Consider the following 56,779-nt stretch of genomic DNA (forward strand, 5'->3'; position numbering starts at 1 on the left):
GTGGCGCACTGCACGGTCGAAGTCGGCGAGGCTGTAGGTGCCGATGCCGGTTTCCGGGTCCGGCGTGACGTTGGTGGCGTGGATCGCCCCCAGCGGCGTGGCCATCTCCAGGCCTCCGGCAAAGGGCGCGCCGTTGGGCACGCTGTGGCAGGCCACACAGTCACTGACCCGGGCGACATACTCGCCTCGGGCGACCAGCGCCGGCTCTGTGGCAACGGGCTCGCTCGCCAGCGGCGACGCAGGCTCGCGGGTGACATACCAGGCCAGCAGGCCTGCGGCGACCAGGCACAGCAGCGCCAGCCAGCCAACGGTTCTTGCGAATCGGCGGTTGTTCATAAGTGCTCAGGCCCCGGTCAGGTGAAGGAATGGCGGCTTAACGGCATGCTGCGCACGCGCTGCCCCGTCAACGCCGCTACGGCGTTGGCCACGGCGGGCGCTACGGCGGGCAACGGCGGTTCGCCAATGCCGCCCATTTTTTCCCCGCTCTCGATCACGCGCACATGCACCCGCGCCATCCGCGAAGGCGGCAGCACCGGGTACAAATCGTAGTTACGCGCCCGAGGCAAGCCGTCCACATACACCGCTTCCTCCAACAGCACCTGAGACAAGCCCAGCGACACCGCCCCATTCACCTGCGCCTCGACGATCGCCGGGTTGACGATGCTGCCCGGGTCGATCGCCTGCCAGATGTCATGCACCTTGACCTGCCCGTTCTCGATCGACACCTCGGCAATCACCGCCGTCTGCGTGCCGAACGGCGAGGCCATCGCCACCCCACGCGCGCGCTTGCTGCCGTCTTCGGCGACAAACGGGCCGCGCTTCCAGCCACCCGACAACTCACCCACCGCCTTCAGCAGTGTGGTCAGCCGCTGGTTATCCCGCAGCAGATGCAGGCGCAACTCGAACGGGTCTTTGCCGCCCTTGTCCGCCAGTTCATCCAGGAACGACTCGTAGAAAAAGTCATTCAGCGAGTTACCCACTGAACGCCAATAGCCCAGCATCACCGGGCCCTTCACATAGATCTGCGCGATGCGCTTGTTGGGAATCGCATAGGACTTCCCGGACAACCCCTCCAGCGCCGTCGGGTCAATCTTCTCGCCCTGTTTGCCCGACAAGGCCTCGGTCGGCCCCTCGGTGGCACTCACCGCCTCAATCGCCACCGGCCAGCCCTCAGCGTCCAGCGCCCCACGGAAATTCACCGCCGCCACCGGGCGCAGCACGTCCCGCAGGAATTCTTCTTCACGGCTCCAGATCATCTTCACCGGGCGCCCGACCGCCTTGGCCAACTCAATGGCCTGCGGGTAAGGGCTGGCCGAGTCATACAGGAAATGCCGGCCGAAAAACCCGCCCAGCAGCGGCGAATGCAGGGTAATCCGCTCCGGGGCCAGGCCGGTGCGCTTGGCGATATCGGCCAGGAACATATCCTGTGCCTGGTTCGGCAACCAGATCTCCAGCGAACCATCAGCATTGAAGCTCGCCAGCGCCGAAGGCGGCTCCAGCTGCGCATGGTGCAGATACTGGTTGTGGTACGTGGCCTCGACCTTGGTCTTGGCATTGGCCAGCGTGCCGGCCACATCGCCCTCGTTCTCATCATCCCGCGCCGGGCCGGTTTCCGCGGCGAGGCGCTTGAAGTGTTCGTCGCTGGAAAAATCCTTCGGCATCCCGCGCAGCTTCGAATCAGCCGTGGGCTCCAGCCAGTCGACCTGAATCGACTCCACCGCACGCTTGGCATGCCACCAATGCTCAGCCACCACCGCCACCGCACCGGGCAGGCGATGCACCGAGTGCACCCCCGGCATGGCCTTGACCTGGTCCTCGTTGCGCAGGCTACCCACCGTCATGCCCAACCGGGGCGCATGCTGCACCGCCGCGTGGAGCATGCCGTCCACCTTCATATCAATGCTGTACAGCGCCTTGCCGGTGGACTTGTCATACGCATCCAGACGCTTCACCGGCTTGCCGATCCAGCGGAACTGGCTTGGGTCGCGCAGCTTCACGCTGGCCACGTCCGGCACCGGCAGGTCCATCGCCCGCCCGGCCAGCTCGCCATACGTGAGGGACCGCCCGGAGGCCGCGTGCACCACCTTGCCCGGCTCGGTCGACAACTCACCCACCGGCACTTTCAACGCCTGCGCCCCGGCCTCCAGCAACATCGCCCGGGCCAGCGCTCCCAACCGGCGCATGGTCGGGTAACTCATGCGCACCGACATACTGCCGCCGGTGATACGCATGCCATTCTCCATCACCACAAAGGCTTCGCCGGGCGGCGCGCACTCAACCAGGAACGTGGCCGGGTCGGCGTCCAACTCCTCGCCGACAATCTGCGCCATCGCCGTGAACGTGCCCTGGCCGCCTTCGATAAACGGGCTGAGCAGGCGAATGGTGTTGTCGGGACGGATCTCCAGAAAGGCCGGCACCTGCGTACCGCGCTCGCCGGCGGCGGCAGCAGTGGCCGCCTGCACGCGGCCAGAGCCCAGGGGCAGGCCAAAGCCGATCACCAGCGCGCCCACGGCGGTGCTGGCCAGGAAACGACGGCGCGACAGGTTGACCGGTTCAGTCAAGCCCGCGACCAAGGGCAGAGCAGTGGGATCGATGCGAACGTTCATCAGGCCTCTCCCTTCTGCGCAAGGTCATGCACTGCCGCATGAATGGCGTTGTAGGTGCCGCAACGGCAGAGATTGACCATCGCGGCCTCAATCTGCGCATCACTCGGCTTGGGGGTGTGCTTGAGCAGCGCCGTGGCTGCCATCACCTGGCCGGACTGGCAATAGCCGCACTGGGCGACCTGGTACTCGACCCAGGTGGCGACGACTCGCTTGCCCACATCATCCGACTCGATGGCCTCGATGGTGGTGATCTCCCGGCCAACCACGCCGGAGACGGGCGTGACGCAGGAACGCACCACGTTGCCGTCCACAAGCACGGAACACGCACCGCACTGCGCCAGGCCGCAGCCGTATTTGGTGCCGGTCATGCCCAGGTTGTCGCGGATGACCCAGAGCAGAGGCGTGTCGGGTTCGGCGTCGACTTGGTGGGTCTGCTGGTTAATTCGTAATTCCATGGCTCACCCGCTGATCATCGGTTGGTTTTGCATTTTTTTTAGTGTTTCAGGCGGCAAGGCCGGGCTTCGCCGCTGGGCATCGTTGGCCCGTTTGGTTCGAACGCACGTAGTTTGAGTAGTGTAGAGGGATCCTCGGTTGACTCTAGACCGTCGGTCAACGGGTTGCTATGCGGGGAAGGAAAGGTCGGAGGATTAGGCAAGTATTCGACAGGATTGCACCACAAAGGCGGAATTGGCCTGCGTCACCTGTCACCCTCACGCCGGGTGGTGTTCCACCAGGAAGTCGATAAATGCCCTGACTCGCGCGGGCATCGACGCACCGCCGACGAACACCGCGTGAATCGGCTCCGCGTCTCCGGGGTTGTACGCCTCAAGCAGCGGCACCAGATGACCGTGTTCCAGGTCGTCTGCCACGCTGAACGCGCCAATGCGTGCAATGCCCGCGCCCAGCCTGGCGAACTGGGAAAGCGCCTCGCCACTGTTGCCCTCGATCGTACCGGCCACTTTCAGCGAAAAATCGCGCCCATCCAGGCGAAACGGCCAATCAGGTGTTGCCCGGCGGAAGTTGAAACGCAGGCAGTTGTGGTTGAGTAAATCCTGCGGCACACGCGGCGTGCCGTGGCGCGCCAGGTAGTCCGGGGAAGCGACGATGACCTGCCCGGTGGAACCGATATGGCGCGCGGTCAAGGGACTGTCGGCCAACGGGCCAAAGCGAATCGCCACGTCCGCTTGCCCGCCCAGGATATCCACCACCTCATCCCCCAGCCGCAAATCAACCACGATGGCGGGATAACGTGCGCTGAACGCGGCAATCAGCGGCACGATCAACAGCCGCCCGTGTGCAAGCGCGGCGCTGACCCTCAACCGCCCCCGTGGCGCGCCCTGGTCGGTAATCGCGTCCTCGACTTCCGCCATGTCCGCCAGGATCCGCCGTGCGCCGCGCAGGTACGCCTCGCCTTCGGCGGTTAGCGTGATCGCGCGAGTGGTGCGAAGCAGCAGGCGGGTGCCTATTCGCCGCTCGGTGCGGGTGATGATCCGGCTGATGGAAGACGGCGTAAGGCCCAGGACCCGAGCCGCACCCGACAGGCTGCCCTGCTCCGCCACCCTGGCGAACACCTCCATCTCCCCCGAACGCCCGCCTATGTCCATTTGTGCACTCCACGCAAAGCTGTAGTTCCCTGCCAATGGCTACTGCTGGAAAAGGCGTGATTGTAGCATTTGACACAAAGATGAGGAGTCACCCATGCGTATCAACCCACCCCTTGTAGCACTGTCCATCGGCGCCTTCGGTATTGGGGTCACCGAGTTTGCCCCCATGGGCATGTTGCCCGGTATCGCCGCCGACCTCGGCGTCTCGATTCCTGCGGCCGGGCTGCTGGTCAGCGCCTATGCCATGGGCGTGCTGATCGGCGCCCCGATCATGACCCTCGCTACGGCCAGGGTTGCACGCCGCTATCTGCTGGTCGGCCTGATGGCCATCTTCACCCTGGGCAATCTGCTGTCCGCCCTGGCCACTGATTACCAGACCTTGATGGTCGCAAGGCTGGTGACATCGCTGAATCACGGTGCATTCTTCGGCATCGGCTCGATCGTGGCCGCCAGTGTGGTAGCACCGGACAAACGCGCGGGGGCCGTTGCCGCAATGTTTCTCGGGCTGACCCTGGCGACCATTGGCGGCGTGCCGCTGGCTACCTGGTTTGGCGAGAACTTCGGTTGGCGCACGGCGTTCTGGGGCATCAGCGGGCTCGGTGCATTCGTGATGGTTGCCTTGTGGTGGGCGCTGCCGAATACGCCAGCCCCCAAAGGTGGAAGCCTGATGGCCGAAATCCGCGTACTGGGCCGCGGGCCCGTACTGGCAGCGCTGGCGTTGACCGTGGTGGGGTCCAGCGCCATGTTCACGGTGTTCACCTATATCGCCCCGATCCTGCGGGATGTCACCCATGCCTCCACCAACTTCGTCACCGGGATGCTCGTGCTTTTCGGGATCGGCTTGACCCTGGGTAACGTTTGGGGCGGCAGGTCTGCCGACCGTTCGGTGGACCGCACCTTGATCACCTCGCTCGTGGTGCTGATCGCCGTGCTGCTGGCGTTCTCTGTACTCATGCAATGGCCGCTGCCGGCCGCCTTGTCGATCCTGCTGTGGGGGACCGCCAGTTTTGCGTTGGTGCCGCCCTTGCAGATGCGCGTGATGGAAGCCGCCAAAGATGCGCCCAACCTGGCCTCCGCAATGAACATCGGTGCGTTCAATTTCGGTAATGCCATTGGCGCGGCGCTGGGCGGAGCGGTGATCAATGCCGGGCTGGGCTACCCGGCCATTTCGCTGGCCGGCGCGATAATGGCGGCCCTGGGTTTGCTGATGGTACTGGGCCTCGGTTGGCGCTCTCGGCGGATGGGTTCACGCACCTGCAGGGAGCCGGCGCAAGCATGACGAACATGGCGCCTCGATTGCGCCGATAAGTATCCCACCTCTGAAAAGCCCCGAATGTCGGGGCTTTTTGCATTTCCGCGAGCAGCACTCATCACAATAATAATTTCTCCCTAGTGACTTTCATTATGAAATCCACTGTGCAATATTACTCTCGTAATATTTAGCAACAGATCCCGGAGAGCCTCATGAAGAAAGCCAGCTTCCAGCCCATGCCCTGCCCGGTCGCCCGTGCCCTGGAGCACATCGGCGATGGCTGGAGCCTGTTGATCCTGCGGGATGCGTTCTACGGGCTGCGCCGTTTCGATGAATTCCTCCAGAGCCTCGGGATCGCCTCGAACACCCTGACCCGCCGCCTCAACACCCTGGTGGCCAACGGGTTGCTGGAGCGACGCCCCTACCAGGACAACCCGCCCCGCCACGAGTACCACCTCACCGAAGCCGGCCGGGACTTGCGCCAGGTGATTCTCACGCTGATGGCCTGGGGTGCGCGGCATGCCGAGGGATCGCCCAAGGTGTTTCTCGCCGATGAGGCCACCGGGCGCCCCGTGGAACTCGCGTTGATGGACGCCAACACCGGCAAGCCCATCACCCGCGAAGGCCACCGCGTGCATGTCGCCGCCGATGCCGAGCCTTTGAGCCTGTGGCGCGCGCGAGCCGGCCGGGCCTACGCCGCGAAAGATCAACTGGTCAGCCCCTTCCCCCACTAATACTCAATGAGGTCATTTCGTCATGGACGCCCAAGTCAGCGCTGTGCCCGAACCCACTAAAACTTCCCGGCGCAAACACGTACTGCGCCTGGGGCTGCTGACCCTGGCCGTGGCGGGCGGCGTCTGGTACGCCAGCCACTGGTGGTTGGTGAGCCGGTTTATCGAAGACACCGACGACGCCTACGTGGGCGCGGATGTGACGGTGATCAGCGCCAAGGTGCCGGGCTATATCAGCGAAGTGGCCGTGCAGGACAACCAGTTCGTGCACGCCGGCGACGTATTGGCCCGCATCGATGTGCGGGACTACCGCACCGCCCTGGCCAAGGCCGATGGCGCCGTGGCCGCGCAACAGGCCGCGCTCGCCAACCTCGACGCCACCGAACAACTGCAACTGGCGGTGATCAACCAGGCCAGGGCGCAGATCGACGCCACCGACGCCGAAGCCCAACGGGCCGGCGACGACCAGACGCGCTACCAGAACCTGGTGCGCAGCCAGGCCGTGTCGGTGGAAAGCGCGCAACGGGTCAACGCCGTGTGGAAGACCGCCCGCGCCGATCACTCCCGGGCGCAAGCCGGGCTGATGGCGGCACGCCGGCAGATCGACGTAATCGAAACCCAACGCAGCCAGACCCGCGCCGCGTTGCAACAGGCCCAGGCCGAACGCGACCAGGCACAACTGAACATCAGCTACACCGAACTGCGGGCCCCAGTGGACGGCTACGTGGGCAACCGCCGCGCCCGGGTCGGTGCCTACGCCGCGGCAGGCACCCAATTGATCGCAGTGGTGCCCGCAAAAGGGCTGTGGGTAGACGCCAATTTCAAGGAAGACCAACTGGGGCGCCTGCAGGTTGGGCAAAGCGTGAGCATCCGCGCCGATATCCTCCCCGGCCGTGAATTCCACGGGCACATTGAAAGCCTGGCCCCCGCCACCGGCGCGCAATTCAGTGTGCTGCCGCCGGAAAACGCCACCGGCAACTTCACCAAGATCGTGCAGCGCGTGCCGGTGCGCGTGCGGCTCGACAGCAATGACGCCGAGTTCGGCGCCCTGCGCCCGGGCCTGTCGGTGATGGCCAAGGTCAACACCAATGAGGCCTTCGAAGACCAGGCCAGCGCCCTCAAGGCCCAGCTATGAACAGCCCGCTGCCCGCCCTCAGCACGGCGCAAAAGGTCGCAGCCTTCGCCACCATGTGCGTGGGCATGTTTATCGCCTTGATCGATATCCAGATCGTGTCCGCCTCCCTCAAGGACATCGGCGGCGGGCTGTCTGCGGGTGCGGACGATACGGCGTGGGTGCAGACCGCCTACCTGATCGCGGAGATCATCGTGATCCCCATGTCGGGCTGGCTCTCGCGGGTGATGAGCACGCGCTGGCTGTTCGCCGCGTCGGCGGCCGGGTTTACCTTGACCAGCCTGTTGTGTGCGATGGCCTGGAACATCCAGAGCATGATCGCGTTTCGCGCCTTGCAAGGGTTCCTCGGGGGCTCGATGATCCCATTGGTGTTCACCACTGCGTTCATGTACTTCAACGGCAAGCAACGGGTGATCGCCGCGTCCACCATCGGCGCCATCGCGTCCCTGGCGCCGACGCTCGGCCCTGCGGTCGGCGGCTGGATCACCGATATTTCCTCTTGGCACTGGCTGTTCTACATCAACCTGGTGCCCGGCCTGTTCGTGACATTCGCGGTGCCGATGCTGGTGAAAATCGACCGCCCCAACCCGTCGTTGCTCAAGGGCGCCGACTACATCGGCATGGGCCTGATGGCGGTGTTTCTCGGCTGCCTGGAATACACCCTGGAAGAGGGCCCGCGCTGGAACTGGTTCAGTGACAGCACCATCTCCACCACCGCCTGGATCGCCGCCGTCAGTGGCGGGCTGTTTATCTGGCGCTGCCTGGAAATCAAGGAACCGATTGTCGACCTGCGCGCCCTGCGGGACCGCAACTTCGCGCTGGGCTGCCTGTTTTCATTCATCACCGGCATCGGCATTTTCGCCACCATCTACCTCACGCCGCTGTTCCTCGGCCGAGTGCGCGGCTACGGCTCGCTGGATATCGGCCTGGCGGTGTTTTCCACGGGGGTGTTCCAGTTGCTGGCGATCCCGGTGTACGCGCTGCTGGCCAACCGCTTCGACCTGCGCTGGATTTTGATGTTCGGCTTGTCGCTGTTCGCCCTGTCGATGTGGGACTTCTCCCCCATCACCCACGACTGGGGCGCCAAGGAACTGCTGCTGCCCCAGGCCATACGCGGCTTTGCCCAACAAATGGCAGTGCCGCCCGTAGTCACCCTGACCCTCGGCGCACTGGCCCCCGACCGGCTGAAACTCGCCTCCGGCCTGTTCAACCTGATGCGCAACCTCGGCGGTGCCATCGGCATCGCCGCCTGCGCCACCGTGCTCAACGACCGCACCAACCTGCACTTCCTGCGCCTGGCAGAACACCTGAACATCCAGAACGAATCGATGAATGTGTGGCTTGAGCAGCTTTCAGGCAATGCCCAGTTGCTCGGGCAAAACAGCCTGGATGCCAGCCAGTTCGCGCTGCATCAGCTATGGGCACTGACCTGGCGCGAGGCGCAAACGCTGACCTATGCAGATGCCTTCCTGATGATCATGGTGTGCTTCATCGTCGCCGTGCTGCTGGTGCCGTTGATGCGCAAGGTGCAGCCGCCGAAGCAGCCGTCTGCGGATGCGCATTGAGTCGACCGATCATATTAAAGGCCGCAACGGAGCCAGCCGGCTGAGCTTGGTCATCTGCTTGAATATCAAGCCCGGCGCAACCCGGCTGGCCACCTTCAGCACCTTGCTCAGGCCCGGGCATATTTCCAGTTGCCCGGCTTCAATTTGCCGGATGCACTGCTGCACCATCAGCACCGGATCCATGCCTTTTTCATTCTTCATTTCTTCCGCGAACTCGGCCCTGAGCAGCGGTGTTTCCGTGCCGGGCGGGGCAAGCTCGACCACGGTGACGGTGCTGTGTTGAAGCTGCGCCCTCAGGCATCGGGTGTAAGCGTGCAATGCCGATTTGGACGCACTGTAGACAGGCGCCGCCGGAAACGGCACAAACGCCAGCCCGGACGACACGTTGACAATCAAGCCGCGCGGCTGCTTGAGAAGAAACGGAAGAAACTGCTGGATCATCCAGATGGGGCCGTTGAGGTTGATCTCGATCTCTTCAGTCACGTCCTCCAGCGCCCGCGCCTCGCCCAGCTTGATATTGCGCATCACGCCCGCGTTATTCACCAGCGTATCGAGCCCCGGGAACTGACGGGTGACTGCCGCAAACAGTGTTTGGATGCTGGCGGGGTCGCGCACGTCGCTTTGAAACGTGTGCAGACCCGGCAGCCGTTGCCGTGCCTCGTCCAGCCTGTGCTGATCGCGGCCCGTCACGATCACGGTATTGCCTCGCGCCATAAGCTGGCGGGCAAGCTCAAGCCCGATACCACTCGAACCTCCCGTCACCAGCACTGTTCTTCCGCTCATCTTCATCGAAGCTCTCCAATTGTGGGTCACACGCAAGGAGCTTGAGGGATACACTGGCCTTAAGTAAGTAGGCACCCAAAAGATCTATACGCACCCAAAAGAGAGTGTCCAACGAATGAACAAAAACCCTGGCTTTACCGACGAGCAGATTGCCGCCGCCCAGTTCTATGCCCGGCAAACACCCCCGAAGGATCTGGACCCACGCATCGCGCCCCTGGTGACCGACCTGATAGGTCGCGTTGCGGACAAATGGACCATGCTGATTCTTGAAGCCTTGATCGAGACGACGCCGCTGCGCTTCACGCGCCTGAGTGAGCGAGTCGGCGGCATCAGCCAGAAGATGCTGACGCAGACCTTGCGGGGAATGGAGCGGGACGGCCTGGTGGTGCGCAAGGTCTACCCCGTCGTACCGCCGAAAGTCGAATACAGCCTGACAACCCTCGGCTTTACGCTGGGTGCCGCCTTTTGTGGCGTGTGGGTCTGGGCGGCTAACAACCTGGAGGAGATCGAACAGGCACGGGCGGATTTCGATTTGAGGTGCAGTGCCGAGTGACAGCAGACAGCTCGTCACCGCCCGCTGGATCAGCTCTCGGAAGCGACAACTGGCTCCTCAGCGGATTCACTGGCCAGTTTCAGCCGGTCAGCTTTACTGATGTACTTGTCCTTGCGGGCCGGTGCCAGTTTGGCGCTGGCCTTTTTGGCCTTGGCCTTGAACAGCTGCTGTAGTTTTTTTTGACGATTCATGTTGTCTATCCGGTTTGTAATCAGTGCTTGCCGGCGTGATTATCCATCTTTCAAGCCTTCATCGAAGCACATTTAATTCACGGCACTCCACCGCGTCACAGTGGTCTGTGCCTATACGCCCCCATTCTCACCCAGCGGAGCCACCATGATCATCGTCCACCACCTCAACAACTCCCGTTCGCAACGCATCCTGTGGCTGCTCGAAGAACTCGGCCTGCCCTACGAGCTCAAGCGCTACCAGCGCGACCCGAAAACCAACCTCGCGCCACCGGAACTCAAGGCCATCAATGCCCTGGGCAAATCACCGGTGATTGAGGACGGTTCCAACGTGGTGATCGAGTCCGGCGCCATCATCGACTACCTGATTCGTCGCCATGGCAACGGCCGCCTGCAACCCGACCCGGCCACTGCCACCTATGACCAATACGTGCAATGGCTGCACTTCGCCGAAGGGTCGGCCATGCTGCCGCTGATGCTCAACCTGTACGTCGGCCGCCTGGGTGAAGCGGGTGCGCCATTGCATCCGCGTATCGAATCCGAGGTGGCGAATTACTTGGGTTATCTGAACACCGCGCTGGGAAAAACGCCGTACCTGGTGGGTGAAGAATTGACCGGCGCGGATATCCAGATGAGCTTCATCGGCGAAATCGCCAGGGCCCAGGGCAAGTTGCAGGCGTACCCGAATGTGGCGGCGTGGGTGCAACGGTTCCAGGCAAGGCCTGCGTATCAAAAGGCTGTGGAACAGGGCGGCGAATATGCCTTCGCGAAATAATTCGCCCAGGCCATGAGTTTCATCGTCTTTCCAGGCCGGTCTGTTAGCATCCGCGTTTCGAATTTCTTGAGCTACGCGCATGCTACGGATCGCTGCCTGTTCCCTCCTCGCCTTACTTGCTTCCCAGCCGGCCCTGGCTGAACAAACCTTTCAGTGTGGCAACGCCACCGTCACCATCAGCATTGATACGACCTCGCCGTTACGCTCGATTGAAGGTGTTGACGTGATGCTGCGTGTAGACCAGGGGCCGCGCTCAACGCTGCTGCGATACAGCAATATCGATTTCATTGGCGGCGACTGCGACACCGATGCCCGCGGTAACCCGATCATCGTCTATCAGGCCATATGCGGCGGCAGCGGCTGCTACGACTTGTCGAACTGGGGGCTCATCGACCCTGTGAATTTGCAGGCGCTGCTCGCACCGGCGGATGACAGCCTGGTACCCGCTACCCGACTGCTCGGCCACCCACCCGTGCTCAAGGTGCCGAAGATGAGCCTGAGCACGGAAGCGCATCGGCTTGGACTACCAACCCCCTGACGTTGCGTTAAACCCCAGGATGAGGATTACTGTGGGACGCTTCCAATCCTGAGGTAACTCGCGATGTTTGAACTGGCCGCTATCCTCACGTATATCGCCGTGGTCATCGGTCTCTTCCTGATCCCCGGCCCGGCCGTATTGCTGGTGATCACCCGTACCCTCCAGGGTGGGCGCAAGGTGGGCATTGCCACCGGGCTGGGCGTGGCTTCGGGCGACTTGATCCACACACTGTGCGCGGCGCTGGGTCTGTCCGCGATCCTGATGACCTCGGCCGTGGCATTCAACGTGGTTAAAGTCGCAGGTGCCTGTTACCTGATCTACCTGGGCGTGCGCGCCTTCACGGCCAAACCCGGCGCGAGCACGCGCAAAGACTTGCCCACGGTGACATCGACCCAGGCGTACTTCCAGGCGGTGGGTGCGGAAGTGCTGAACCCCAAAACCGCGATTTTCTTCCTGGCCTTTCTGCCGCAGTTCATTCACCCGGAATCGGGTTCTTCTCTGGCTCAATTCGCGGTGCTGGGGCTGATCTTTTCAGGGCTCAGCGCGGTGTACACCACGCTGATTTCGGTGGCGATTCGCCCGCTGAGTCAATGGATGGTGGGGCTTTCGAGGCTGCGCCGTTGGGAGGGGAAGATCATTGGTACTTTGTTTATGGGGTTGGGGCTGAAAATAGCGTTTCAGCAGCGATAAGACGCGCACTGACCCAGTCGATGCCGTTTGCTCGCCCCTGAAACGAGATTTTAATCCCTTGAAAAAAAAGCATTGACATCGCTCAGTAGATCTCTGTAATTTCGGTCACATCGGTCGCTTTTTCTTGTAAGAGAAATCGTAGGCCCTCAGCAATATTGCTGAGTACATATCGGCTATAGAAGCCCCTGATTTGCGTTTTCACGCATTCGGGGGCTTTTTTTTTGGAAAATTTTTATATGTCGACATTGCACTTCACCGAACAGCCCCAGGCATTTCCGAACATCACCGTGGCTGCCGTGCAAATGGAGCCCCGTGTGGGCTGCAAGGCAACCAACCTTGAAGCCTCGTTACGCTTGATCGACGAGGCGGCGACTGCCGGTGCACAGATCGTTGTGCTGCCCGAGCTGACGAGCAGCGGTTATGTGTTTTCCAGCCGCGAGGAGGCCTTCGAAATGGCAGAGTTGATACCCGCCGGGGCCAGCACTCAAGCCTGGGAAGCCATCGCGCGCCAACGCAATATCTACGTGATCGCGGGCATCGCGGAACGCGTGGGACAGACGCTTTACAACTCTGCTGTGATGGTCGGCCCTGAAGGCTACATCGGCACCTATCGCAAGCTTCATCTCTGGGGCGACGAGCACCTGTATTTCGAAGCCGGAGACCTGGGCTTACCAGTGTTCCACACGCCCCTGGGGCGTTTGGCAATGATCATCTGCTACGACGGTTGGTTTCCCGAGGTGTATCGACTCCTGGCCGTGCGGGGCGCAGATATCGTGTGCATGCCGACCAATTGGGTGCCCATGCCGGGCCAAGAGGACGGCGCCACGATCATGGCCAACACCCTTGCGATTGCCAGTGCGCACGTCAACGGCCTGAACATCATTTGCGCCAATCGTGTCGGTACCGAGCGCGGCCAGTACTTTGTCGGCAATAGCCTCATCGTCGGCGCCGACGGTTGGCCCTTGGCGGCTCCCGCCAGTGCAGACCGCGAGCAAATACTCTACGCCGACATCAACCTCAAAACGTCTCGCCAATCCCATCACCTGACGGCGTTCAACACGGTCCTGCGTGACCGCCGTACCGACGTCTACGACCCCATGCTAGGCACGGGTTGGCAGCCACCTCGCTACTGACCCCATCGATAAAAACAACAGTTGAGGAGTACCCACATGAAACACAGTCATCACCTCACCCGCTTCGCGGCGCTGGCAGCAACAGCGCTGCTCGCCACCCAGGCCTACGCCGCCGAGCCGATAAAGATTGGCGTGGCGGTGGGTTTGTCTGGCGCCAATAGCGTCGTGGCACCCGCGGTTGTCCAGTCCTCACAGCTGGCAGTGGAGCAGATCAACGCGGCGGGCGGGATACTCGGGCGCCCGGTGCAGCTGGAAATTGTTGATGACGCTTCCGGCGCGATAGGCGCGCAGAAAGCATTCGATACCCTGGTGCTGGAAAAGCAAGTCGATGCGATTATCGCAATGGAAAACAGTGCCGCGCGCAATGCCGCCCTGCCGGTCATTTCCCGAGGGCGCGTGCCGTATATCTACACCTCGTTCTATGAAGGCCGCTCTTGCAACAAATGGATGTACGTCAACGGCTGGGTGCCTGAACAACAAGTGGCGCCGGTGGTGGATTACTTCGGCCAGAAGCTCGGTGCCAAAACCTACTTTCTGGTGGGCAACGACTACGCCTTTGGCCGTGGCATGCTGAAGTTCACCAAAGCCTATATTGAGCAACACGGTGGCAAGGTCATCGGCGAAGAGTTCTTGCCGATGGACGGCAGCGACTGGACCGCAGTGATTTCAAAAATCCGCTCGGCACAACCCGACGCGCTGATCAGCGCCACGGCCGGTGGTGCCCCCAACGTCTCATTGGCCAAGCAGTTGAAAGCGGCCGCGCTGACGCTGCCTTATGGCAACCTGGCCATCGACGAAGGCACAGCCAGGACCATGGGGGATGTCGCTACGGGCATGTATATGTCCGGTTCCTACTTGACCACTATCGACACACCGGAAAACAAGAAATTCCTCGCGGACCTGAGCCAGAAATTTTCAGGCAACCTGTCCACGCCCAACGAGCTTTCCGAGCCGCAATACGAGGCGTTTTTTCTGTATAAGGCGGCGGTCGAAAAAGCCAACACCACCGACTCCACTGCCGTCGTCGCGGCGCTGAAAGAAGTCTCGATCGTCGGGCCGCGTGGCGTGGTGCAGATGAACGCCAGCCGCCATACACCGCTCGCCATGCGCCTGGGCCAGATACAAAGCGATGGCTCGATTCGCATACTCGATACCCAAGAGGCGGTCAGCCCAGGCATTCAATGCCCGGACCTGAAATAGTCCACCGCAGGCTCACTCAGTATTGCTTCACGCTACAGGCTCCCCGGAGGGAGACGTCATGGTGTTAATTCTCGATATAACAACAACAATAGCCATGCTTTTTATTGTCACGGCGGGGCTGATGATGATTTTCGGCATCATGAAAATCGTCAACTTCGCCCATGGTGCGCTGCTGACGATGGGTGGGTATGCGGCGTTCGTCGTCACCCAACTGGGATGGAGCCCCTGGCTGGCCTGGCCGCTGGCGCTGGTGACCGGGATGACGGTGGGCGCGATCATCGAATACCTGATTGTGCGGCCACTCTACAAACGGCCCCTGGATGCCATCCTCGCGACCTGGGGCCTGGGCATCGTGATCGGCCAATTGATCATCATCGGCTTTGGCCGCGATGTGAAGTTCGCCGACGTGCCCCTGACCGGTACCTGGTCCTTGGGCGGCACGGATTACTCCGCTTACCGTTTGCTGTTAATCCCCTTGGCCCTGGGCGTGTGCGCCTTGTTGACCGTGTTGCTCAACGGCACTCGCTTTGGGGTGAAAACTCGCGCAGTGATCATGAACGAGGAGTTGGCAAGCGGCCTGGGCATCCATGCCGGGCGCATACGCTTCATCACCTTCAGCCTGGGGGCGGGCCTCGGCACCTTGGCCGGCGCCTTGATCAGCCCGCTGTCGAGCATTGACCCGGGTATGGGCATTACCTGGCTGGTTTCCGCTTTCATGCTGGTGATGGTCTCCGGGCACTCGATGCTCAGCCTGCTGGTGACCTGCGCCGTATTCGGTGCGTGCCAGGTCCTCGTGAGTACCTATGGGAGTCCGGTACTCGGCGGCCTTACGATCGCCGTGCTGGCGGCGCTCACCTTACGTATCCGTCCAAAGGGGTTCGCCCATGACTAATCCAACCTTGCAAGCGACGCACACTCAACCCTCACGCTCGCGTGACCAGCGCGCCTTGAGCCGCTCGACCGTGCTGGCCCTGGTCGGCATTGCGTTGTTGGTCGCAGGCCCATGGATCTTTGACAGCTACGTGCTCAACCTGCTGATCAAGGCGTTTCTGTTCGCGATCGTTGTCATCACCGTCGATGTGCTGTGGGGCTATACCGGCTACCTGACGTTTGGGCAATCGGCATTTTTCGGCATCGGCGCCTATGCCGCAGGATTGGTGTTCACCCACTTTGGCCTGTCGCCAGCCACGATTGCCATCGCCATTGGGCTGGCAATCATTGTGCCCATGGGGGTCGCAGCATTGGTGGGATGGCTGTCCTTCTACCGGGGGGCATCCCCGTTCTTCGCCACGGTGATCTCACTGGTGCTTCCAATCGTCATGACTCAACTGCTGCTGTCCGGCGGCGAGTGGACCGGCTCCAGCTCGGGGCTGACCGGCTATGACACCTTCGACCTGTCGCTGCAAGCCTGGTATTGGATCGCCGGCGGCGGTGTCGCACTGATCGGCGTTTTCGCATGGCTGTTCGTACGCAGTGATGCCGGGCGGGTTCTTGCGGCGATCCGTGACAACGAGTCGAGGTGCGCTTACCTGGGGATCAATGTTGCGCACATCAAAATCCTGCTGCTGATCGCCACCGCGGCGATTACCGGCATCGCAGGGTTTGGCTATGGGGCCTTCAGTGGCGTGGTGGCCCCCGAGCTGTCGGGGTTTGTACTGGGAACCGAATTGATTATCTGGGTGGCCCTGGGTGGACGCGGAACCTTGTGGGGCCCCCTGGCGGGCGCCATTCTGATCAACGTCGCCACTGCCTACCTGGGCAGCCGGATGCCGTTCCTGTGGCAACTGATCCTGGGCCTCGCCTTTGTGCTGGTCATTGTCTTGCTGCCCCAGGGCATCGTGCCGGCGCTGCTCAAGCCTTTCGGCCTGGGTGCAGGCACGCGGCGAGCGCCCACCCTGGTGGAGCGTGCGGGCCGGGAGGTTGCCGCGTCGACGGGAACGCCCGCCCTGCTGATGGAGGAAGTGACCAAACACTATGGGTCACTCAAGGTATTGCAGGGCATCAACCTCAAGGCCGAAGCCGGAGAGTTGGTGGGCCTGATCGGCCCCAACGGTGCGGGCAAAACCACCTTGATGCGCTGCATGAGCGACGGAGCTGACCGCACCTCAGGCACCGTGCACCTGTGTGGCCACGATATCCGTCGGCTTCCGGCTGAAGCCTGCGTGCGTTTTGGCCTGGGGCGAAAATTCCAGAATGCCAATATCTTCGAATCGCTGACTGTGGCCGAGTGCTTGCGCATCGCCGGCACGCTTCACCACAAACCGGCTTTTTTCAGCCAGGCAAACACCCTGGCCCTGCCCTCTTATGCGCTCGACGTACTGCGGGTCACCGGGCTGGACCACATGCTGGACGTGGTCGCCCGGGATTTGTCCCATGGTGAACAGCAAGCGCTGGAACTGGCCATGGTGCTGGTGCTGGAGCCGCGCATCGTACTGCTCGACGAACCGACCGCCGGGCTGACAAAAACCGAGCGCACGCAGATTGGCGAGGTGCTGTCCTTGCTCGCTCACCGCTACCAGCTGTGCTGCCTGCTGGTTGAACACGACCTGGACTTTGTGGAACAGATCGCGACGCGCATTGTGGTGTTGCACCAAGGGAAGATGATCATGCAGGGGACATTCGAAGAGGTCGTCAACTCGGAATTGGTCAAGACGATTTATGCCGGGTCTGCGTTCGCGCCACGGGAGGTCGTATGAACGGTGCCACGTTGAACTTGAGTGCCGTCACCAGCGGCTACAGGGCTTCCGTCGTGATTCGCGACCTGTCGCTCACGGTCGGGGCCGGCGAAGCGGTGGCGTTGCTGGGCAAGAACGGCATGGGCAAGACGACCTTGCTCAAGACCATCATGGGCTACCTGCCCAAAAAGCAAGGCACCGTGCGCGTGAACGGCATCGACATCACCCGGCTCCCGCCGCACCGCGTCGCACAGGTGGGCATTGCGTATGCCGCCCAGGAAAAGTCCTTGTTCACCGAGCTGAGCATCCGCGACAACCTGCGCATGGGGCTCGAAAAAGACGCGTTGTTCGATGAACGTTTCGCGGCCATCGAGCCCGTGTTCCCGGTGTTCAAGGACCGTCTGAAGCAGTATGCCGGCACCCTGTCGGGCGGCGAGCAAAAGATGTTGCTGGTCGCGCGGGCACTGATGATGCGTCCTTCCATTATATTGCTGGACGAAATCACTGAAGGCCTGCAACCCTCGGTGATTGACCGGATCGCCGTCGCCCTGATGCACGAGCGACAGCTCCATGGCACGACCCTGCTGCTGATCGAGCAGAATGTGCCCTTTGCGCTAAAGGTCGCGGACCGCTACCTGGTGCTCAAACAAGGCGAAATCGAAGAAGACGGCGACGCCAACGCACCGGGCGCCGCCGAGTCGATTTTCAACCATCTGAGGGTGTGAGGCTCATGACCCAATCAACTGCTGACGAGCTACCGATGTGCTTGTTCATTGCGACAGGTGGCACCATTGCCATGCGGGTAGACCCTTCCACCTTGGCCGCGATACCGGCGTTGTCGGGCAGCGACTTGATCAAGGCGGCGCCGGAAATAGCAGCGTTTGCACAGCTGGAAGTGAACAACCTGTCCAATATTCCATCCGTCGAAATGGGGCCGCAACGCTGGGTGCAGCTGCATCACGCGATCGAGGCCGCATTGGCGCGCAAGGAGATTGCAGGAGTACTGGTGTCCCATGGCACCGACACCCTCGAAGAGACGGCGTGGTTTCTCGACTTGACGCTGACGCACCGCGACAAGCCGGTGGTGCTCATCGGCGCCCAGCGAAACGCGTCCGAGCCGGACTTCGACGGCCCGCGCAACCTAAGGAGCGGCGCGCGGGTATGCGTTGCACCGCAATCGTCAGGCCAGGGGGTGATGGTGGTGCTGAACGACCAGATCAATGCTGCCCGGGAAGTCACCAAGACACATACCTGCGACGTCGAGTCATTCAACTCCGGCGATGCGGGCCTGCTTGGGCGAGTGGACGGTGATCGCGTCACCTTCTACCGCACCTCCTGCCGTCGACAACACGTGCCCCTGGCGCTTGATGAACTGCCTCGCGTCGACATCGTGCCGATGTATGCCGGCGCAGACGCTGCGTTGTTGAACGCCGCCGTGCACGCGGGCGCCAAAGGTGTGGTCATCCAGGCCTTGGGCGCAGGCAATGTGAACGCCGATCTATTAACGGCCATTTCGTACGCGATTGATTCGGGCATTACCATCGTCATTGCCTCCCGCGTGCCCCGCGGGCGGGTCAGCCCGGTGTATGGTTTCCCCGGAGGCGGCATGACGCTCAAGAGCGCAGGTGTGATTTTCGCCAATGACCTGAGCCCGCAAAAGGCTAGAATCCTGCTGATGCTGGCTCTCCAGGTCATCAGGCCCACATCCGGACTTCAAGAACTGTTTGATCAATAGGTGAGCGTCATGCCAACTACCAGGACAGCAGTCGCTAAAGATCAGGGATGGCCGATCGGTGTCTTGTACTCGCGCTCGGGTGCAACCGGGGTCACCGAGTCCGAGCACTTCTTTGGCACTGCGCTGGCCATCGAAGAAATCAACGCGCTGGGCGGCGTACTGGATCTGCCGCTGATTCCCACCGCATATGACCCCAAGGGCTCGCCGGAGGAATACCGGCGCCTGACCAGCAAGCTGCTCATCGAAGACGAGATCAACGTCATTTTTGGATGCTCCCGATCGTCCAGTCGCAAGGCGGTGCTGCCGCTCATCGAGCGTCATAACGCGCTGCTCTGGTATTGCTCGTTCTACGAAGGGTTCGAATACTCGCCCAACATCATTTATACCGGGGCCGTTCCCAACCAGAACAGTATCCAGCTCGCGGCTTACCTGCTGCAGAACAAGGGCACGCGTTTATTTTTGGTGGGGGCGGACTACATCTATCCGCGCGAATCCAACCGCATCATGCGCGATGTGGTCGAGCAGTACGGTGGCGAGATTGTCGACGAGATCTACCTGCCCATCGACGCAGAAATAGAGCGGATCAAGGACGTTCTGGATGAAGTCCGCGAAGCCCAGCCGGATGTTGTCTTCTCGACCCTGGTCGGGCAGTCGGCGCGATCGTTCTATCAGCTCTATGCCGCCCATGGGCTCGACCCGAAGAAAATCCCGATTGCCAGCCTGTCCATGGCCGAAGAAGAAATCCGTTTGATCGGGCCACAGCTGTGTGAAGGCCACATCACGGCGGCGACGTACTTCGGCTCGTTGGCCAATGAAAGCAATCAACGGTTCATCGAGCTTTGGCGCAATCGATTCGGGGATCGCCCCACCAGCACCTGGTCGGAAATGGCGTATTCTCAAGTGCATCTGTTCGCGCGCGCCCTGCAGCGAGCGGGTAGCCTGGACAGGCGCAAATTGGTCGAGGCCGCACACAAGATAAAGTTTGCGTCTCCGGAAGGTCCCATTGCGATTGACCCGGAAAACAACCATTGCGCGCTCACACCCCGAATCGGCATGTGCCGCAGTGATGGGCAGTTCGACGTCGTCTGGGAAGGTTCAGGTCCGGTCAAACCCGATCCGTACCTGTCTACTTTCGGGTTCTCCGAGTTTTGGTTGAGGTAACGCCATGAGTTCCAGCCTTCGCCGCCTCTATGAAGATTTGCGCAGTATCTGCGTCGCGTTTGTTTATCCCCCCGGGGATGATCGCGATATTGTCATGCAGCAACTGAAAAGAATTGGCTGCCGCGTGAAAGTCGTGTGGCCCTTCCCCTCAGAGCCTCCGGCAGACGTCGACGTTATTCTGTTTCAGATCACGCAGGAGCTGGAAGGCAACAAAATCTGGTCCGGAGCCTCCGTCAACGCGGCACTCATTGCCCTCTCCGACTACGAAAGCCCGACCATCCTGAAGTTGTTGCTCGACACGCGTGCCCACGGTGTTATCTCAAAACCGTTTCGGTCCTCCGGCATTCTCAGCACGCTGGTACTGGCGAGAGCGTCCTATAGCTATCAGGAACGACTGCAGGGGAAGATCGACAAGCTGGAACTGACCATAAAATCCCGGCGCCAGATCGAAAAAGCCATTCGAGTGTTGGTCGAGCGTCAAAAGCTCACCGAGACCCAGGCTTACGAACACATGAGGTCGCGGGCCACCAGCCTGCACGTGACGGTGGCCGAGGTATCCGGGATGATCATCGAGGCGCATGAGGCGATGGAGAGGCTTGGGCTTGGGCTTTAGGTGGGGTATTGAACGATCAACCTGGATCAAAGGTGGGAGCTGTCGAGCTTTAGCGAAGCTGCGATGGCGTCAGCCCTGCAAACATTGATGTTGGCTGACATACCGCCATCGCAGCCTCGCTAAAGCTCGACAGCTCCTACATTATTGTAGCGATCGTTACGTATATCACTCCGTTGCAAACCGCTGCCGCTTAACCCGGTACATCTCACCATCCGCGTGGCTGAGCAGGGTGTCGGCATCTGCCCCATCCGCCGGGTAAAACGCCACGCCGATACTGCAGGACGGCATCTTCACCGCGCCAAATTCCGCGCTCAGGGGCTGGGCCATAACCGCGAGTATCTGCTGCACCTTCGCCGACACGGCTTCCGGTGACTGGATATCCGCCAGCAATACGGTGAACTCATCCCCGCCCATGCGCGCCACCAGATCGCTCTCACGCACGCAGCCTTCCAGCCGCCGCGCAATCACGCAGAGCACGCGATCGCCCATGGCATGCCCGTGCACATCGTTGATGCCCTTGAAGTCATTCACGTCCAGAAACAGCAAGGCCAGGGGATTTTTGTGGTGATGGGCCGCTTGCAGGGCCTCGTCCAGCCGATCATTGAACAATGAGCGGTTGGTGAGGGCCGTCAGCGGGTCGTGGTGAGCGAGGAAACGCAGCTCTTCCTCGGCTTGCGTCAGCGCTGTGATATCCCGCGCAACGCCGATTCTCGCCCCCACTTCCTCGGACCAAAACGCCGCCCACAGGATGTGTACGACGCTGCCATCCTTGCGGATATAGCGGTTGCGGAAGTCGACGTGAGGCTTGCCGTTCATGACCCGCACAATCGAGGCCCGGGTGCGCGCCAGGTCTTCGGGGTGCATGTAGTTCGTGATTGGGGTGCCGATCAACTCGTCAGCGCGGTAACCCAGCAACGCTTCGCAGGCATCACTGACAAAAACGATCTGGTTGTCACTGTCGACCACGAACACCGTATCCAGCATCAAGTGGATCAGTTTGGGATAGAGGGCTTGCAGGTCAACGGGCATAGGTCGGGGGAGCGTCTGGTTCGGATTGGGCGATCATAGCCCGATCCCGAACGATGGCGGAAAGGAATCACAGCGGCCCACAGAATAATCCAAGGCAATGTTGTTGCGTCAACTGGGTCGCCACCAGCAGGCTGCGCCACCCTTCCAGATCATAGGACAGCGCCCGCCAGAGCAGCCACGGCCAATAGGAGTGAAGGTGGAACACGCACCAGATCATTCGACGCTCGGTTTTTATAATGAACGAATGATTGCTATGCTGAACAACAGGCGACAAAGCGTCAACCCATTTAAGGATGATTTGAAGAACAAATGACCGACATAACGAACAACTCCAATTCGAGCCGAATCGACCTGCTGGCCCTGTCGATCAAGCGTGAGCGCCAGGCCGCCGGGCTTTCACTGACCGAACTGGCGAAACGCGCGGGGGTGGCGAAGTCGACCCTGTCCCAACTGGAATCCGGCATCGGCAATCCCAGCATCGAAACACTGTGGTCGTTGGCCACGGCAATGGGCCTGCAGGTGACCCGGTTCTTCGAACAACCCCAGCAGCACCTGCGGGTGATTCGCGCCAACGAAGGCCCGACCACTTCTACTGAAACCGGCAACTACGCAGCCACACTGCTTGCGGATTGCCCGGCGGGAGTGCGCCGCGATATCTACCGGCTCAAGGTCCAGCCCGGCGAAGTGCGGCTGTCGCAGCCCCACCCTGCCGGCACCCTGGAACACGTGGTGCTGTGCAGCGGCAGCGCGAACATCGGCCCGGCCAATGAGCCCGTGTTGTTGCATGCCGGCGACTACATCAGCTATCTGGCAAATGCGCCCCATGTGTTCGAAGCGCTGGAGGCCGATACCACCGCGGTGATGGTGATCGAACACCCTTGAGGTGCGGGGATGCGCCCTCAGGCATGAATCGGCAGCGCCAACCCGAACAGCACAAAAAACCCGCCACACACCTTATTGAATCGGCGCCCGGTTCGCGCCAACCAGGGCCGAACCCGGTGCGCAGCGCTGGCCACCAGATACTCAACGATAAACTCCACCACGGCGTAGGTCAGCGCGATGGTGATCGTCTGCGCGATGATGTTGCGGTGCGGGTCCAGGAACGGTGGAATAAACGCGGTGAACAGCAGCAAGGCCTTGGGGTTCGAAATGGCCGACACCAGCCCCTGGCGGAACAGCGGCCAGCTCCGTGAGCTGGTAGTGCCGGTCGCCTCAAGGCTGACCGGTGCCGCCCGCCATAGCCCGAAACCCAACCAGATCAGATACAGCCCGCCCGCCACCTTCAAGGCAGTGAACAAGCTGGCCGACGCCTGGATCAGCGCCCCCAGCCCCAACGCACACAGCGCCAGCACAATCGCAAAACCGAGCACGCCGCCGCTGATGGTGAACAGTGTTTTGCGGCTGCCGTGAAGGGCGCCATGGGTCAGCGCCAATAACGCATTGGGCCCTGGCACCACCGAGATGCCGAAGCAGGTAACCAGGTAAAGCAACCAGGTATCAAAGGGCATGATCCGATCCAGTAAGTGTTGGTTCCGGGCAGAATGTTGCGGGTGAACAAACGCTCATGAAAAGCGCATAATTCAGGCCTTAGCCATTCGATTAACGAATAGAGGTCACCACGATGCCGGCCAGTGATTTGCAACTTGATTGGCTCAAATGCTTTGTGGCCGTGGTGGATGCCGGCTCGCTGTCGGGCGCCGCCCATGAGGTCAACCGCTCGCAGTCCGCCGTCAGCATGCAGATGAAAAAACTCGAAGCCGCCCTTGGCCGGCAGTTGTTGAGCCGAGGCCCCAGGCACCTGCAACTGACCGCCGACGGCCAGACCCTGCTGAGCTACGCCCGGCGCATGCTCGCCCTTCACGCCGAGACCCAGGCGGCGTTTCACGGCGAAGAACTGACCGGGCGCATCCGCCTGGGCGTCGCGGAAGACTACGCGGCCCGGTACCTCACGCCGCTGCTCAAGCGCTATTCGCCGCGCTACGCCGGGGTGGAAATCGAACTGACCTGCGAACAGTCGACCACGCTGATCCCGCAGTTACGCAGCGGCGATCTTGACCTGGCGCTGGTCTCCAGGGACTCACCGCAAAGCGGCACCTTCCTGTTCAAGGAGCCCATGGTGTGGGTGGGCTCACCCCAGTTCGAACTGTGGCGACGCGACCCGATCCCCATCGCCGTCTACGAAAGCGCAAGCCTGGCCCGGCGCTATGCGGTGAACGCACTCACCCAGCAAGGGCGCGAATTCAAGGTGGTGTACAACAGCTCCAGCCTTGCCGGCCAGGTGGCTGCCGTCGAGGGCGGGCTGGCGATTGCGGCGATCACCCAGTGCACCGTGCAGGAATCGCTGCAGGTACTGGGTGACGAGCACGGCCTGGGTAGCATTGAGCCCATGGAAGTTTCGATACTGCGCAGCCGGGCGTCTCGCGGGTCCAAGGCGGTCAACAGCCTGCATGCGTTCATCATCCGCACGCTGAGGGTTCAGCCTTAGTGCACAGAGCGTTTCGGCACAATCATCGAGCGCTTCGGCGCAGTGCCGCGTGCCGGCGCTGTTTAGGCTTAACGCTCAAACCACGCCTGGACACCACCGCGATGAAACTCAAAGCACTTGCACCTGCGATCACCCTGATCATGGCCGCCAGCGGGCACGCCGCCAGCTTCGCCCTCAGCAGCCCGGACATCGCCGACCAGCGCCCACTGACGCGCCTGCAAGAGTTCAGCGGCTTCGGCTGCAACGGCGGCAACACCTCCCCTGCCCTGTCCTGGGCCAACGCCCCGGCGGGCACCAAAAGCTATGCCATCACCGTCTACGACCCCGATGCACCCACCGGCAGCGGCTGGTGGCACTGGACCGTGGTCAACCTGCCCGCCACCGTCACCAGCCTGCCGAGCAACGTGGGCGCCCACCTGCCGGCCGGTGCTGTGCAGGGCCGCACGGATTACGGGCAGCCCGGCTTCGGCGGCGCCTGCCCGCCCGTGGGTGATAAACCCCATCGCTATCAATTCACCGTATGGGCGTTGAAAGTCGACACGCTGCCGATCGACAATCAGTCCAGCGGCGCCCTGGTCGGCTACATGCTCAATGCCAACAGCCTGGCCAAGGCCACAATCACGGCCCCTTACGGACGCTAGTCACGATGGATGTTCACGAAGGTTTGCGGCACAGGGAAAGCATCATCGAACGCTGCGTGATCAGGGCCCGGCAACACCACACCCTGCAACGCGTGCCGATCTTCATGACCGCCCTGTGCCGCGTGCGCCAGGGGCAAAAGCTGATGCAGTGGGACGAGCGCGAAATGCGCGCCGGCCCACAGGATTTGATTTTGCTGCCGGCGGGTCGCGAGCTGGGCGTAACCAACTTTCCCGGCGCCCAGGGTGACTACATCGCTGACGTGGTGTCGTTTCCGGTGCCGGTGTTGCGCAACTTCGTTGCCCGGTATGGCGCGCAGTTCAAGGGCAGCCTGAATACGGACCTGTGCGTGCGCCTGGACAAACAGACTCGCCAAGCCTGGGACCAACTGCTGACCGCACTGGGTACCGGCGCCCCGGCGACCTTGTGCACCCACTATGGCGAAGCCGTGCTGCTGTGCCTGTGCCTGGCCGGCCAGGCGGGGCCGCTGCTGATGGATCGCAATGATCCGTTGAGTGAGCGGGTGCAGCGGTTGATCGGCAGCAACCTGTCCCGGGACTGGACGGTGGCCAGCGTTGCGCAGCAGTTGAATCTGGGGGAATCGACCCTGCGTCGGCAGTTGGCCAATGAGGATGCGAGCTTCAGGTCGATCCTGGAAAATGTTCGCCTGGGGGCGGCGTTGCAGCAGCTGCAAACGTCCTGGGATTCCATTGGCGAGATTTCCAACGCGTGTGGGTATGCGTCGGCGTCGCGGTTTGCGGTGAGGTTCAAGTCGCACTATGGGCTGTCGCCGCGGTCGTTGCGGGCGGCGATGTGAGGTTGTCATAAGGCCGTGATGCCTGATTTAACTGCGCCACAAAATTGCGTACGGCAACTCACTCTCGATAATTTCAGCTGAGCGGAAGTAATAAGTTGCCCTGCGTCCCTCCAGAGTCTTATGCACGAACGCACCGTCAGACATGATGCGATACGATGCACACTCCAAACTACGCTCTGGATCCAGACACCTCAAAGCATCGCGGATACTGCCGTAGTTCATTCCCGCTCCGGAGGGAAGCAACTCCACCGGTGGAGCACATTCGGCCTTATCGTCGTTTTCAATCTCTCTGAAATAGACTCGTCGAAAGGCTGGCTCACTGCATGCCCAAAAAAGTGAGACCCACTGGATTCTTTCTGCACCTGCTTCAAGAACGCTATCTGCCAGACAGTAGATGGAGTCCGAGATTTTATAGACCCCATCTTCCAGAGCCGTTGCGTCCTTCAGAAAATCAACGTAACTCCCAGCCCTTAACTTACATAGCGTCGGCCAATCTTGCATATCCAACCCTCCGAGCCGGTGGTGAAGAAGCGGACGAATCCATTTTCGATCTGTCCCTTTGAGCCGTTACGGATGACGACTATTTAGCAACTGATCCCGCAGGCTTCATCCCCAAACATGCCGGGGTACCGTTTTGGACGGCTGGCATCGGCACCCGCACATCTTTCCCATCTACCCGCCCCAAACGGCTCAACTCAACGCCGCATTTATTGCCACGCACGTTCAAGGTCACTTCATATTCAGCGTTAGGTTCCGGAGTCAGTCCGATTTGGAAGCCGCACATCCAGCTGTAGCCGTCAGTACTGACAAACACATAACCCTCGGTGCCGGGCTTGACCTTGATCTCCAGAAAGCCCCGGGCCTTGGCCAGCGGCGGCACGATCATGCCCGCACGGCGAGGAGTGTCCGGCACGTAAAGGTTGTTGAGCGCACCGGCCTCTCGCCCCGCGCAATGCTGGTCGTCGAGGTAATAGAGCTTAGCGTTTGAGGAATTGGACACAAAGCGCAGCTTGGCGGCGTCGGGTTCGGTGGCATCGACGTAATTACTCTTGGCCGCACACCCTGCCAGCACAGAGACAAACAACGCAGCAACGGCAATAGCGCCAGGCAAACGACGGGTGAAAAACGGCATGGAGTTCATCCTTGAAACACGAAAACGAGCGCGGAATGCTACGGAACGGCGGTACTGCTGTCCATTCACCGTGTCGTGGGGTTTAGAGCGTCTAATCGATGAGGTTGATGATTACTATCGAACTGCTCGCCTATTGGCTTACCAAAACCCATTCCTATAATCGCCTCCACTTTCTCCCTCCCGTCTGCCCGCAGGCGAAATCTCCTCCCGGAACCCAACACCATGCCAAGCGCAAGCCGGGCCCCTAGCGGCCTCCCCGAACATAATCAACAAACGGTCCTGCAACAGTGGCTGGCGATTCTCTCCGTCGCCGTGGGCGCCTTCGCCCTGGTCACCAGCGAATTCCTGCCGGTGGGCGTACTCAACGACGTCGCCGCCGACCTGGGCATCAGCGCCGGCCACGCCGGCCTGATGGTCACCCTGCCCGGCATCATGGCCGCCCTCGCCGCCCCGCTGCTGTCGGTGGGCATTGGCGCCATGGACCGTCGCTACCTGCTGATCGGCCTGACCCTGATCATGATCATCGCCAACATGGTGGTGGCCTACGCCAGCGACTTCAGCCTGCTGCTGTTCGGCCGCGTACTGCTGGGCATCAGCATCGGCGGCTTCTGGGCCACGGCCATCGCCCTCAGCGGCCGCCTGGCGCCCAAGGGCGTGGGCGTAGCCAAAGCCACCTCCATCATCATGATGGGCGTGACCCTGGCCACCGTCCTCGGCGTGCCCGTGGGCACCTGGCTGAGCGGCTTGATGGGCTGGCGCATGACCTTCCTCGTCACCGCACTGGTAGGCATCCCGGTACTGCTGGCACAGATGTTCCTGCTGCCCCGGCTTGAACCGGAAAAAGCCATTCGCATCGCCGACCTGCCGGCCCTGTTCATCAACCCACAAGCCCGGGTCGGCTTGATCGCCGTGCTGCTGATCGGCCTGGCGCACTTTGCCGCGTACACCTACGTTGCGCCGTTCTTCAAAAACAGCTCCGGCTTCGACGGCCCGACCATTGGCTCCCTGCTGCTGCTCTACGGCGTGGCCGGGGTGATGGGCAACGTCTTCGCCGGCTTCGCCGCCAACCGCAGCGTGCGCCACACCTTGCTGCTGGTGGCACTGATGATCGGCACCAGCACCGCGCTGTTTCCCTACTTCGCTACTGGCATGAGCGGCGCCGTGATGCTGATCGCATTGTGGGGCTTCGCCTTCGGCGCCTTCCCGGCGTGCGCGAGTATCTGGATGTTTGTGGTTGCGCCCAAGGATGTGGAACGTGGCATGCCGCTGTTCGTGGCGTTGTTTCAGGTGATCATTGCCGTGGGCTCGTTCTTTGGCGGGCAGATCGTAGACAAGATGGGGACTTCGGTGCTGTTGAGTCTGGCGACGGCGTTGGTAGGCGCTGGGTTTGTGACGGTGCTGGTGTTGGGGCGCAAGGTGAGTAATAGCCTGGCGGCTCAGCCTGCTTAATCGAGAAAAACGGGACTGATGGATTTCAGTCCCGTAAGTTAGAGAGTAATGCGCCGCTCATACCGCGCTCAAGGAGAGCTTCCGGCCAGAAGCGGAAAGTTGTAGATACCCGCTCGTCAGGGCAGCCCCATGAACTGATACGTTGAGCCCTTCTTTTGATAGGTGACGATTTTGATATCTGCCTTTTTAGACGCTGCGTTGCTGTGGCTGGCTTTTGGCTTGTCTGGCAGCACCAGATAGCGCTTCACCGGGAGCCCCAGTAAGTCATAGAGACACTCCCCATGGATGACCAACTGGCCGACGCCCGTGTACACGTCGGTCGTTCGGGAAGTGGTTTTGACTTCAAAAAGGTCCACGTTAGAAACTGTGACAAGGGCAAGGTCAATTGCCTGCGCCTTTTGGCTGCTTCCTTGCTTTTGCAGTAAGAGTTCCAACGCCCGAACGACTGCACCGTGCTCGACTGTGCGTTTGCCACCTCCATGTCCTTTTACGTGCCCCTCTCCAGAGTATTCGTCGAAATAGTCTCGCAGCTTTAACAAAGTCTCAGACGGTTTAGAAGACCGGTGGGCAGTTCCACCACCATCCTTTTCCCCACCAGACTCGTCGGGATCACCACTGACAGCCCTATCTAAAAGGGGGGTCTCTGTGCGCTCCCTTTGCCCGCCTCCATTTAGTTCTTCACCTAGCCGAGTCGCGACCTCCCGAGCTTCCTCAGCGAATGCCCATAATCGGTTAGCAATTTCAGGGTCCTTTAATCCTCCAATCAGGATTAGCCTTGATGTCTTATCGTTATCACTAGCTTCGACAGTGCGGGCTGCAAACTCACGGAAAACCTTGTCTTTCGGAAGTCCCGCATTGCCCTTCGTCAGCTTTCCACGATGTGCCAAAAAGACGTCGCCGTCGCCATCTTTGATAAAAGCGCCGGCCATACGTCTGTTGTAGGTTCCTGCGGGAAAATTCAATTGGACGGTTATCTCAATCCACTTCGTACTTCTGGGATCAGCTGATAGCACATAGTTTAGAAGCTTATCTTGCGCGACGTGCGGTGACCATGCTCGAACGCCGACACCAGCCGGGGCTTCAAAGTAGACGGTCCCGGTATGATGGCCGGCGGGATAAGTAATCTCGCGACTCTCTTTGTGTGGGAGTATCGCCCTTAATTGCTTCGCAAGTTGTTTGTTCAATCGCGAAATTTCAGCAACGTCCGTGACCACCTCAAATTTCTCAAACACTTGTGTCTCCCCACTTCCTTGGCTGAGCAAGCACTCATATTGCCTGACAATGGAGTGAGTTCACACAGGAGATCAAAAGCAGCCCTGCTCCTTATGCTGCTCATTGAGCAAAAATGGGACGAATTTACTTTTTCTGGAAGTAGATTCGTTCCCTTTGAGTCCACCTTGCTTCTGGTCGTCCTGATGATCTGCATCAGCACCGCCCTGCCCCCCCCTTCTACGCCACCGGCATGAGCGGCGCCGTGATGCTGATCGCATTGTGGGGCTTTGCGTTTGGCGCCTTCCCCGCGTGCGCGAGTATCTGGATGTTTGTGGTTGCGCCCAAGGATGTTGAGCGTGGTATGCCGCTGTTCGTGGCGTTGTTCCAAGTGATTATTGCCGTGGGCTCGTTCTTTGGCGGGCAGATTGTCGACAAGATGGGCACTTCGGTGCTGTTGAGTCTGGCGACCGCGTTGGTAGGCGCCGGGTTTGTGACGGTGCTGGTGTTGGGGCGCAAGGTGAGTAATAGCCTGGCGGCCCTGCCTGCCTAACAAAACCTGTGTAAATAGAAAAAAGGGGGTCTATTTTTAATCAAATAGATCTCCTTTTTAGCTTTCTCCTAAGAATCATTGCTCCTATCAGACCCGAGCTGATGGCTAGATAGCGCTTGAGTGGAAAACCAATAACAATAGCGACATGACAGTAAGCGTGATTGACTCAATCAAGTGAGATAGCCATAAACTATGCAAGGAAAATATAGCCCGCCCACCCTTCTGCCTCCACTGCGTTTATTTATAGACGCCCGGAATAAGGCTATCGAGGCTGGGTTTACTGACAACGGCGGTGCAATCCATTCTGTAGAGCGCATACTCGACATACTTTGTCAGCGCGTGAGAAATCGGGGTCAGACCACCATTATTTTAAATGTGGTCTGACCCCTATTTTTATATTTACTATTTTTATAAATGTGGTCTGACCCCTATTTTTAATGTGGTCTGACCCCTATTTTTCTATTTTTCATGAGTCAGATACACGTTTCGCGGCCGACAGCCTTTGGTGATGTCTGCGCGCAAGTAGACCTCGGGCTTGATAGCACCGCTGGCATACAGCACGTCGCCAATCTCCAGCAAGGCCAACTCGGTGACACGAATGCCGGTGGTATGCGTGAGCCACACCAACATCACATCACGCTCCGGCATGCGGCCAGTGACAGAGGCTACGCGGATCAGGTGTTTGAATTGTCCAGGACGAAGGGATGCAGCACGGCGAGGATTCATAGGGGTGGGCTCAAGGTCGAGCAACAGCTCATCGGTGGCGCGACCAAAATGCTCAGTCAGAAAATCCAGCAACACCCGCACCCGGGGAACCCGGTAGCCAAGCCAAGTCTTCTACCAATTCCAGACTTGTTTAGAACTCGTCCTCTAAAAGCCCGTAAGTCGCAGTGTTGCCGTTAGCAACTTTGTAGAGGGTGAGCGTGACTACGCTGTATTGGATGTTCCGGCTCGTGGTGGTTTCATTGAGTGTCATTGATTCGGAGCGCGAAAGGCCACCCGAGGTCAGGTCGCGATACCGAACGTCATAAGCACCAGAGGTGAGGTTTTTGATGGTGAAGCGGCTTCGCGCAGGAATGTAAATCTGCCTTGCCGGTCTGGCTACGGCACCTTGTAGGGATACGAGTTTCAGAAACACGTCCGAGTTGTTCTGCCCATTGTCGATGGTTACTTCTGAATGGCCGGCTTTGTGCGTTTGTGGCTCATCTATCAGGTAACCGGCAGTACGAGGCCATGCTCGACCATTGGGAGCGGTTTTTGGCCGCACGTAGGCCGGCTTCTTCGCAGCCGCCTCGCGCTGATTGGTGGCCCTTACAGGACGTTGAGTTGTGTTGGGACCTGGGCCGTTAGCAGCTGTTACCGGTGGAACGGCCTGAGCGGAATAAGGCATCGGACCGCGCGGAGCGGAATAATGTGTCCCGGACGAATTCATTACCGTGATAGTGACCATCCCAGCCACTATGGCGATAGCGCCGAGATGGATGAAGAATCGGCGGTGAATAAAACCCCAACTACTCTTCAAACGATTGTCTTTATCGCCGCCCAGTTCATCTAAGAAGGCCTCAAGGTTGCTGGTCAGGCTATCTCTTTCGTTGATCCCTGCCTCATTGCGGCCAGCCGTCTTAGGGATCTTCTTGCAGTACGTCATCGCGTTTTGGGCGATTGACTGCGCCAGGTCTGGACGACCGGTTGAGTAGAAATAATATGCTTGGTAACCCAGCATCCTGGCGTTTTCCAGCGGTGGATGCGATCCGCCAAACATGTTCGCGACCAATGCCTGGACCGTATACAGAGGCCCCCATGGAAATCCCCACCACCCGAGCAGCCAACTAGTTGCTGATGCCTTGAGAGATTGCTTTTGTGCGCATGGGCTGCAGTACACGCCAACAATGGGTTTGCGAATCGTGAGTAAGAGGAAGCTCTTCACGGAGCGGAACACCACTACCCGTGGCTGGGCTGACACCTTGGCACAGACAGAGCACACGATGGGATCTGGTACTTTGGTGGGCTCGGGTTCTACGGCGCTGCTGTAACTGGTCTGAGTGTCGTAGTCGGCTTTGGAAGCAGGGTCCGAAAGTACTGCGTACGCCTCATTCAAAAACTGAAATTGCTGAGTCGTGTTGTTGCCCGGGTTGCGGTCGGGGTGCAACTCCATGGCGCGTCTGCGGTATGCCGTTTTGATCTGCTCGGCGCTGACGATTGGTGTTAGACCCAAAACTGCGTAATAGCCCTTAGGGTCGTCCTTTTCGTAGTGCATTTAACGTCCTTGTCGCGCTTGCGTAGAGGCGGGAAATTCGATGGAGGCGCTACCACGTTCCAAACGTTATCGGCTAGGAGCGGCCAACCGAGAAACCATACTAACTCAGTGGGCCGCTTTCACGGCCCAGTAAGGCTGGTTGTTACTCCGTGATCGTCTCTTCTTTCAGGCTCAGTCGGAAAGTGTCACGAGCGGTTTTCCCTACGTAGGTAGTCAGTGCGTAATTTGCCGTTCCGCCGATGATCACCCCAATTCCGAACGGAATCACTTTCGCTGCGGCTTTCTGAGTGAAGGAGATGCCGATTTTCGCGAACAACTCCTTGATAATCTGAAGCGTCGGCCCCTTCAAATATTGATACACCATACGCACGCCAGCCTTGCTAGCGATTTTGGTTGCGCTGGAAGACCCCATCTGCTCTAAAGAACCGCATAACGCGATGATGTACGACATGTGCTTGGCATCTTCATTAGAAATCTTGCCGTTGATGGCTACCGCCAGGCACATGGTCATATCGATTTGTAGCTTCATGCATACAGAGATATCCGCGAGTCCTCCCCCAACAGCGCTCACCACAGTGCCTATACCAGGAATAACACCCGGAATAGCAGTGGCTGCACCAGACGTCGCGGCCAGCTTTGAATAGCGACTAATGATTTTTTCGATAACTGCGTCTTGAATCTTTTCTGCCGTGGCGGACGGTGCCGAGCCCCGTGCCTGGCTTTCATATTGGTTAACGAGGTCACGGGCGTCCTGCGGGCTAATGGCGATAGCTTCCACTATTTTCATTAATGAGGAGCTGTCTTCGTCTTTTTCTGTGGTCATGCCAGATTCCTTTCGAGAGATATATCCGCTGCTTAGCGCCTAGGTACAAACGCTCAGGCGGAACAAATGATATCAAAATAACACTATTATCATTGATAAGTGTCGTGAAGGAGCGACGGAATTCCGAATGGATGAATCGCCCCTTGCTTCGTAGACGCGATCAAGCTTCAAGGAAGGATTGCTAACCCTGCGTAACTGTCCGCTTTCGGCCGCCTTCGGCCTAAAGCCCCACCCAATACCGCCGATAACCTCCTACCACCAATCAATCCCCACTCCCCTACCCCTGATTCGCTCCCCGCATGCCCGTATGGCACGTCGCATGCTTGCCTCACCCCGGCCCGTCCACATGGAGTACGAGTGAATGCCTGCCCAAGCCCGTTTCATCGAGCACTACCGCAAAGCCGACCGCATCATGCTCGCCCTGATCTGGCTGATGGCCCTGTTCTCCCTGGGCCTGGCGTTCTGGCACGACACGCTGCTCCAAGCGCTCTTCATCGGCGGCGGCACCAGCGTGGTGCTTACCCTGGCCTATCGCGTCATCGGCGGCACTCGCCTGATGCGCTGCGCGCTGGGCGTTGGCCTAATGGTGATGGCCGCATTGCACATCAACCAGTCCGAAGGCGTCATCGAATCGCACTTCGGTATCTTCGCGCTGCTGGCGGTGCTGACGTTCTACCGCGACTGGCTGCCTATCCTGGTGGCCGCCGTCACTATCGCGGTGCATCACGTGGTGTTCCATGCCTTGCAGCACCAGGGTTTCCCGGTGTTTGTGATGGAGCATCACGGGGGCTGGAGCATGATTTTCGTCCACGCGTTCTACGTGGTGATGGAGACGGTCGCCCTGCTCTACCTCGCGGTGCACAGCCAGACCGAAGCGGTAGAAAGCCAGGAAATGCTCGAAAAGATGCTCGCCGTCACCACCCGGTTCAGCGGTGAGGCCGCCAAGGGCAACGCGGAAAAAGTGCATGTCTCCCTTGCCACCCGTTTCGACCACTTTCTAACCCAGATCACCGGCCTGATCGACGGCGTCGCCCGCGACTCCCACGGCCTTGGCCAACTCGGCCAGGAGCTGGCCCACGCCAGCGGCACCCTGGAAACAGGCGCGCGCCACCAACTGGCGGAAATCGCGCAAATGACCGGTTCCATGCAGCGCATGGAAGACGCCATGGGCCATATCGCTGTGCACGTGGAGCATGCCGTCGAGCACGCGGGGCAAGCCAGCCAGCAGATCATCCGTGGTCAGGAAAGCGTCGGCCGCGCCCAGCAGGAAATCACCCAGCTCGCCACCCGCCTCCACGACACCAACGAGACGGTGCAGGGGCTGGCCGTGCAGGCCGAACAGATCGGCTCGGTGCTGGAGGTCATCAACAGCATCGCCAACCAGACCAACCTGCTGGCCCTCAACGCCGCCATCGAAGCCGCCCGTGCGGGTGAGCAAGGGCGCGGGTTTGCGGTGGTCGCCGATGAGGTACGCAGCCTGGCGCAGCGCACGGCGGTATCGACCCAGGAGATCAAGACGATTATTGAGGGGTTGCAACACGGCAGCCGGCGGGCGGTTGAAGCCATGCACGACAGCCGCCAAGGCGTGGAGCGTTGTGTGGAAGACAGTCAGCTGGCGGTGGAGATGCTGCGGGCGGTGGGCAATGACATTTCGCAGATCGATCAGTTGAATGGGCGGATTGTGTCGACCACCCGTGAGCAATCCACGGCGAATGTGGAGATTGTGGGGCGGCTGCAGTCAGTGCAGAGCATTGCGCAGAATACGGCGCAGGATGTGGAGACGCTGGCCCGGAGCAGTGAGCGGCTGCCGCCGATTGCGGTGCGGCTGGATGCGCTGGGGCGCCGGTTTCATCAGTGAGTGGGAGCATGGGCCGGTGCTTGATTCCCTAGCCGATTTACAAATGTTAACTCCTTCAAGTGGCTGTTAGCTTTAGTCTTTGACTCGCAAAGTCCGGATCGGACCCAATCAGCTTTAAGACGACTCTACAGCCATGAACCTGCCTGCCATCGCCGCGACGCTTTTTGCGTTTTTCACGCTGCTTCCTTACTCAGTGCAGGCCGCAACACCCATCACCCATGTCGCTATCTACCGAGGCCCCGCGGGCTGCGAGGGATGTTCAGAGAATGTTAAAACAGCCCTGCTGCGCGTCCGCCCGGATGCCCAGATTGACTTTGTAGGTGCCGATGAATCGATCGACATCACGCCGCAAAGCCTCGCTCAATATGACCTCTACGTTCAACCCGGTGGCGGTCAGGACATCCCTGCGGCGCTTGATAGTTTGGGGGATGCGCGGGTGCAAGCCATCCGTAACTTTGTCGCCCAGGGTGGGCGCTACCTGGGGCTGTGTATGGGCGCATATCTTGCCGATAACAGCAACTTTGGCCTGATACCCTACGACCTTGATTCAGAGGCGGGCAGGCCCGGGTTTGAGGTCGCGGGCATTGCGGACGCGGCGGTGCAGGTTGTGTGGGATGGGAAAGCCGATAGCGTCTTTTATCAGGATGGGCCTTACTTTCCCAAGCCTGATGCGACCGTGCCTTCTTCTACCATTGCGACCTACCAGAATGGTGATGTGGCGGCAGCGCGTTACCCGTATGAAAACGGGGTCGTGGTGCTGAGTGGACCGCACCCTGAGGCAGATCGGGAGTGGTTCGAGAAGGCGAATATTCCCTTGAGCGAGATGCCGCGGGGTGACCTCTTTGGGGCGTTAGTGCGCAGCGTTGAGGGCCGCAGGTAGAGGGCACAGAAGCCTCGCTTAAATGGATGCCTCAGGCAGTCGGTACCTGACGCCTGCGCTGGGCAAAAATGCCTTTGCATCAAAAACAGCCCACGCGCTGCCCCATGGGAACGTCTCTGTGCCGCTCTCGAAGGGCCGAGATAGCTGTTGCATCAACGCGTTTCGAAGTAAGGCGACGTCCCGCTCAACTGACGCTTGTGAAGGCCACACGTTACGGGTGGCCTCGTTCGAGTTGGATAAGCCTAAATGGACTTCCATCAAACGCCCCGCATAAAAACACAGCGCAAAAGAGCCTGGAATACCGTTGATGTTGATGCCGCTGTACGAGTTCCACACGTAGCCATTTCCATGATCCAGTTCCGACAGATAGAACGGTGCCAGTTCCGCCAATGCCCTCTCCGCGGTGAGGGTGCGGTCGATCACGATGCAGGACTCATTTCGCTGAATTCGGATGGATCCGTCGTGCGGGGAGATGATGAGTTCCGGATTCAAACGGGATGCTCCAGGCAACTGAAAAAGTCATAGGGGCAGCTAGCTACTTACCCAGGTTCTGATTCATTAAATTATCCAGTACAGGAAATTTGGTGGCCGCCTGCCATTCGCGTAAATGTTTGCAGCCTTCATCATTGAGCTCGGCAAGGTTGCTGCGTGCGTCGCATATCGTGAACCATTTCTGTCGGAGAGATGGATACTTTACAAACTCTTCCCGGGTAGGCGGTTGGTTCGTGGACAAACGCAAAACTGACAACACTAAAAGGGCAGACACGCCGATACCGATAGAGCCGTTTTTATAATTCATATCAACTTCCGCAAATGAGGATCCCCGACCCCATCGCCGAACTAATGACCGAGATTAAATGCTTGGGGCGTTGGGCGACTATAGAAGATAAATGGATCAGTAAAAGATCCATTTTCGACGCGTTCTATAGGGCCATTTCGCTGATAATCCCAAACACTTATCAAGATCGTAGCGTTTGCTTTGGATGGCTACTCAGGGCCGAACCCGCGACGGTTCAGTGAGTGTCCTTTCACGCACTCATGGGCGTTTTTTCTCACTCGAAGGCTAAGAGCTTACGCAAGCAATTCCGCCTCCCGGTCTGACCATATCCGAATTTCACGGACAGCCCACAATTTAAAAACCCAGCCCGCCGCTATTGCCCCCGCCAAACCAAAACGCCCCGCACTTCAACCGAAGGCGGGGCATTTTCTCTCACGTCACGTCACATCAATCACATCGCCGTATGAAAGATCTGCTCAATCTCGTCCTGATTGGCAGGACGCGGGTTGGTAAAGCCGCAGGCATCTTTCATGGCATTGGCTGCCAGGGTCGGAATATCGTCAGCCTTGACGCCCAACTCGACGAGGCCGCTCGGAATCCCCACATCCGCCGACAGTTTGCGGATAGCCGTAATCGCCGCCGCAGCGCCCTTCTGCGCATCCAGATGCTGAGTCTCCACCCCCATCGCATGGGCGATGTCTTTAAACCGGGCCGGGCCTACGCTGGCGTTGAAGCTCGACACATGGGGCAGCAGGATCGCGTTGCACACGCCGTGAGGCAGGTCGTAGAAGCCGCCCAGTTGGTGCGCCATAGCGTGCACATAACCCAGCGACGCATTGTTGAAGGCCATGCCGGCAAGGAATTGCGCATAGGCCATGTTTTCCCGGGCGGTCATGTCGTTACCCTGGGCAACGGCGGTGCGCAGGTTGGCCGAGATCAATTCGATGGCCTTGAGTGCGCAGGCGTCGGTGATCGGCGTGGCCGCTGTCGACACGTAGGCTTCCACCGCGTGGGTCAGTGCGTCCATGCCGGTGGCGGCGGTCAGGCCTTTGGGCATGGCGGCCATCAGCGAAGGGTCGTTGACCGATAACAGAGGTGTGACGTTGCGATCGACGATGGCCATTTTCACGTGGCGGACTTCGTCGGTGATGATGCAGAAGCGGGTCATTTCACTCGCCGTTCCGGCGGTGGTGTTGATCGCGATCAGTGGCATTTGCGGCTTGGCGGATTGGTCCACGCCTTCGTAGTCACTGATGTGCCCGCCGTTGGCGGCGCACAGGGCAATGCCCTTGGCGCAGTCATGGGGTGAACCGCCGCCCAGGGAAATAATGAAATCGCAGTCGCTGCGGCCCAGCAATTCAAGGCCTTTCTCGACATTGCTGACGGTGGGGTTCGGTTTGGCGCCGTCAAACAGGGTGGAGTCGATGTCTTGCTGGGCCAACAGGCCGGCGACCTTGGCAGCCACGCCGGCTTTGGCCAGGCCGGCATCGGTGACGATCAGGGCTTTGCGGAACCCGTACTTGCGGATTGCGAGCATCGCCTCGTCGAGGCTGCCAATGCCCATCATGTTCACGGATGGAATGAAGAAGGTGCTGCTCATGATAATTCCTCTTTTTATTCTGGAAACGCGGGAGTCAGGTGAGGTTTTCTACTCATATCGCAGGGGGTGCGGTGCGTCTTGTTGTCATCGTTGACGATCACGAAGCTGAGCCTAAACCTCTGGCGCCAGGCCGAAATGGTCCTTTAGCGGGCATTGGCTCCTCCTTTAGTACTGGGTGGGTGGACGCACCTGCAGCTGGCGTGCCCTATCGAGGACGCGGTGTTGAATCCCCAATCATTCGACATCGAAGAGGCCACTTCAGATTCTCTTCCGGAGTTCGCAGCGGTTCATGCGAGTAGCTTTCATACCAAGCCAGAACATCGTCAGTTGAGCCAGGCTTCGTTTGCAGGGCTGATGTCAAATGATCGTCTGAAGATCTACGTCCTTAAAGCTGATGGGCAGGTCGTTGCAGGCGCGTTGATGTACCTGGCCAGCAATGGTGTTGCCTACCTGGGGACGGCGGCTACCCGAAAAAATGCACGAGGCCTGGGCTACCACGGAGCGCTGATATCTCACCGGATAGAGCAAGCAAAGAAGCACGGCAGCCTTGTGGTCGCCGCGACAGCGCTTCCCGGTTCGCAGAGTCGGCGTAATTTGCAGCGCACTGGGCTGGCGCCATCTCATGCTCAGGCGCTGTATCGTTTGGCAGGTGGTTGAAAGATGTCGGTGCGGGGGCGTTTGCTAATGGCCGACAATGGCCTTTCGTGGCCGCTTTATGACGGCAATTCAACAGCAGCTCTCGCTTAGGGGAAATTAGGGGGGCAGACACTATTATTAAACGTCGTCTGACCCACAGAGGGCGCTTTCCAACCGGAAAATAAATCCGTCCATTTTTCTACAGTGATGGCCCCCTCAATACCCGTCACATTGGATCTTTCTTTATCAAACTGCCGCTCTAGACTGGCTCCATCCCCCTTGGCCACTCGGAAAGAACCCCATGTCCGCCCACGACTTCGATTGCCAACCCGATCTGCGCGGCAGCACACTGAGGCTTAAACCTCTGGCAGACAGTGATCTTGACGCTATGTTTCAGGCAGCGGCTGATCCACACATCTGGGACGGCCATCCCGCCAGGGATCGTTATAAACGCGATGTGTTCGAGGTGTACTTCGCCTCTCTACTCGCCACGAAGAAAGCGCTCGCGGTCACTGATATTGCCTCAGGGGATATCGTTGGCACATCAAGCTACTACACGCCGCCGGATCTACCGAACAGCATAGCCATCGGGTTTACCTTTCTGGTGCGTGCGAAGTGGGGTGGCGATGCCAACCGCGAGCTTAAGCAGTTGATGCTGGAGCATGCATTCCGGGCTTACGACATCGTCTATTTCCACATAGCGCCTACGAACATTCGTTCGCAAACGGCCACGCTGAAGTTGGGCGCAGTGCATTTGTATGACGCCGAACTGAAAATATCCGCCGAGCCGGCCTTGGCGAAGTGTTACGGACTGACGCGCGCTCACTGGGAGGCATCGCTGAGGTGAGAGGCGCGGTCACTCATCTACGGATGTTCCAACCCAAAATCCGCGCTGAGCAAACCCGGCTAGGCACGCGCCCGTCGCTATCGTCGACTCTATTGCCGACCCTACTTCCAGGAGCTTGTCCCAGTGTTCGACACGCAGATCAACGTCGCTTACGGCAACCCCGACACCACGCTAGCAGAAGCATTCCGCTTCGCCATTTGCGGCGAGATTAACGAGGCGGTGAAACCGAATGCGTTCGGCGTGTGCGAACGAGTCATTGCTGGCGGACGCTACGTCGTCGTGCGGCACGTGGGGTCGCCGGACCACATCGGCGAATCGATCTATCCGATCTACCGTGATTGGCTGCCTGCCAGTGGTGAAGAGCTGCGTGATCAGCCACTGTTATTCCACTACCTGAGTGTGTATCCGGACACACCGCAGGACCTATGGGAAACGGATGTGTATGTTCCGTTGCAGTAAGGGGGCGAGCTGCTTTTTGAGCTTGGTTGGTTTTGGCAAGTGTCCGCTTAGGGGATAGTTTTTTTACAGGCAGCTATCGGCTAAAAGCGGCGTGCGATCCTCAACCTTCCAGCCGAAAAGCGAAAACCTCCCGATCTGTGAAAGCTATTCTCCAAGGGTACGCATTATTTCCTCGACCACCGGCTTCGTGTATTTCTCAATGAGGTCAGTTTCCGGTGGGTCGTTACTACGGAACCATTCACCTTGATCGAATGCCTGGTAAAGCGAGAAAGCGGGCTGAGGCATGTCGTTAGTCATGCCTACTTCAACCACAGCATTTATGATCCCGTTCATAACGCCGTCGCAAAACTCATAGAGCAGAGATCCTTGTATGTAGCCTTCCGCAACTACGACGGATAGCTCGTTCAGCACATCATGCGGTGCAACGCCGAACTTTTCACAAATGGGGACCAGATCACTCAGCGTTAAACCGTCTGCTTCCGCTTTCACCGACAGTTCCTTGAGTTCAATCTTCGGTAACACCATGATCATGGGCTTCTTCCGCTTAGGTTCGAAGGCAGCGCCTACAGAGTGGCCGCACTGCGCTGCCACACTTCAATTCCATGCTGCAATACGGATTCATGATCGGTCAACTTCAGCTACAGGCAATGTCTGCTTCTGGCCGATAACTGCCGCTCATGAACGCCCCCTTTCGACCGATCATGTTGAAAAAGTCGACTTCGAATTCCACGGCAGAAAAGTACGCGCCTGAGATTGAAATCTGAATTTTTAGCAGTAGGTTCAGGGCTCGGGTTTCACGTAGCAGCTTGCAACAGGGGTGTTTTCATCCATCGGTATTCGAGTGTTTTGGGAAAACCGACTTTTTCAACACAATCGGCCGTAAACGGACATTCACATCAGATCGGCTCCTGAGCAGAAAAAGCAGCACGATAAGTCTACGAAAATTGTGCGCTTTTTGATGTGGCCCGATTAACACAATACTGTCCAAAGGGCAGATCAGGATTGCCGATCAATTTTCGACGCCGCCGGTAACCAGCGGAGCAAATCCACATCGCTCATCGGCCGGGCGAACAGATAGCCCTGCCCTTGAGTACATCCCATCGCCAGCAACGCCTCTCGCTGCTCCTCGGTTTCGATGCCCTCCACCACCACTGACATACCAAGGGTCTCCCCCAATGCCAGGGTGCTGCTGACGATCGCCTGGCAACGCGGTTCGCGGAGCAAGGTGCGAATAAACTCACCGTCGAGCTTAATCTCGTTGAACGGCAACTGGCACAGGCGCTGCAAAGACGAGAATCCGGCACCGAAGTCGTCGATGGACAATTTGCAGCCCATCATGCGCAGGCGCACCAGGGTTTCCAGGCTGGTAGCCGGGGCTTCCAGCAGGCCGTTTTCGGTCAGTTCGAAGGTCAAGCTGGCGGGCGCTGCTTCGTGCAGGGACAGGATGCCCTTGATCACCGCCGTCAGGTTGCTGTTGGTTAACTGGCTGGCGTGGAGGTTGAACGAAAGGTCGAGCTTCAGCCCAGTATTTTTTGCCAGGCGCTGCAAGCTCAGGGCCTGGTTCATCTGCATGAACAACAGCGTATCGAGCAAACCGCATCGCTCCAGTACCGGCATGAACACCGCCGGCGACAGGATTCCGCGCAACGGGTGCACCCAGCGGGTCAGCACCTCCACGCCGCAGACGTCATCGGTATGCATGTCGACTTTGGGCTGATACCAGGCCTGCAATTGCTGTTCGTTGAGGGCCCAACGCACTTCTTCATCGCTGGCCAGACGCACCGGCGCAACGTTGGGCGGCGCGACACCAGGGCCACTGGAGCGCTTTTTTAGCAAGTTCTCCAGGGTGTGCGCCTGCAACGGCTTTCCGACGTCCCCGAGCATTTCCAAACCCAGCAACGAAACAATCTGCTGCACCGTTCGGCGCACATCGGCCGACAATGAACTGCTGATAATCACCGAGCCGACCAGCCCCGAGTGCCCCACTTGCTGAAGAAACTCCAGGCCATCCATGCCTTCCATGCACAAGTCACACAGGGCAATGTCCACTGCGCCCACTTGTTCCAGCACAGCCAGGGCGTGTACGCCATCCACTGCCTCGAAGACCTCGCGGCAACCCAGTTGGCGCAACATGCTCACCGCGACGGCACGTTGAAAAGGATGATCCTCGAGTACCAGCACGCGTATGGGAAAACTCGTCATTGAAGTCGGCTCACCTGAAATGGATAAGGTCGCCCGGCTATAACGCTCGGGCGCATCGTTGCGGTTTAACGAACAGGCAGCTGGATGATCTGCGAGGTGGTCATCACGTCGCCGAAGGTATCTTCGACTTCGGCCAGTGCCGATTGATGCAAGGCGTCCTTGTCGACACTCTGGCCATTGAGGCGGGTAATCGCGCGGGTGGCGGAGGCATCGGACGCAACAATCACGTTGAAGCCCAGTGGTGCTGCGTCACGGGCTGCACCGGCGACGCAGGCGTGGGTCATCAGGCCGCTGATAATCAGCGTGTTGATCCCGGCCTTGCTCAACTGTGCGGCCAGGTCGGTGCTGGCGAACACGCTGACGGTGTTCTTCTGCACGACGTGATCCTGAGGGCGCGGCTGCATGTCCTTGTGAAACTTCACGGTCTCGCCATCAATGGCGAATACCGCTGCGCCGGCCGGCGACACATGTTGCACGTGGTAGACCGGGATCTTGTGGGCGTCGGCGTAGTTGATCAGCTCCCGGGCTTTCGCCAGCGCGCTGGCGCCGTCCGGGATCGGCATGCGCCCGGTGAAGTATTCGTTCTGGAAGTCGATCACGATCAGCGCGGTCTTGGCGGCCGGCAATTGTGTGATTTGCTCGGCACCGGACATGGCGCGGATGGTCGGGTGATCGTTGGCAATTGCTGCACCGCTGGCAACCACAGTGGACAGTACGCAAGCAGCCATGAAGCGACGGGTAAAACGTTGCATGGGGTCGTTCCTATTTGTAGGTAATGGTGAAATTGGCGGTGGCGTTGGCGATGCCAGGCTGCGGCCCGGTGGAGTCGCCTGCGGTCTGGATGTAGCGCGCACCAAACTGCAAAGTGGTATTGCCGTCTTGGACCGGCATGATTGGCACGTCGACGCCCAGTGGCAGCGGGGTTCCATCCTGCTTCAGCACTTGCACGGCGACGCCTGTGGCGGTGGCCTCGCTGTTCAGGCCGAGCACACCTTGGCTGGCGTCGACAATCGTCGAGCCCTTGGCGCCGTCCAGACGGATGTTCGCGTTGTTGCCGCGGAAATAGTTCCAGGTAGGATTCCCGGCATAGGTCCCGGCTACGCAGTTGTTGAGCGTGATGTTGAACCCTTCGGTGGGCGTGACGGTGCCCGGGCCGTTGAAGACGCGCTTCTCCCAGTTTTTCATGGGCACGTCGATGATATTGCCCACCGCTGCGGGCATGCTGCAGCCGGCAACGGTTACCGTTCCGGTCAGGCGACCATCAATCCAGTTGAACGGGGTGCCGTTATTGTTGATATCGACGGTGTACACCTGCAAGTTGCCGAAATCGTTGATTCCGGCCGGGATGGGTCCGGTCTTGATCAAGAGCAGACTGTTATAGAGGTTCGCGCTATACCCGCCGGTATTGCAGCCATTGACCGTCAGCGGAAAATACCAACTGCCAGACGTCAGGCACAGGTAGCCTGGGCGGCTTTCGTTGACCATTGCTGCGCCAATGCCCGGAATGTTCGTCGCGTAAAGTGCCGCGCCCTGAATTGGGCCAAGCGCAGCATTGACCGGAGGGCTCTTGACGCCGAGCATGGTGGCTTGCATGGAAAACGGGCTTGTGGTCGTACAGCTGACGACAGGAAATCGGGTGTACTTGATCACGCCAATAGTCGATCCCACCGGGGCGTCCTGAGGGATGAACAGATCACCTACCGCATGGATGCTCTGGTTCGCAACGGTGGCAGCACAGTCAGCCGCAGCCATTTGTGAAAACGCGACCGGCAGCACCGCCAATGCACTCAGCATCACGCGTTTCTTCCAGACATTACGAGCAGGCACAGCCGGAGCTCGGGTCGAGGACATAACACTAAAATTTTTCATGGCCGGAACTCTCTGCAAATAGCATCCATCACCCGATAACCGTCGGTGGCTGGCCTGCTGTTGATATCCAAAGTGATTTCACATTGCTGGGCGGCCTTGCCGCCCCACTTCATCGTGTACGTCGTACCCTTGCCGGCGGACAGCAAAACTTGGCCAGCCTGGCCGACCACGCCGACGCTGGCGCCCTGGTCGTCCTGCACGGTGGTGCCGAAAGGCAAGAGCGAGCCGTCCTGCAAACGTACGTTGAGCAGTATTTTTTCCGAACGGCTGGCGGCGAATACCGCCTTGACCACCGCACCGCGACGCGGCACTACGTTGGTCACGCCTTCGGCGATATCGACGTTGGTTTCCAGCTCGCTGGTGTCCACGGCCACGCGGTTCTTGCGATACGGCGTGACGTACGGCACCAGGGCGTAACCCTTGTCGTTGGTCAGGGTGCCCGGGGCATTCAGCAGGCCGACCTTGGGCGTGTCCTTGACCTCCACCAGCGCCACGGTCTCGCCCAGGGTCTGGCCGAACTCGACGCCGTCGGCATGGGCCAGCACCGAGCCCGCCGCGCTGACCGACGTCTGCCGGTAGCCCGAGCCGACGCTCACACCAGCGCCCAACTGGGCAAACGGTGCGCGGTAGCCGACCAGCGCCGAACCGTTGTTGCCGGTGTTTTCCACGCGGTTGGCGTTGACGTTGTAGTTCAGGTTGCCATCGCGGCCGCTGAGGCCGGCCCGTTGATCCAGGCTGCCGTCGTTGTTGCGGGTAACGCTGAACGTGCCGGTACTGCGGGTTTGTCCCAGGGGCATGGATACGGTAAACACCACCTGGTTGTTCTCGCCGAAGTTGTCGGTGAGGGTCTTGCTGGCGTACACGCCGTAGGTCACTCCCTTGTACTGGGTGTTGAAACCCAGTTGCATCTGCTTGTCTTCCCGGGACGTGCCCCAGTAGTTCTGCTTGCTCAGGTTCAAGTAGAGCGAGCCGTAGTTATCCAGGGCTTGGTTGACGCTGGCCTCGACCTTGCTGCGCTTGGAGAACTGGCTGTAGTCGTTGGGCTGCTGCAAATCCACGGCCTCGCTGAAGTCGCGATAGCCTTCGGTGGAATAGCGGTAACCGGCGAAGCGCACCGAGGTACCGCTTTCAAATGCCTTGCCGTAGCGCAGGCCGATGCTCTGGCCTTTTTTGCTTTCGCCTTTGGTGGTGACGGCCTTGGGCACGTCAGTCTGGGCCTGGGTGACGTCGATCGACACGGCACCAAGACTCCCCAGGCTCTTGCCCACGCCCACCACACCGGCACGGTAAAAATCTGCCCCCAAAAAGCCACCGTACAGCGTCAAGTCGAACGGCAAGCCGTAGGCCAGCGACGCCTGGGTAAACATCGGCCGCTCGCCACCGTTGGCCGAGTTGTATTCGCCCACCGTCGCACTGTAGCGCCAGGTATTTTCCCGCAGCATGTTGGCCAGGGTCGCGTATGGCTGGGTGAAGCGGCGTTCGCGGCCATCGGCTTCGGTGATGATCACTTCCAGGTCGCCGCTGCCCGAGGCGGCGTTGAGGTCGTTGATCTCAAAGGCACCCGGCGCCACGTAGGTGGTGTACAGCGAGTAGCCGTTCTGGCGTACTTCCACCTTGGCCTGGGTTTCGGCGATGCCACGGATCACTGGGGCGTAGCCCTGCATCGAGTCTGGCAACATGCCCATGTCCGACGCCAGTTGCACGCCGCGAAACGGTACGCTGTCAAATACGTCGCCAGGGGTGAAGCTCTCGCCCATCGTCAGCGTGGCCTTCAGCGGCGTGATGTCCCGTTGCGCATAGGTATTGCTGCGCTGCCACTTGCGTCCACCTTCATCGTCCTGGCGGAACGATGAGCTGGAACGAAAACGCCAGTCGCCGAGGTTAAAACCACCCGTGGCATACAGGTTGTATTGGTTACCGGTGCCGCGGGCGTCGCTGTTGGTTTGCGCGGCGGAAAACTGGTAGTTGAGCATCGCGGCATTGATGCCACGGTCCCATTCCGAGGGCGCCACGTAGCCGGCCGCATCCCGGGTCAGGGCGATCTGCGGCACGCTGATATCCAGGGCCAGGTAGTTGGCGTTGAACGTCACCGAGGCGCCTTCGATCAGCGCAGTCAGGTCAATACACGCGGGCAGTGTTTCTCCAGGCACTTTGAACGCATCCAACTTCACACCCAACTCCTTGAGAAACGCTTCGGAGAGGCATACCCGCACGTCGCTGCCCTGCTCATCTTTGATGAAGGTCATGTCGCGTCGGTCGAAAAAACTCTGGTTCAGGCGAATCAGTACAGGGTAAGTACCGGGACCGATGCTGCCGCTGTTCGCTACCGCATCCAGGTCGAGGTTGGGCCCGGCACCGGTGCCGCCAAACGACTGCATGAAACTGGCATCGAACTTGGCGGGCTCACCGGCCAGGGCCAGCTCACCGGCACAGGCGGCCGCCACGGCGACCCACAAAGGCAAACGACTAAAGCTGAAGGAGTTATCGATTCGCATGGCAATACCCGGCCGCCGCGCCACAGCTGTGGCACGCGCAAACGTCTACAGAAAGAAAAGGAATCAACGGTTCAGTGGCACGGTCTGCGGCTCGCTGTAGCCGCCGTAGTCGTTGATGGCCGAGAACACCACTTCACCGCCGGTGCCTTTGAAACCTGGCAGCGAATAGCGCTGGCTGCTCATCGGCGCGACCATCGTCGGCTCGTTGACCTCGACGCTCTGGCCGTCGGACTTGGCCGTCACGCCAATAAACGAGATATGGAACGGCGACGGGTTGTTGACCACCAGTACTGCCCTGCCCTGTTCCTGCGCAAGGCTCCATGTCAGCTTCGACGGTGCCTCAATCGCATTGCCCTTGAGGCCGGCCGGGCGATAGAACAATTTGACGCGGGTGCGCATGGCGATCTTCAGCGTATTGGCATTGCCTTCGCTGGCGACCGGAATTTCCTGGGCGTTGAAATAGAACACCGATTCACGGTCGGTCGGCAGGTTGCCGGCGACTTTCTGGATACGCACCATTTGCTCTTTGCGCGGGTCCAGGCGGAACAGCGGTGGCGTGGACACGAAGGGCGTGGCGGTGGTCATGTCATCGGCTTCGGTGTTGACCCAGGTCTGCACCATGTACGGCTGCGCCGTGGTGTTGCTGACGGTGATCGCCGCATCGCGTTTGTTGCCGTCGAACACGATCCGCGTACCGCCGAGCATCACACCGGCGTGGCTGGCTGTGCTGATCAGTGCGGCACTGAGCAACAGCGCCAGGGCCGATGCTTTCTTGAAGGGGAAAACGTTCATTTCGATCATCCTCTTGCCGTGAGCGAGGGGATGGCCGCTGCGCGCATCAACGCTGCAGCGGCGCATCAACAGGGCTTACTGGTACTCGACGGTGAACGCAGCCTTGGCGTTGGCCGGGCCGGAAGTCGCAGTGCCGGTGGCGATGTAGTTGGCGGTGAAGCGCAACGGTTGGGTCAGGTCCAGGTACGGAGCCGATTCCAGGCCCAGTTGCACGTCCTTGTCGGTGGCGTCCTTGATCTGTACCGCAACGTTGGTGGCGTGACCGGCGTCCGGGGTGATACCGATCCACTGGCCGCTGGCACCGGCAGTGCCGCTCAGGGACAGGAACTTGACCACGGCGCTCTTGCCGGTAACGCTGCAACCAGGAGCAGTGGTGTCGATGGTCAGGGTGAACGCGCCGCCACCGGCAACAGCACCGACGGTTGCCAGGGAGGTGGCTGGCACGTCGCCCAGGCCCACATCGCCGGCACCGGCCGAACCATTCAGGTCAGTCACGACCACCGGGCAGGTGTTGTCGGTCACGCTGCCGACGAAGTTGATTTCACCGTCAGCGGCCATGGCAGCTTGGGAACCAGCGGCGAGGACGACAGCGGCAAACAGACCTTTGAGCGCAAACTTGTTCATAACGTAATCCAGATAATGAGGAAAGTCTGAAGCCCGGTTGGGCTTCAATCAGGTTGCAGGGCCCGGTCCGCTTGGTCGGTGGGGCCGTTCAACGAGGCTCAGTATCGGTGTTGGGGGGAGTGGATTACGTACGAACGGTGCCGCGTTCTTGTAGGAAATTTCCTACCGATGGCTCAGGCCAGATAGCGCTCCAATCGCTCGCCGAGGTGTTCCATCTGTTGATGCAGCGCATCAACCGCCTCGGTCAATTGCGCAGAGTCCAGCCCGTTGCAGGCGATCTCTAGGTCTTCACAGCATCGAATCAGCCCCTGGGCCTTGATGATTCGTGCGCCGCCCTTGACCCGGTGAGCAAGGTCGGCAAGGCCTTGCAAGTCGTGTCGAGTAAACAACTGCATCAGGCGCGCCATGTCCTGTTCATTGCTGGCGGCCAGGTCGCCCAACAGGCTTTTGATCGAAGCAATGTTGCCGCCGGCCAGATGCTCAACACTGGTCAGGTCGATATCGTCATCTGCGGAAAATCCGGGGTGGGCACTCCCCGGCTTCGTCGCCAGGCCGGCCAGGCGTGCGCTCAAGTCCTTGAGGCTGATGGGCTTGAATAGGCAGTCGTCCATGCCAGCGGCCAGGCACCGACCCTTCTCTTCTGGCTGTGCATTGGCGGTAAACCCCAGGATCAGGCTGGGAGGCAAGCCACGGGCGCTTTCGTCGGCGCGGATCGCCTGGGCCAGTTCGTAACCGTTCATCAAGGGCATGTTGCAGTCGGTGATGACCACATCAAACTGCCCGTTACGCCACCTGCGCAGTCCATGGGCGCCATCTTCAGCATCCTCGACCCTGTGCCCCAGGTAGTTGAGCTGCTGTGTCAGCAACTGGCGGTTGGCCGGGTAGTCATCGACCACCAGGATATTCAGCGCATGGCCCGACAGCGCAGGCTCGTCCTCGATAGGGACGATGTCCTCCAGCGGTTCAAGCGTGGTCAGGTCAAGCCTCACATCGATGCGTGTGCCCTTGCCCAACGTACTGTCGAGGCTCAGCCGACCGCCCATCATTTCGCAGAGGGTGCGGCTGATCACCAGGCCCAGGCCGGAGCCGCTGCGCACCGACTGGTCATTATTGCTGGCCTGGGTGAAGGGGCTGAACAGGCTTTCCTGGTCTTCTGCAGAAATGCCGATGCCCGAGTCCTGCACCTGCAGCCTCACCCCCAACTGCTCCCTGCCCGCCTCCACTCGCACACTCAAACGCACCTGCCCGTGAGCGGTGAACTTGATGGCGTTGCTCAACAGGTTGGAGACGATCTGCTTGAAGCGCAGCGGGTCGATCAACACATCGCAATTGACCCCGGCATCCAGGTCCAACTGCAGTTGCAGCTGTTTCTGGCGCGCCAGGCCCTCGAAAATACGCACCACCGACTCCAGCAATTCCCGCAGGTTGGCGCGCTCCGGGTTCAGGGACAAACGCCCGGACTCAATCCGGGCGATGTCCAGGATGTCACCAATCAGGTCCAGCAGGCCGCGCGCCGCGCCGGAGGCTACATCAATCGCAAAGCGATCCATCACGCCCTGGTCCGCTTTTTTGGTCGCCAGTTCGAGCATGCCGATCACCGCGTTCATCGGCGTGCGGATTTCATGGCTCATGGTCGCCAGGAAAGTGGTCTTGGCGCGGTTGGCCGCGTGAACGTCTTCCAGCAGGCGTTGGCGCTCGCTGATATCGATCCAGCCGGCGATCATGCCGCTGACCTCGCCGATGCTGCTGCGGTACGGCAGCATCCAGTGATAGATGGTCAATACCCGGCCATCGGGCATGGTCAGGCTGCGATCCTGCAACTGCGCCTCGCCGCTTTCCATCACGTGCAGGTAGTCACGGTGATACGCGGCGGCCTCATTCGGGTCGCCCAGCACACCGTCCAATACGGTCTTGCCGATCACCTGCTCGCGCTCGACACTGAACACTTCCAGGTAACCGCTGTTACAGATAAGCAGCTTGCCCTCGCGGTCACGCACATAGATCGGATGGGGGGTGCCGTTAATCAATACCCGCATGAATTCAACCTGATCGCTCAACGCCTGCTCGGCCTGCTTGCGCTTGCGCATCAGCATCCGCAGGTAGGCGATCCAGCCCAGGGCAATCATCAGCAACACGGCGGCAATCACAAAGCCCTGGATGATGGCGCTGCGGTTACGCAGCCAATAGCTGTCGCCCACCACCACCTCGCTGCGCCAGCGGTTAGTCAGTTCGTCCATTTCCTCGGGTGCGATGCTGAGCAGTGCTTTGTCCAGGATCGAGAACAGTTCCAGCGAGCCGCGGGCCGTAGCAAAGGCCATGCGCGAATTGGTAACGCCCACGGTGCTGGTGATACGCAAGCGATCGCGGTATTGCCGTGAAATCATATAGCGTGCGGTGATCAGCGAGTTGACCGCTGCATCAGCCTCGCCATTGGCGACTTTCTCCATCGCGTCTTGGGCGCTGTCGGCATCCACCAGGCGGATGTCCGGGTATTGCTCGGTTAGCATGTCGCGGCTGGAGTCGCCGCTGATGACCGCCAGTCGCTTGCCATGCATATCGTCCAGGGTACTGGGGCTGCCGGCCGTGGTACGACTGACCAGTACAAACGGCGTGGCCAGGTACGGGCGGGTAAAGCGCAGGATCGCTTCGCGCTGTTCGCTTGGGGTAATGGTGATCAGCAGGTCGGCCTTGTCGCTGGTGATGGAGTCGATCATCTCGCGCACCGAACTCATCCGCTGGATATCGAACTTCAAGCCGGTGCGCAGGGCCACCTTGGCCAGGACGTCGGCGCTGATACCTCGAAATTCGCCGTCGGCGCCGTAGAACGACATTGGCAGGAAGCCTTCATCAATCGCCACCCGCAACCGTGGGTGCTTGTCCAACCAACGCTGCTCACTGACGCTGAAATGTAACGGATGCTGACCAGGCATGCTTGCTCCGCCTGCGCTCCAGCGGCGCAGGATGGTCTGGCGCTCGGTAACCGGGACCGCCGCCAGTGACGCATTGATAATCCGCAACAGGCGCGTGTTATCACGCTTTACCGAAAACGAAAAGTTGCTGACTTCCAGGCGAGAGAAGTCCGCCAGTTGCACGTTGTTCAGGTAGTTGCGGTTGATCAGGTAATTGGCGCTGATCGCGTCCCCCAGGTACACATCGGCTTGGCCGAACGCCACGGCGCCTATGGCGCTGAGGGTGGAAGGGTACAGCTGCAAGGTGGCCTTGGGATAAAAGTCTTCCACGGTTTTGGGTGGCAGGTAGTGGTAAAGCATTGCCACGCGCTTGCCGGCCAGTTCGGGGTCGAGGTTCTGGCTGTCGCCGACCCGGCTGACCAGGGTCGGCTGGTCCTCTGCATAGGCGTCAGACAGCTGAAGCTCCGGGTCCGCGGCCTCAAAACCGTTGGAACTGCCCAGCATATCGACGTCGCCAGACTTGAGCGCCGCCAGCACCTCATTGCGCGAGGCATACCGCTGAACGCGCACGTTGACGTGCAGCAGCTGCGCCATTAACTGCGCGTAGTCGGCTGTAAAACCTTCGTAATCGTGGCGGTTACTGGTGATGCTGAACGGCGAGTAGTCCGGCGCCGAAGACCCCAACACAAGCGTGCCCTTGCTCCGTAGCCAGCCCCAGTCGGCTTCGTCCAGGCTCACGCTGTAGTCGCTGACGTCGGAGCGCCCGTGCAGCTTGAGCATTTGCGGCGCCGCCAGGGCATTGCCCAGGGAACCGAGCAACAGTAGGCCCAGCAAGCCGTGTCGAAGAAAAGTGTTCATTCAGATGAGGTTATTACGCTTGGCAAAATCGGCCAGGTACACCACCGATTTGACGTTGAGCTTTTCGATCAGGCGAGTCTTGTAGGTGCTTACTGTCTTGTTGCTGATCAGCATGGCGTCGCCGATTTCCTTGTTGGTCAGCCCTTGGGACAGTTGTTGCAAAATCGTCAGTTCACGGTCAGAGAGATTCTGGATCAACTCGTGGTCCGTGGCCTCGAGATCACTGCGCCGTACCGAGCTGTGGGCCAGGTTGGGAAAGAATGTGTAGCCGTCCATCACCGCCTTGATCGCCTTGGTCACTTCCTCCATGTCATTGGTCTTGGAAATAAACCCTGCCGCACCGGCTTTCATGCAGCGCATTGAATAGAACAGCGCTGACTGCGAGGTGAACACCAGGATTTTACTCGGCAGGCGCAGGGACGCGATTCGGTTAAGCACCTCAAGGCCGTCGAGCTTGGGCATGCCGATGTCGAGAATGATCAGATCGGGCACATGCTCGCGTGCCAATTGCACGGCATCTGCGCCGTTATCCGCTTCGGCCACGACTTCGAACTGAACCTGGCTGAGCAGCATCTTGACGGACGAGCGAATGAAGGGATGGTCATCCACAACCAAAACGGTATACATGTAACCTCCTGTAAGGCGCGCCGGAAGGCTTCGGTCGACGCAAAACGATGGATAAACGACCAGCCGACGCGTCGCTAAAGTTACACGAACACGACTGAAGTGTAGGAAAATTCTGAGGTTTTGCCGCCTAACCCGCCGGCGAAGTTACCGGCTGTACGTCCTCACGCGCCAGCCAATGCAGGAGGTCGTGGCCGGTCATTGGCCGGGCCAGGAAAAACCCCTGGCCCACTTCACAACCGAGGCTGATCAGAGCATCACGTATATGCCGGCTGCTGACGCCTTCAATCACCAGGCTCATGTCCAGCGAACGGGCCAGGGCCAGAGTGCTGCCGACCATGGCTTGGCTACGCGGCTCATTCAAGTTGCGGATAAGGTCGCCATCGAGCTTGATCTGGTTGAACGGCAATTGGCACAGCAACTTGAGTGACGAGAACCCCACGCCGAAATCATCAATCGACAAGCCACAACCCATCAAGCGAAGGCGCAGCAGGTTTTCCTGGATCGGGGGCTGCAGGTCGAGCAAACCGTTCTCGGCCAGTTCGAACACCAGCACCGAAGCGCACAGGCCGTGGCGTTGCAGCGCCCCTTGAATATGTTCGATCAGTCCATGGCGTGCCAGTTGTGAAGCATGCAGGTTGAACGACATTTCCATCCCGGTGCCCTCGCGATGCAGCACGGCGAGCAATTTCAGGCCTTGTTCGAGCAGCTGCTTGAACATTTCATCGATCAGGTCATAAGCCAGCACCGCTGCGAGGAAATCCTTGGGCAACAATAAACCACGGGCCGGGTGTTCCCATCGCGCCAAAGCCTCTACACCAGCGAGACTGCCATCGCTCATCATCCGCTTGGGCTGGAACCAACCGCGGAACTCGCCTAGAGCCAGGCCCAGGCGTATCTCTTCTTCGCTGGGCAGCGGTGCCCCGGCAGGAGGGTTGAACGGTGCCGACGGTACCGACCGGTAGCGCTTAAGCAAGCGATACACCGCTTGTGACTGCAACGGATTACTCAGGATGCCAAGTAGTTGTACACCCGACAAAAAATCCATGTGGCCCAAGGCCCTGCATAGCTCCGGGCGCATCTCATTGGACAATCCAACGGCCTGCACCAGACCGATTTGGCTGGCATAGCGCAGGAATTCCACTTGCTCCGAGCCCTTGCTCCTCAGGTCGCACAGCACAATATCCACGCCGCCGGTCCGCTGCATAAGGATCATCGCCTGTTCGCTGGTGCTGGCTTGCAACACCTCCCGTACTCCGAGCTGGCCTAGCATATTGACCAGAGCGCTGCGCCGGGGACTGTGGTTTTCCATTACCAGAACACGTGGTGAGACCATCTTCATCAACCGCTTTGCAGACTCGAAGATGGCTATAGTGGCGAGCCTAGCTAACCCTACTTGAAGGAAATAGCCGTTCTGACTGTAGGAAATTTCCCACTGCAATTAATGACTGATTACAGATGACATTACGCTTTGAGACTTTGTCTGAACGATATCTCGGTCGAGACACGCACACTCTTCTGCGAAGAAAGAAACTCGGCTCAATGCCCTTTGGTTACTCAACCCGCGAGCAATAAGGTGGTGCTGTCGCGGGGCGTTAAAGGGCATAGCACTGGTGCGCTCGAAGCTTGTAACGTAGTCAGTGATCGAACGTGCGCTAATAGCCGGTAGCAGGCCCTCATGAAAGGCAGCTTTGGGTCGATAGCTGCCACTCAGTGAAGGTGGAAAAGCCTCAAGATCAAGCGTGAGGCTTTATCACCGTCGGCCTCATATAGACCGTGTAATCCGGCCTGATCGGTAAGTTTGTGTAGATTGAAGTGGTTGTAAAACGCTTGGCCCAGTCGCTGATCTTCGAAGCTTCCTTGACTCCAAAGCCGGACGAACTCCTCATAAGCGGCGCGTTCGATCTGCAACGAGGAATCATGTCCCATGTCAGGTTCCTATCATTAGAGGGACTCAAGCGTACTAGCTGCCCATCAGCCCTTCCAGCTCGGCCTTTCCAATCAGAAAGTCAGCAATCGGCCAAAAGCTGCCGCTCACCTGAGATAAATTTCGAGCGTCCCAACGCCTGGAATGAGCCCCTCGTAGCCGCAAAACAAAGCCTGTTAACAGGGTTCTCAACGCGTCGCACATTGACCTATCCGAAGAAAATCTTTAAGCGCCGCCTGATAGAGCGTCAATGGCTGATTGTCCGTATTGAATAGTGCAAACGGAATCATCGTGAGATGTGAAAACGACGTGGAGTTGATCGAGTAGGTTTTCTGCCTGCAAAAGCGCTGATCCTTATTCAATATAAAATCAAACTTGAAAAGGTTTGTCCGCGTACACCAACTGGGGATCAAACCCAGACTCAGGCCCGTCAAGTATTCTTGTCCGCAAGCGCCGCCAGATGAGAACTCCGAGATCTCTATTTCTAATGCCGGCAGGGTCGGGGCAGCAAGGCTGGAGCCCTTATCCTGTGCGTCGGGAATAACTTTGAGTGTCGCAGCGTATGCGTCCTTGCCGAAGCGACTGTCTTTCCATGGGGAGTTTATTGCGTAACTGAAGCTGGAGACGATTTCTTTTGTTTCGGGTTCAGCGGGTTCGTTGATTGTCGGCTGGGACGAATAAGATGTGCAGCCGGAACAGAATATCGCAATGCTGACAAAGACAAACCCGCTGGCTATTAAGCGACGCATACTCAGTTTTCCCTAACTATCAATTAGCCGACATTCCTGCCACTTGATGCCGAATAGCATCTTATCTACACGTCGGATTGCTGAATCAGAATAACAGGGCAGACTGTACGCGCGACACATCGGGAGAGAAAAGGCCGCCGCCACGGAAAAACCGATGTCCCCGAATTACTGCATCCAGGACTCGTCGGGCGATTATCACACCCGCAGCGTTACCCCTGTCAGCCAGGCCGGGCAATAAGCCGACCAGGCCTGGTATTGGATGGTTGCTGTTTGTGCAGCCACTTTCGCGCCGGCCATTTTGCGCTGAAAAAACGGCGCTCTTGACCGTCAATCCGCAGGGAGCACTTCATGTACACATCGCAGGTCAAAACCTGGAAGCACTTTAAAAAGATGTTGTGGCTTTCCAGCTGACAGATCCCGCTGTCAAGTCAAAGTAGGATATGTAACGATATATGACTCAGCCTTGATACTGCCCATTACAGGAACCCACTCTGATGCTCGCCGCCTTCAGACACTACCCGTTTTCGGTCAATCTGCTGCTGTCGTCGGCGTTGTTTCTGACACTGGGGCGCGCCATTACCCTGCCGTATATGGTGATTTATCTGTCATCCAACTTCACGTTGGGTATCAGCGACATCGGCCTGGTGGTGGGCGGTGCGATGCTTGTCGGCTCGTTGCTAAGCCTTTACGGCGGTTACCTGACTGACAAGATTTCCAGCTATCGATTGATCCTGAGTTTCACGGGTTTCTTCACCGTGGGCTTCATCGGTATGTGCGTCACGTCGCACCTGTGGCTGTTTTTCCTGTTTCTGGTGTCGTTCAACTTCGCCTATTCGGTTATCGACATTGTGGTCAAGGCCGCGTTTGGCAAACTGCTGCCGGAAGCCGAACGCGGCAAAGTGTTTTCGGTGCGCTACACCCTGATCAACGTGGGTTACGCGGTGGGGCCGTTCATTGGCGCCGGGCTCGCGCACATGGATATGAAACTGCCGTTCTTGATATCTGCGATCCTCGGCATGGGCTTCTTCGTGACTTATATGGTGTGGGGCGACAGGAGCCTCAGCTCCGCCGACCCGGCCAATGCACCGGTGTCGTTCGTCGCGGTGGGGCGCATTCTGCTCAAGGACTATCGCCTGGTCTGCTTCACGGTTGGCGGCGCGTTGAGCGCTGTGGCGTTCGGCCAGTTCACCGGCTACATCTCCCAATACCTGGTGACTACAAGCACCCCGGAATTTACCTACCAGGTCATCAGTTCGGTGGTGGCGGTTAATGCGACGGTGGTGATCTGCCTCCAATACATGGTGGGCAAGCGCATTACCAACGAGCATTTGAATCAATGGCTGAC

At 59.5% G+C, this 56,779-nt stretch carries 52 protein-coding genes and 4 pseudogenes (2 of these 56 only partly in view); 28 read left to right on the plus strand and 28 right to left on the minus strand.

Going from position 1 to position 56,779, the window contains the following annotated elements; translation table 11 throughout:
- The 4 genes from HX875_RS06235 to HX875_RS06250 all read right to left on the minus strand — a co-directional run.
- A protein-coding gene (locus HX875_RS06235) for a c-type cytochrome (protein ID WP_177042474.1) crosses the window boundary here: on the minus strand, window positions 1-336 show its beginning. Its footprint begins 1,008 nt before the window's first position; only the first 336 of its 1,344 coding nucleotides appear in the window; its start codon is at window positions 334-336; its stop codon lies off the left edge, out of view.
- Window positions 337-353: 17 nt separating this feature from the next.
- Window positions 354-2,606 carry a xanthine dehydrogenase family protein molybdopterin-binding subunit gene (locus HX875_RS06240; protein WP_177042475.1) on the minus strand — a complete coding sequence of 751 codons (2,253 nt, stop codon included), beginning with the start codon at window positions 2,604-2,606 and terminating at the stop codon, window positions 354-356.
- Window positions 2,606-3,061, minus strand: a complete 456-nt coding sequence (locus tag HX875_RS06245; RefSeq protein WP_003215609.1) for a (2Fe-2S)-binding protein — start codon at window positions 3,059-3,061, stop codon at window positions 2,606-2,608. The genes HX875_RS06240 and HX875_RS06245 overlap by 1 nt, the downstream gene beginning before the upstream one ends.
- 255 nt (window positions 3,062-3,316) lie before the next feature.
- A complete protein-coding gene (locus tag HX875_RS06250; protein ID WP_177042476.1) occupies window positions 3,317-4,210 on the minus strand; it encodes a LysR substrate-binding domain-containing protein in 894 nt (297 codons plus the stop codon).
- 94 nt (window positions 4,211-4,304) lie between these two features.
- Here HX875_RS06250 and HX875_RS06255 point away from each other — a divergent pair, with 94 nt between their 5' ends.
- From HX875_RS06255 to HX875_RS06270, 4 genes are all read left to right on the plus strand, one after another.
- Window positions 4,305-5,489 carry an MFS transporter gene (locus tag HX875_RS06255; protein ID WP_177042477.1) on the plus strand — a complete coding sequence of 395 codons (1,185 nt, stop codon included), beginning with the start codon at window positions 4,305-4,307 and terminating at the stop codon, window positions 5,487-5,489.
- Window positions 5,490-5,674: 185 nt separating this feature from the next.
- Window positions 5,675-6,196 carry a winged helix-turn-helix transcriptional regulator gene (locus HX875_RS06260; RefSeq protein WP_177042478.1) on the plus strand — a complete coding sequence of 174 codons (522 nt, stop codon included), beginning with the start codon at window positions 5,675-5,677 and terminating at the stop codon, window positions 6,194-6,196.
- 22 nt (window positions 6,197-6,218) lie between these two features.
- The gene (locus HX875_RS06265) at window positions 6,219-7,328 is read left to right on the plus strand and encodes an HlyD family secretion protein (protein ID WP_177042479.1); all 1,110 of its coding nucleotides are present in this window, start codon (window positions 6,219-6,221) and stop codon (window positions 7,326-7,328) included.
- Window positions 7,325-8,890, plus strand: coding sequence for a DHA2 family efflux MFS transporter permease subunit (locus HX875_RS06270; protein ID WP_177042480.1), 1,566 nt, complete (start codon window positions 7,325-7,327; stop codon window positions 8,888-8,890). The genes HX875_RS06265 and HX875_RS06270 overlap by 4 nt, the downstream gene beginning before the upstream one ends.
- Before the next feature lie 9 nt (window positions 8,891-8,899).
- Here the strand turns inward: HX875_RS06270 and HX875_RS06275 are convergent, their stop codons facing one another.
- The gene (locus HX875_RS06275) at window positions 8,900-9,679 is read right to left on the minus strand and encodes an SDR family oxidoreductase (RefSeq protein ID WP_177042481.1); all 780 of its coding nucleotides are present in this window, start codon (window positions 9,677-9,679) and stop codon (window positions 8,900-8,902) included.
- A gap of 109 nt (window positions 9,680-9,788) precedes the next feature.
- Here HX875_RS06275 and HX875_RS06280 point away from each other — a divergent pair, with 109 nt between their 5' ends.
- A complete protein-coding gene (locus HX875_RS06280) occupies window positions 9,789-10,226 on the plus strand; it encodes a winged helix-turn-helix transcriptional regulator (protein WP_177042482.1) in 438 nt (145 codons plus the stop codon).
- 29 nt (window positions 10,227-10,255) lie between these two features.
- Here HX875_RS06280 and HX875_RS06285 read toward each other — a convergent pair whose 3' ends face one another.
- Window positions 10,256-10,417, minus strand: a complete 162-nt coding sequence (locus tag HX875_RS06285) for a DUF2986 domain-containing protein (protein ID WP_177042483.1) — start codon at window positions 10,415-10,417, stop codon at window positions 10,256-10,258.
- 145 nt (window positions 10,418-10,562) lie between these two features.
- On the opposite strand from HX875_RS06285, the gene HX875_RS06290 reads away from it, so the two are divergent.
- From HX875_RS06290 to HX875_RS06340, 11 genes are all read left to right on the plus strand, one after another.
- Window positions 10,563-11,189, plus strand: coding sequence for a glutathione S-transferase family protein (locus HX875_RS06290; protein WP_177042484.1), 627 nt, complete (start codon window positions 10,563-10,565; stop codon window positions 11,187-11,189).
- A 79-nt stretch (window positions 11,190-11,268) separates the two neighbouring features.
- Window positions 11,269-11,727, plus strand: coding sequence for a hypothetical protein (locus HX875_RS06295; RefSeq protein WP_177042485.1), 459 nt, complete (start codon window positions 11,269-11,271; stop codon window positions 11,725-11,727).
- A gap of 63 nt (window positions 11,728-11,790) precedes the next feature.
- Window positions 11,791-12,417, plus strand: coding sequence for a LysE family translocator (locus HX875_RS06300; RefSeq protein WP_177042486.1), 627 nt, complete (start codon window positions 11,791-11,793; stop codon window positions 12,415-12,417).
- Between the two features lie 236 nt (window positions 12,418-12,653).
- Window positions 12,654-13,550, plus strand: coding sequence for a nitrilase family protein (locus HX875_RS06305; protein ID WP_177042487.1), 897 nt, complete (start codon window positions 12,654-12,656; stop codon window positions 13,548-13,550).
- Window positions 13,551-13,586: 36 nt separating this feature from the next.
- Complete coding sequence (locus HX875_RS06310) at window positions 13,587-14,750, plus strand: substrate-binding protein (RefSeq protein ID WP_177042488.1); 1,164 nt, start codon at window positions 13,587-13,589, stop codon at window positions 14,748-14,750.
- Window positions 14,751-14,808: 58 nt separating this feature from the next.
- Window positions 14,809-15,642, plus strand: coding sequence for a branched-chain amino acid ABC transporter permease (locus HX875_RS06315; RefSeq protein WP_177042489.1), 834 nt, complete (start codon window positions 14,809-14,811; stop codon window positions 15,640-15,642).
- A complete protein-coding gene (locus HX875_RS06320; protein ID WP_177042490.1) occupies window positions 15,635-17,446 on the plus strand; it encodes an ABC transporter permease subunit in 1,812 nt (603 codons plus the stop codon). The genes HX875_RS06315 and HX875_RS06320 overlap by 8 nt, the downstream gene beginning before the upstream one ends.
- Window positions 17,443-18,150 (plus strand): branched-chain amino acid ABC transporter ATP-binding protein, encoded by a 708-nt coding sequence (locus tag HX875_RS06325; RefSeq protein ID WP_177042491.1) that lies wholly within the window; start codon window positions 17,443-17,445, stop codon window positions 18,148-18,150. The genes HX875_RS06320 and HX875_RS06325 overlap by 4 nt, the downstream gene beginning before the upstream one ends.
- A gap of 5 nt (window positions 18,151-18,155) precedes the next feature.
- The gene (locus tag HX875_RS06330) at window positions 18,156-19,160 is read left to right on the plus strand and encodes an asparaginase (protein WP_177042492.1); all 1,005 of its coding nucleotides are present in this window, start codon (window positions 18,156-18,158) and stop codon (window positions 19,158-19,160) included.
- A 9-nt stretch (window positions 19,161-19,169) separates the two neighbouring features.
- Window positions 19,170-20,321, plus strand: a complete 1,152-nt coding sequence (locus HX875_RS06335; protein ID WP_177042493.1) for a transporter substrate-binding domain-containing protein — start codon at window positions 19,170-19,172, stop codon at window positions 20,319-20,321.
- A gap of 4 nt (window positions 20,322-20,325) precedes the next feature.
- Window positions 20,326-20,934, plus strand: a complete 609-nt coding sequence (locus HX875_RS06340) for an ANTAR domain-containing response regulator (RefSeq protein ID WP_177042494.1) — start codon at window positions 20,326-20,328, stop codon at window positions 20,932-20,934.
- A gap of 165 nt (window positions 20,935-21,099) precedes the next feature.
- On the opposite strand, the gene HX875_RS06345 is transcribed toward HX875_RS06340, so the two are convergent.
- Complete coding sequence (locus HX875_RS06345; protein ID WP_177042495.1) at window positions 21,100-21,963, minus strand: diguanylate cyclase domain-containing protein; 864 nt, start codon at window positions 21,961-21,963, stop codon at window positions 21,100-21,102.
- A 309-nt stretch (window positions 21,964-22,272) separates the two neighbouring features.
- On the opposite strand from HX875_RS06345, the gene HX875_RS06350 reads away from it, so the two are divergent.
- A complete protein-coding gene (locus HX875_RS06350) occupies window positions 22,273-22,845 on the plus strand; it encodes a helix-turn-helix domain-containing protein (protein WP_177042496.1) in 573 nt (190 codons plus the stop codon).
- Window positions 22,846-22,862: 17 nt separating this feature from the next.
- Here the strand turns inward: HX875_RS06350 and HX875_RS06355 are convergent, their stop codons facing one another.
- A complete protein-coding gene (locus HX875_RS06355) occupies window positions 22,863-23,471 on the minus strand; it encodes a LysE family translocator (protein WP_177042497.1) in 609 nt (202 codons plus the stop codon).
- A 113-nt stretch (window positions 23,472-23,584) separates the two neighbouring features.
- Between HX875_RS06355 and HX875_RS06360 the strand changes: the two genes are divergently transcribed.
- The 3 genes from HX875_RS06360 (at window position 23,585) to HX875_RS06370 (ending at window position 25,904) form a co-directional block, all read left to right on the plus strand.
- A complete protein-coding gene (locus HX875_RS06360) occupies window positions 23,585-24,448 on the plus strand; it encodes a LysR family transcriptional regulator (RefSeq protein ID WP_177042498.1) in 864 nt (287 codons plus the stop codon).
- Window positions 24,449-24,549: 101 nt separating this feature from the next.
- Window positions 24,550-25,089, plus strand: a complete 540-nt coding sequence (locus HX875_RS06365; RefSeq protein WP_177042499.1) for a kinase inhibitor — start codon at window positions 24,550-24,552, stop codon at window positions 25,087-25,089.
- A gap of 5 nt (window positions 25,090-25,094) precedes the next feature.
- The gene (locus HX875_RS06370) at window positions 25,095-25,904 is read left to right on the plus strand and encodes a helix-turn-helix transcriptional regulator (RefSeq protein WP_177042500.1); all 810 of its coding nucleotides are present in this window, start codon (window positions 25,095-25,097) and stop codon (window positions 25,902-25,904) included.
- Window positions 25,905-25,931: 27 nt separating this feature from the next.
- Here HX875_RS06370 and HX875_RS06375 read toward each other — a convergent pair whose 3' ends face one another.
- Window positions 25,932-26,405, minus strand: coding sequence for a hypothetical protein (locus tag HX875_RS06375; RefSeq protein ID WP_177042501.1), 474 nt, complete (start codon window positions 26,403-26,405; stop codon window positions 25,932-25,934).
- A gap of 79 nt (window positions 26,406-26,484) precedes the next feature.
- Window positions 26,485-27,036 (minus strand): hypothetical protein, encoded by a 552-nt coding sequence (locus tag HX875_RS06380; RefSeq protein WP_177042502.1) that lies wholly within the window; start codon window positions 27,034-27,036, stop codon window positions 26,485-26,487.
- A gap of 222 nt (window positions 27,037-27,258) precedes the next feature.
- Here HX875_RS06380 and HX875_RS06385 point away from each other — a divergent pair, with 222 nt between their 5' ends.
- Window positions 27,259-28,485 carry an MFS transporter gene (locus HX875_RS06385; protein WP_003209751.1) on the plus strand — a complete coding sequence of 409 codons (1,227 nt, stop codon included), beginning with the start codon at window positions 27,259-27,261 and terminating at the stop codon, window positions 28,483-28,485.
- A 116-nt stretch (window positions 28,486-28,601) separates the two neighbouring features.
- Here the strand turns inward: HX875_RS06385 and HX875_RS06390 are convergent, their stop codons facing one another.
- Window positions 28,602-29,717: a hypothetical protein gene (locus tag HX875_RS06390; protein ID WP_177042503.1), complete on the minus strand. Its 1,116-nt coding sequence runs from the start codon at window positions 29,715-29,717 to the stop codon at window positions 28,602-28,604.
- A 162-nt stretch (window positions 29,718-29,879) separates the two neighbouring features.
- Between HX875_RS06390 and HX875_RS06395 the strand changes: the two are divergent.
- Window positions 29,880-30,247, plus strand: a pseudogene (locus HX875_RS06395) (MFS transporter); the annotation flags it as partial.
- Window positions 30,248-30,709: 462 nt separating this feature from the next.
- On the opposite strand, the pseudogene HX875_RS32715 reads toward HX875_RS06395, so the two are convergent.
- The 3 genes and pseudogenes from HX875_RS32715 to HX875_RS06410 form a co-directional block, all read right to left on the minus strand.
- Window positions 30,710-30,973, minus strand: a pseudogene (locus tag HX875_RS32715) (site-specific integrase); the annotation flags it as partial.
- A gap of 130 nt (window positions 30,974-31,103) precedes the next feature.
- A complete protein-coding gene (locus HX875_RS06405) occupies window positions 31,104-32,504 on the minus strand; it encodes a J domain-containing protein (protein WP_177042504.1) in 1,401 nt (466 codons plus the stop codon).
- A 142-nt stretch (window positions 32,505-32,646) separates the two neighbouring features.
- Window positions 32,647-33,327, minus strand: coding sequence for an EcsC family protein (locus HX875_RS06410; RefSeq protein WP_177042505.1), 681 nt, complete (start codon window positions 33,325-33,327; stop codon window positions 32,647-32,649).
- Between the two features lie 361 nt (window positions 33,328-33,688).
- Here HX875_RS06410 and HX875_RS06415 point away from each other — a divergent pair, with 361 nt between their 5' ends.
- Together HX875_RS06415 and HX875_RS06420 are read left to right on the plus strand one after the other, a co-directional pair.
- The gene (locus HX875_RS06415; RefSeq protein WP_177042506.1) at window positions 33,689-35,185 is read left to right on the plus strand and encodes a methyl-accepting chemotaxis protein; all 1,497 of its coding nucleotides are present in this window, start codon (window positions 33,689-33,691) and stop codon (window positions 35,183-35,185) included.
- Between the two features lie 133 nt (window positions 35,186-35,318).
- Window positions 35,319-36,065 (plus strand): BPL-N domain-containing protein, encoded by a 747-nt coding sequence (locus tag HX875_RS06420; protein WP_177042507.1) that lies wholly within the window; start codon window positions 35,319-35,321, stop codon window positions 36,063-36,065.
- Window positions 36,066-36,083: 18 nt separating this feature from the next.
- Here the strand turns inward: HX875_RS06420 and HX875_RS06425 are convergent, their stop codons facing one another.
- The 3 genes from HX875_RS06425 to yiaY all read right to left on the minus strand — a co-directional run bounded on the left by HX875_RS06425 (window position 36,084) and on the right by yiaY (window position 38,443).
- Window positions 36,084-36,557: a hypothetical protein gene (locus HX875_RS06425; RefSeq protein ID WP_177042508.1), complete on the minus strand. Its 474-nt coding sequence runs from the start codon at window positions 36,555-36,557 to the stop codon at window positions 36,084-36,086.
- Window positions 36,558-36,600: 43 nt separating this feature from the next.
- Window positions 36,601-36,864: a hypothetical protein gene (locus tag HX875_RS06430; RefSeq protein WP_083853185.1), complete on the minus strand. Its 264-nt coding sequence runs from the start codon at window positions 36,862-36,864 to the stop codon at window positions 36,601-36,603.
- 430 nt (window positions 36,865-37,294) lie between these two features.
- On the minus strand, window positions 37,295-38,443 hold the full coding sequence (yiaY, locus tag HX875_RS06435; RefSeq protein WP_177042509.1) for an L-threonine dehydrogenase: 1,149 nt from the start codon (window positions 38,441-38,443) through the stop codon (window positions 37,295-37,297).
- A 171-nt stretch (window positions 38,444-38,614) separates the two neighbouring features.
- On the opposite strand from yiaY, the pseudogene HX875_RS06440 reads away from it, so the two are divergent.
- From HX875_RS06440 to HX875_RS06450, 3 genes and pseudogenes are all read left to right on the plus strand, one after another.
- A pseudogene (locus HX875_RS06440) lies at window positions 38,615-39,100 on the plus strand (GNAT family N-acetyltransferase); the annotation flags it as partial.
- 280 nt (window positions 39,101-39,380) lie between these two features.
- Window positions 39,381-39,926: a GNAT family N-acetyltransferase gene (locus HX875_RS06445; RefSeq protein WP_177042510.1), complete on the plus strand. Its 546-nt coding sequence runs from the start codon at window positions 39,381-39,383 to the stop codon at window positions 39,924-39,926.
- Between the two features lie 120 nt (window positions 39,927-40,046).
- A pseudogene (locus tag HX875_RS06450) lies at window positions 40,047-40,385 on the plus strand (AraC family transcriptional regulator); the annotation flags it as partial.
- Window positions 40,386-40,529: 144 nt separating this feature from the next.
- On the opposite strand, the gene HX875_RS06455 reads toward HX875_RS06450, so the two are convergent.
- The 11 genes from HX875_RS06455 to HX875_RS06505 form a co-directional block, all read right to left on the minus strand.
- Complete coding sequence (locus HX875_RS06455) at window positions 40,530-40,916, minus strand: hypothetical protein (protein WP_177042511.1); 387 nt, start codon at window positions 40,914-40,916, stop codon at window positions 40,530-40,532.
- 465 nt (window positions 40,917-41,381) lie between these two features.
- Window positions 41,382-42,587 (minus strand): EAL domain-containing response regulator, encoded by a 1,206-nt coding sequence (locus HX875_RS06460; protein ID WP_177042512.1) that lies wholly within the window; start codon window positions 42,585-42,587, stop codon window positions 41,382-41,384.
- Between the two features lie 65 nt (window positions 42,588-42,652).
- A complete protein-coding gene (locus HX875_RS06465; RefSeq protein ID WP_177042513.1) occupies window positions 42,653-43,339 on the minus strand; it encodes a cysteine hydrolase family protein in 687 nt (228 codons plus the stop codon).
- A gap of 10 nt (window positions 43,340-43,349) precedes the next feature.
- The gene (locus tag HX875_RS06470) at window positions 43,350-44,456 is read right to left on the minus strand and encodes a fimbrial protein (RefSeq protein WP_177042514.1); all 1,107 of its coding nucleotides are present in this window, start codon (window positions 44,454-44,456) and stop codon (window positions 43,350-43,352) included.
- Window positions 44,453-46,951: a fimbria/pilus outer membrane usher protein gene (locus tag HX875_RS06475; RefSeq protein WP_177042515.1), complete on the minus strand. Its 2,499-nt coding sequence runs from the start codon at window positions 46,949-46,951 to the stop codon at window positions 44,453-44,455. Before HX875_RS06475 ends, HX875_RS06470 begins: the two co-directional genes overlap by 4 nt.
- A 63-nt stretch (window positions 46,952-47,014) precedes the next feature.
- Complete coding sequence (locus HX875_RS06480; RefSeq protein WP_256348051.1) at window positions 47,015-47,743, minus strand: fimbrial biogenesis chaperone; 729 nt, start codon at window positions 47,741-47,743, stop codon at window positions 47,015-47,017.
- 75 nt (window positions 47,744-47,818) lie between these two features.
- Window positions 47,819-48,367, minus strand: a complete 549-nt coding sequence (locus HX875_RS06485; RefSeq protein WP_177042517.1) for a fimbrial protein — start codon at window positions 48,365-48,367, stop codon at window positions 47,819-47,821.
- Between the two features lie 173 nt (window positions 48,368-48,540).
- Complete coding sequence (locus HX875_RS06490; RefSeq protein ID WP_177042518.1) at window positions 48,541-52,134, minus strand: transporter substrate-binding domain-containing protein; 3,594 nt, start codon at window positions 52,132-52,134, stop codon at window positions 48,541-48,543.
- Complete coding sequence (locus HX875_RS06495; RefSeq protein WP_177042519.1) at window positions 52,135-52,761, minus strand: response regulator transcription factor; 627 nt, start codon at window positions 52,759-52,761, stop codon at window positions 52,135-52,137.
- Between the two features lie 127 nt (window positions 52,762-52,888).
- Entirely contained in the window at window positions 52,889-54,004 is a 1,116-nt protein-coding gene (locus tag HX875_RS06500) for an EAL domain-containing response regulator (RefSeq protein WP_371321472.1), read from the minus strand.
- Window positions 54,005-54,873: 869 nt separating this feature from the next.
- Window positions 54,874-55,434, minus strand: coding sequence for a hypothetical protein (locus HX875_RS06505; RefSeq protein WP_177042520.1), 561 nt, complete (start codon window positions 55,432-55,434; stop codon window positions 54,874-54,876).
- Window positions 55,435-55,928: 494 nt separating this feature from the next.
- Here HX875_RS06505 and HX875_RS06510 point away from each other — a divergent pair, with 494 nt between their 5' ends.
- On the plus strand, window positions 55,929-56,779 hold the 5' portion of the coding sequence (locus HX875_RS06510; RefSeq protein WP_177042521.1) for an MFS transporter. The gene runs 364 nt beyond the window's last position; the window shows 851 of its 1,215 coding nt (coding positions 1-851); its start codon is at window positions 55,929-55,931; its stop codon lies off the right edge, out of view.

Origin of the sequence: Pseudomonas yamanorum (assembly GCF_013386765.1) — a bacterium.
Lineage (GTDB): Bacteria > Pseudomonadota > Gammaproteobacteria > Pseudomonadales > Pseudomonadaceae > Aquipseudomonas > Aquipseudomonas yamanorum_A.

What these genes read in the sequence shown, in the direction of transcription:
- yiaY (WP_177042509.1), bottom strand. Translation starts at nt 38,443, where the DNA reads ATGAGCAGCACCTTCTTCATTCCATCCGTGAACATGATGGGCATTGGC.
- HX875_RS06270 (WP_177042480.1), top strand. Translation starts at nt 7,325, where the DNA reads ATGAACAGCCCGCTGCCCGCCCTCAGCACGGCGCAAAAGGTCGCAGCC.
- HX875_RS06350 (WP_177042496.1), top strand. Translation starts at nt 22,273, where the DNA reads ATGACCGACATAACGAACAACTCCAATTCGAGCCGAATCGACCTGCTG.
- HX875_RS06255 (WP_177042477.1), top strand. Translation starts at nt 4,305, where the DNA reads ATGCGTATCAACCCACCCCTTGTAGCACTGTCCATCGGCGCCTTCGGT.
- HX875_RS06370 (WP_177042500.1), top strand. Translation starts at nt 25,095, where the DNA reads ATGGATGTTCACGAAGGTTTGCGGCACAGGGAAAGCATCATCGAACGC.
- HX875_RS06345 (WP_177042495.1), bottom strand. Translation starts at nt 21,963, where the DNA reads ATGCCCGTTGACCTGCAAGCCCTCTATCCCAAACTGATCCACTTGATG.
- HX875_RS06495 (WP_177042519.1), bottom strand. Translation starts at nt 52,761, where the DNA reads ATGTATACCGTTTTGGTTGTGGATGACCATCCCTTCATTCGCTCGTCC.
- HX875_RS06250 (WP_177042476.1), bottom strand. Translation starts at nt 4,210, where the DNA reads ATGGACATAGGCGGGCGTTCGGGGGAGATGGAGGTGTTCGCCAGGGTG.
- HX875_RS06310 (WP_177042488.1), top strand. Translation starts at nt 13,587, where the DNA reads ATGAAACACAGTCATCACCTCACCCGCTTCGCGGCGCTGGCAGCAACA.
- HX875_RS06285 (WP_177042483.1), bottom strand. Translation starts at nt 10,417, where the DNA reads ATGAATCGTCAAAAAAAACTACAGCAGCTGTTCAAGGCCAAGGCCAAA.
- HX875_RS06445 (WP_177042510.1), top strand. Translation starts at nt 39,381, where the DNA reads ATGTCCGCCCACGACTTCGATTGCCAACCCGATCTGCGCGGCAGCACA.
- HX875_RS06410 (WP_177042505.1), bottom strand. Translation starts at nt 33,327, where the DNA reads ATGACCACAGAAAAAGACGAAGACAGCTCCTCATTAATGAAAATAGTG.
- HX875_RS06240 (WP_177042475.1), bottom strand. Translation starts at nt 2,606, where the DNA reads ATGAACGTTCGCATCGATCCCACTGCTCTGCCCTTGGTCGCGGGCTTG.
- HX875_RS06455 (WP_177042511.1), bottom strand. Translation starts at nt 40,916, where the DNA reads ATGATCATGGTGTTACCGAAGATTGAACTCAAGGAACTGTCGGTGAAA.
- HX875_RS06260 (WP_177042478.1), top strand. Translation starts at nt 5,675, where the DNA reads ATGAAGAAAGCCAGCTTCCAGCCCATGCCCTGCCCGGTCGCCCGTGCC.
- HX875_RS06490 (WP_177042518.1), bottom strand. Translation starts at nt 52,134, where the DNA reads ATGAACACTTTTCTTCGACACGGCTTGCTGGGCCTACTGTTGCTCGGT.
- HX875_RS06480 (WP_256348051.1), bottom strand. Translation starts at nt 47,743, where the DNA reads ATGAACGTTTTCCCCTTCAAGAAAGCATCGGCCCTGGCGCTGTTGCTC.
- HX875_RS06300 (WP_177042486.1), top strand. Translation starts at nt 11,791, where the DNA reads ATGTTTGAACTGGCCGCTATCCTCACGTATATCGCCGTGGTCATCGGT.
- HX875_RS06475 (WP_177042515.1), bottom strand. Translation starts at nt 46,951, where the DNA reads ATGCGAATCGATAACTCCTTCAGCTTTAGTCGTTTGCCTTTGTGGGTC.
- HX875_RS06460 (WP_177042512.1), bottom strand. Translation starts at nt 42,587, where the DNA reads ATGACGAGTTTTCCCATACGCGTGCTGGTACTCGAGGATCATCCTTTT.
- HX875_RS06485 (WP_177042517.1), bottom strand. Translation starts at nt 48,367, where the DNA reads ATGAACAAGTTTGCGCTCAAAGGTCTGTTTGCCGCTGTCGTCCTCGCC.
- HX875_RS06295 (WP_177042485.1), top strand. Translation starts at nt 11,269, where the DNA reads ATGCTACGGATCGCTGCCTGTTCCCTCCTCGCCTTACTTGCTTCCCAG.
- HX875_RS06315 (WP_177042489.1), top strand. Translation starts at nt 14,809, where the DNA reads ATGGTGTTAATTCTCGATATAACAACAACAATAGCCATGCTTTTTATT.
- HX875_RS06375 (WP_177042501.1), bottom strand. Translation starts at nt 26,405, where the DNA reads ATGCAAGATTGGCCGACGCTATGTAAGTTAAGGGCTGGGAGTTACGTT.
- HX875_RS06405 (WP_177042504.1), bottom strand. Translation starts at nt 32,504, where the DNA reads ATGCACTACGAAAAGGACGACCCTAAGGGCTATTACGCAGTTTTGGGT.
- HX875_RS06420 (WP_177042507.1), top strand. Translation starts at nt 35,319, where the DNA reads ATGAACCTGCCTGCCATCGCCGCGACGCTTTTTGCGTTTTTCACGCTG.
- HX875_RS06355 (WP_177042497.1), bottom strand. Translation starts at nt 23,471, where the DNA reads ATGCCCTTTGATACCTGGTTGCTTTACCTGGTTACCTGCTTCGGCATC.
- HX875_RS06265 (WP_177042479.1), top strand. Translation starts at nt 6,219, where the DNA reads ATGGACGCCCAAGTCAGCGCTGTGCCCGAACCCACTAAAACTTCCCGG.
- HX875_RS06245 (WP_003215609.1), bottom strand. Translation starts at nt 3,061, where the DNA reads ATGGAATTACGAATTAACCAGCAGACCCACCAAGTCGACGCCGAACCC.
- HX875_RS06380 (WP_177042502.1), bottom strand. Translation starts at nt 27,036, where the DNA reads ATGCCGTTTTTCACCCGTCGTTTGCCTGGCGCTATTGCCGTTGCTGCG.
- HX875_RS06320 (WP_177042490.1), top strand. Translation starts at nt 15,635, where the DNA reads ATGACTAATCCAACCTTGCAAGCGACGCACACTCAACCCTCACGCTCG.
- HX875_RS06325 (WP_177042491.1), top strand. Translation starts at nt 17,443, where the DNA reads ATGAACGGTGCCACGTTGAACTTGAGTGCCGTCACCAGCGGCTACAGG.
- HX875_RS06470 (WP_177042514.1), bottom strand. Translation starts at nt 44,456, where the DNA reads ATGAAAAATTTTAGTGTTATGTCCTCGACCCGAGCTCCGGCTGTGCCT.
- HX875_RS06415 (WP_177042506.1), top strand. Translation starts at nt 33,689, where the DNA reads ATGCCTGCCCAAGCCCGTTTCATCGAGCACTACCGCAAAGCCGACCGC.
- HX875_RS06385 (WP_003209751.1), top strand. Translation starts at nt 27,259, where the DNA reads ATGCCAAGCGCAAGCCGGGCCCCTAGCGGCCTCCCCGAACATAATCAA.
- HX875_RS06465 (WP_177042513.1), bottom strand. Translation starts at nt 43,339, where the DNA reads ATGCAACGTTTTACCCGTCGCTTCATGGCTGCTTGCGTACTGTCCACT.
- HX875_RS06365 (WP_177042499.1), top strand. Translation starts at nt 24,550, where the DNA reads ATGAAACTCAAAGCACTTGCACCTGCGATCACCCTGATCATGGCCGCC.
- HX875_RS06305 (WP_177042487.1), top strand. Translation starts at nt 12,654, where the DNA reads ATGTCGACATTGCACTTCACCGAACAGCCCCAGGCATTTCCGAACATC.
- HX875_RS06430 (WP_083853185.1), bottom strand. Translation starts at nt 36,864, where the DNA reads ATGAATTATAAAAACGGCTCTATCGGTATCGGCGTGTCTGCCCTTTTA.
- HX875_RS06505 (WP_177042520.1), bottom strand. Translation starts at nt 55,434, where the DNA reads ATGCGTCGCTTAATAGCCAGCGGGTTTGTCTTTGTCAGCATTGCGATA.
- HX875_RS06275 (WP_177042481.1), bottom strand. Translation starts at nt 9,679, where the DNA reads ATGAAGATGAGCGGAAGAACAGTGCTGGTGACGGGAGGTTCGAGTGGT.
- HX875_RS06290 (WP_177042484.1), top strand. Translation starts at nt 10,563, where the DNA reads ATGATCATCGTCCACCACCTCAACAACTCCCGTTCGCAACGCATCCTG.
- HX875_RS06340 (WP_177042494.1), top strand. Translation starts at nt 20,326, where the DNA reads ATGAGTTCCAGCCTTCGCCGCCTCTATGAAGATTTGCGCAGTATCTGC.
- HX875_RS06330 (WP_177042492.1), top strand. Translation starts at nt 18,156, where the DNA reads ATGACCCAATCAACTGCTGACGAGCTACCGATGTGCTTGTTCATTGCG.
- HX875_RS06335 (WP_177042493.1), top strand. Translation starts at nt 19,170, where the DNA reads ATGCCAACTACCAGGACAGCAGTCGCTAAAGATCAGGGATGGCCGATC.
- HX875_RS06280 (WP_177042482.1), top strand. Translation starts at nt 9,789, where the DNA reads ATGAACAAAAACCCTGGCTTTACCGACGAGCAGATTGCCGCCGCCCAG.
- HX875_RS06360 (WP_177042498.1), top strand. Translation starts at nt 23,585, where the DNA reads ATGCCGGCCAGTGATTTGCAACTTGATTGGCTCAAATGCTTTGTGGCC.